Consider the following 56037-nt stretch of genomic DNA (forward strand, 5'->3'; position numbering starts at 1 on the left):
CGGACCTGCGCCCATCTCATCCAGTCGGCCGCGGGCGTCATGATCTTCGCCGAGCCGCGCTTTGCCACCGCCATCATCGACGAGCGCGATCTCGCCGGCCTCGCCGACATGAACGAGGAGCTCGACCGGGTCACCCGCCGCCTCATCGAGCGCCGGCCCGACATCCGGCTGCTGTTCCTCGTCGGCTCGTGCCCCTCTGAGGTGATCAAGCTCGATCTGCCGCGCGCCGCCCAGCGCCTGTCGCGGAGCCTCAGTCCGGACGTGCGGGTGCTGAGCTATTCCGGCAGCGGCATCGAGACGACGTTCACGCAGGGCGAGGATGCATGCCTCGCCGCCCTCGTGCCCGAGCTGCCGCGCGCAGCCGCCGAGGCCGCACCGTCCCTCCTCGTGGTCGGCGCCCTGGCCGACGTGGTCGAGGACCAGTTTTCGCGGTTGTTCGCGCAGATGGGCCTGGAGCACGTCGCCTTCCTGCCGGCGCGGCGGGCCGGCGCGATGCCGGCCATCGGGCCGAACACCCGCATCCTCCTGGCCCAGCCCTTCCTCGCCGACACGGCGCGGGCGCTCGAAGCGCGCGGCGCGACCCGGATCCCCGCGCCGTTTCCGCTGGGTGCCGAGGGCACCACCGCGTGGCTGCGGGCGGTCGCCGACGCGTTCGGCGTCGATCCCCGGCTTTTTGCCGAGGTCACCGCCCCCGGCCTGCGCCGGGCCGAGCAGGCGCTCGCCCCCTACCGGGCGCTGCTGGGGGGGCGCCGGGTGTTCTTCTTCCCCGATTCCCAGCTCGAACTGCCGCTCGCCCGCTTCCTGTCCCGCGAGATGGGCGCCGACCTCATCGAAGTCGGCACGCCCTACCTCCATCGCGGCCACATGGCCCCCGAACTCGCCCTGCTGCCGGCGGGCACGCAAGTGGTGGAGGGCCAGAGCCTCGACGCGCAGATGGATCGCTGCCGCGCGGCGCGCCCCGACCTCACCGTGTGCGGCCTCGGCCTCGCCAACCCGCTCGAGGCGGAGGGGCTCGCCACCAAGTGGTCCATCGAACTGCTGTTCACACCGATCCAGGGCTACGACCAGGCCGGCGATCTCGCCGAGCTGTTCGCCCGCCCGCTCGTCCGTCGCACCCGGCTGGAGGTCTAGGGCCATGCAGCTGACGCTCTGGACCTACGAGGGACCGCCCCATATCGGCGCCATGCGGGTCGCCACCGCCATGCGCGGCCTGCACTACGTGCTGCATGCGCCCCAGGGCGACACCTACGCCGACCTCCTGTTCACCATGATCGAGCGGCGCGACGCCCGCCCGCCGGTGACCTACACCACCTTCCAGGCGCGCGATCTCGGCGCCGACACCGCCGCGATCTTCCAGAACGCCGTGTCGGAGGCCTATGCCCGGTTCCGGCCCGAGGCGATGATCGTCGGGGCCTCGTGCACGGCCGAACTGATCCAGGACGATCCGGGCGGCCTCGCCCGCGCCCTCGACCTGCCGATCCCGGTGATTCCCCTCGAACTGCCGGCCTACCAGAAAAAGGAGAACTGGGGCGCCTCGGAGACCTTCTATCGGCTGGTGCGGGCGCTGGCCGGCCCCAGGGCCGAGCCCGCTCCCCGCGAGGGCCGGCGCCCGCGCTGCAACATCCTCGGCCCGACGGCCCTGGGCTTTCGCCACCGCGACGACCTCGTCGAGATCGAGAAGCTGATGGCGGCGCTGGGCGTCGACGTGAACGTCGTCGCGCCCTGGGGGGCGAGCCCCGCCGATCTCGGGCGGCTGGGTGCGGCCGACTTCAACGTGGTGCTCTATCCCGAGATCGCCCGCGCGGCGGCCCAGCACCTGCAGAAGACCTTCGGCCAGCCCATGGTCGAGACCGTGCCCATCGGGGTCGGCGCCACGACCCGCTTCGTCGAGGAGGTGGCGGCGCTCGCCGGCGTCGATCCGGCCCCCGTGCTCGCCGGCGCGCCCTCCCGGTTGCCGTGGTACTCGCGCTCCGTCGATTCGACCTACCTCACGGGCAAGCGCGTCTTCATCTTCGGCGATGCCACCCATGCGCTGGCCATCGCGCGGGTCGCGGCGACGGAACTCGGCTTCAAGGTCGTGGGGCTCGGCACCTACACCCGCGAATTCGCCCGGGAGGTGCGGGCGGAAGCCGCCCTCCACGGCATCGAGGCGACGATCACCGACGACTACCTCGACGTCGAGGCGGCGATCCAGGCCGCACAGGCCGAACTGGTTCTGGGCACCCAGATGGAGCGCCACGTCGCCAAGCGCTTGGGGCTTCCCTGCGCGGTGATCTCGGCCCCGATGCACGTGCAGGATTTCCCGGCCCGGCACTCGCCGCAGATGGGGTTCGAGGGCGCCAACGTCCTGTTCGACACCCTCGTCCACCCCCTGATGATGGGGCTGGAGGAGCACCTCCTCGGCATGTTCCGCGAGGATGCCGAGTTCCACGACGGCGCTGCCCCCTCGCACCTGACCCGGCACGGGACGGCCCCCTCCGTGCCGGCGGCGGCGGAGCCGGCCGCTCCCGCCATCGAGATTCCCCTGACCGCACCGCCCCCCGACGACGCACCGGCCGCCTGGGAGGCCTCGGCCGAGAAGGAACTGAAGAAGATCCCGTTCTTCGTGCGTGGCAAGGCCCGCGCCAACACCGAGCGGTTCGCCCGCGAGCGTGCCCTGTCCCGCATCACCGTCGAGACGCTGTACGATGCAAAAGCGCATTTCGGCCGCTGAGCCCATCCCCGTGCGCGTCGTCATCGTGACGATGGACACGCATCTCGCCAGCTCCGTCGAGCGCGCGGGCCGCGTCCTCCGCCGCGCGGTTCCGGGCCTCTCCATCGTCCTGCACGCGGCGACCGAGTTCAGCACCAGCGCCGAAAAACTCGCGCGCTGCCGGGCCGACATCGCGGACGCCGACATCCTGCTCTGCGCGATGCTGTTCATGGAGGACCATTTCCAGCCGGTCCTGGCCGATCTCGCCGCCCGCCGCGCCGATTGCGACGCCCTCGTCTGCATGATGAGCGCGACGCCGGCCACCCGGCTCACCCGCATCGGCGCCTTCAGCATGGACGGCAGCCAGAGCGGGCCGATGGCGCTCCTCAAGCGCCTGCGGGGCTCGCCGAAGACGCGCGCCGCCAGCACCGGTGCCGAGCAGATGAAGATGCTCAAGCGCCTGCCGAAGATCCTGCGCTTCATCCCCGGCACCGCCCAGGACGTGCGGGCCTACTTCCTCACCCTGCAATACTGGCTCGCGGGCTCGGACGAGAACGTCCTCAACATGATCCGCGCCCTGGTGGACCGCTACGCCGAAGGCCCGCGCCGGGTCTATCGCGGGCAGCTCAAGGCCAACCCGCCCGTCGAGTACCCGGAGGTCGGCGTGTACCACCCCCGCCTGCCCGGCCGGATGGGCGAGGACGCCCGTGCGCTGCCCGGCCATGGCAATCGCGGAACCGGCAACCGCGGAACCGTCGGCGTGCTCGGCCTGCGCTCCTACATGCTGGCGGACAACGCCGCCCATTACGACGGCGTCATCGCCGCCCTCGAAGCGCGCGGCCTCACGGTGATCCCCGCCTTCGCCAGCGGCCTCGACGCGCGCCCGGCCATCGAGCGCTACTTCCTCAAGGACGGCGTGCCGGCCATCGACGCCCTGGTCTCGCTCACCGGCTTCTCCCTCGTCGGCGGCCCGGCCTACAACGACGCGGCCGCCGCCCAGGACATCCTGGCCCGCCTCGACGTGCCCTACATCGCCGCCCATCCGGCCGAACTGCAGACCCTGGAGCAGTGGGGCGCCTCCGACCGCGGCCTGCTGCCGGTGGAATCCACCATCATGGTGGCGATCCCCGAACTCGACGGCGCCACCGGCCCGATGGTGTTCGGCGGCCGGTCCGACAAATCGGGCGCGCCCTGCCGGGGTTGCCACGTCGCCTGCGTCTTCCCGGCGGGCGCGGACGACCGCGACATGCATGCCTGCGTTGAGCGCGCCGGGATGCTCGCCGCCCGCGTCGAGCGGCTCGTGCGCCTGCGCCGCTCGGAGCGGGCCGAGCGCAAGGTCGGCCTCGTCCTGTTCAACTTTCCGCCCAACGCCGGCAACACCGGCACCGCCGCCTACCTGTCGGTGTTCGAATCCCTCCACCACACCCTCGCGGCCATGAAGGCGGCGGGCTACGACGTCACGGTGCCGGACAGCGTCGCGGCCCTGCGCGAGGCCGTGGTCACCGGCAACGCCGCCCGGTTCGGGGCCACCGCCAACGTCCACACCCGCATCCCCACCGACACCCACGTGCGGCGCGAGCGCCACCTCGCCGAGATCGAGGCGCAGTGGGGCCCGGCCCCGGGCCGCCAGCAATCGGACGGCGCGTCGATCTTCGTGCTCGGGGCCCAGTTCGGCAACGTCTTCGTCGGCATCCAGCCCGCCTTCGGCTACGAGGGCGACCCGATGCGGCTCCTGTTCGAGAAGGGGTTCGCGCCGACCCACGCCTTCTGCGCCTTCTACCGCTGGCTGCGGGAGGACTTCAAAGCCCACGCCCTGATCCATTTCGGCACCCACGGGGCGCTCGAGTTCATGCCCGGCCGCCAGACCGGCCTCTCGGCCGCGGACTGGCCCGACCGCCTCATCGGCGACGTGCCCAACATCTACCTCTACGCCGCCAACAACCCCTCCGAGGGCGCGCTCGCCAAGCGCCGCTCGGCCGCGACCCTCGTCAGCTACCTCACCCCGCCCATCGCCCATGCGGGTCTCTATCGCGGGCTCGTCGACCTCAAGGGCTCCATCGAGCGCTGGCGCGGCCTGGAGCCGGAGGCGGAAGCCGAGCGCGCCGACCTCGCCACCCTGATCCAGGCCCAGGCCGCCATGGTCGAGCTCTCCCCGGCCGCGCCGGCCTGGGGCGACGCTGGAGCCGAGATCGCCCGCATCGGCCGCGCGGTGCTGGAACTCGAATACACCCTGATCCCGCACGGGCTCCACGTGGTCGGCGCGCCGCTCTCGACCGAAGCACGCGTCGATATGCTCATCGCCATGGCGGATTCCGCTCACGGAATCCGCCTGGCGCGCGACAGCGTCGCCGCCCTGGTGGCGGGTGCGAGCCCGGAGGCCGCCCTCAAGGCCGGCGGTCCGGTGCCGAGGGCCGCCGACCTCGCGATCCTGCGCGAACTCGGGGCCACGGACGCGCTGCTCGGGCAGGACCACGAGATCCCCGCCCTCCTGCGGGCGCTCGATGCCCGCTTCATCCGGCCCGCCCCCGGCGGTGACCTCCTGCGCAATCCGGCGATCCTGCCCACGGGGCGCAACCTCCACGGCTTCGATCCCTTCCGCATCCCCAGCGCCTTCGCGGTCCAGGACGGCGCCGCCCAGGCCCAGCGCCTGCTCGATCGCCATCGGGCCGACGGCCTGCCCCTGCCGCGCTCCATCGCCATCGTGCTGTGGGGCACGGACAACCTCAAGAACGAGGGCGGCCCCATCGCCCAGGTCCTGGCGCTGCTGGGCACCAAACCCCGCTTCGACGGCTACGGCCGGCTCGCCGGTGCCGAACTTATTCCGCTGGAAGACCTCGGGCGCCCGCGCATCGACGTGGTGGTGACCCTGTCGGGCATCTTCCGCGATCTGCTGCCCCTGCAGATCAAGCTCATCGCCGAGGCTTGCCTGCTCGCGGCCTCGGCGGACGAACCGGTGGAGCAGAACTTCGTCCGCCTCCACGCCCTCGAATACCAGCGCGTCCACGGCGGCGACTTCGAGACGGCAGCGCTCCGGGTCTTCGGCAACGCCGAGGGCGCCTACGGCTCCAACGTCAACCACCTCGTCGAGAACGGCCGCTGGGACGCGGAAGACGAACTCGCCGAGACCTATTCGCGCCGCAAGGGCTTCGCCTACGGCCGCGACGGGCGCCCGGTGCAGCATTCCGCCCTCCTGAAGAGCGTCCTCGCCGACGTCGACCTCGCCTACCAGAACCTCGATTCCGTGGAACTCGGCGTCACCACCGTGGACCATTACTTCGATACCCTCGGCGGCATCAGCCGGGCGGTGAAGCGGGCCAAGGGCGGGGTCGAGGCCCCGGTCTATATCGGCGACCAGACGCGGGGCGAGGGCTGCGTCCGCTCCCTCACCGAACAGGTCGCCATCGAGACCCGCACCCGCATCCTCAACCCGAAATGGTACGAGGGCATGCTCGCCCACGGCTACGAGGGCGTGCGCCAGATCGAGACCCACGTCACCAACACCATGGGCTGGTCGGCCACCACGGCGCAGGTCGATCCGTGGGTCTACCGCGAGATCACCGCCACCTTCGTCCTCGATCCGGCCATGCGCGAACGCATGGCGGCCCTCAACCCGACCGCTTCGGCCAAGGTCGCCAACCGTCTGATCGAGGCACACGAACGCGGCTTCTGGCAGCCCGACGCCGCCATGCTCGACGCCCTCCGCGAGGCCGGCGACGAGCTCGAAGACCGTCTCGAAGGCATCACCGCAGGGGTCGCAGCATGAACATCGCCATCCGGAATCCGGTCGCGTCGCGGCAACCTGAGGGGAGCGTTCAGGTCGAACTCGACCCGACCCTGAAGATCGGCACCGCCAAGGTGTTCGCCGTCTACGGCAAGGGCGGCATCGGCAAGTCCACCACCTCGTCGAACCTCTCGGTGGCGTTCTCGAAGCTCGGCAAGCGCGTCCTGCAGATCGGCTGCGACCCGAAGCACGACTCGACCTTCACGCTGACGAAGCGGTTGGCCCCCACGGTGATCGATGCCCTGGAGGCGGTGCAGTTCCATTCCGAGGAGCTGCGCATCGAGGACTTCGTGGCGGAAGGCTACAACGGCGTCATGTGCGTCGAGGCCGGCGGCCCGCCGGCCGGCACGGGTTGCGGCGGCTACGTCGTCGGGCAGACGGTCAAGCTCCTGAAAGAGCATCACCTCCTTGAGGACACCGACGTCGTCATCTTCGACGTGCTCGGCGACGTGGTCTGCGGCGGCTTCGCCTCGCCGCTCCAGCACGCCGACCAGGCGCTCATCGTCACCGCCAACGACTTCGACTCGATCTTCGCCATGAACCGCATCGTCGCGGCGATCCACGCGAAATCGAAGAACTACAACGTGCGGCTGGGCGGCGTCATCGCCAACCGCTCGGCCAAGACCGACGAGATCGACCGCTTCAACGCCGCCGTCGGCCTGGAGCGCATCGCCCACTTCCCCGACCTCGACGTGGTGCGCCGCTCGCGCCTCAAGAAGTCGACCCTGTTCGAGATGGAGCCGACGCCGGAACTCGTCGCCGTCACCGACGAGTACATGCGGCTGGCCGCCCACCTCTGGGCCGGCGGCAAACCGCTCGCCGCGCTCCCGATGAAGGACCGCGACCTGTTCGAGTTCCTCGGCTTCGATTGAGGGGAGGGCGCGCCATGACCAGCTACGCGACTCGCCGCTCGCAGCTCACCACCTACTTCGACCGCACGGCGGTGGAGGCCTGGGCGCGCCTCACCTCCGACGCGCCGGTCTCGAAGATCCGCGCCACCGTGCGGGCCGGGCGTGACGCCATGCGGGACAACCTCCTGTCGTGGCTGCCCGCCGACCTCACCGGCCGGCGCGTCCTCGACGCCGGCTGCGGCACCGGGGCGCTCAGCATCGAGGCGGCGCGGCGCGGCGCCGAGGTGGTCGCCATCGACGTCTCGCCGACCCTCGTCGGCCTCGCCCGCGAGCGCCTCGCCGAACGTCCCGAAGCCGCCCGCATCGACTTTCGCGTCGGCGATATGCTCGACCCCTGGCTCGGCCGCTTCGACCACGTCGTGGCGATGGATTCCCTGATCCACTACGCCACCCCCGACATCGTCCGGGCTCTCGCCGAACTCTCCCTGCGCACCGACCGCTCCCTGGTGTTCACCGTGGCGCCGCGCACGCCCCTCCTCACCCTCATGCACTGGACCGGCCGCGCCTTCCCCCGGGCCGACCGGGCCCCGGCCATCGTGCCGGTGGCGGACGCGACCCTGCGCCGCCGCGTGGCCGCCGAACCGGTCCTGTCCGGATTTGCGCTCGCCCGCACGCACCGGGTCAACAGCGGCTTCTACCTGTCCCAGGCCTTCGAGCTGACCCGCACGGCGTCGGGGCGGGGGGCGCCATGATCCGCCTCGGCGACACCATGGCCCGGGGCCTCATGCGGCTCGGGCCCGGCATCCTGCCCTTCGCGGATGCCGCCACCGCCGAGCTGCCCCTGGGGCGCCTCCTGCGTCTCGCCCTGTTCCAGGTCACCGTCGGCATGGCCGCCGTGCTGCTCATCGGTACGCTGAACCGGGTGATGATCGTCGAGCTCGAAGTGCCGGCCTGGATCGTCGCCGTGATGCTGTCCCTGCCCCTGGTCTTCGCCCCGTTCCGGGCCCTGGTCGGCTTCCGCTCCGACACCCATCGCTCGGTCCTGGGCTGGCGCCGGGTGCCCTACATCTGGTTCGGCACCCTGCTGCAGTTCGGCGGGCTCGCCATCATGCCCTTCGCCCTCCTCATCCTGTCGGGCGACACCACCGGGCCGACCTGGCCGGGCCACGTCGCGGCGGCCCTGGCCTTCGTCCTCGTCGGCGCCGGCCTCCACACCACCCAGACCGTGGGCCTGGCGCTGGCCACCGACCTCGCGCCCGCCCATGTCCGTCCGAAGGTGGTGGCGCTGCTCTGCGTGATGCTGCTCGCCGGCATGCTGGTCAGCGCCGTGGTGTTCGGCCTCCTGCTCGCCGACTTCTCGGCGCTCCGCCTCATCAAGGTGATCCAGGGCGCGGCCGTGGTCACCATCGTGCTCAACGGCATCGCCCTGTGGAAGCAGGAGGCGCGCGATCCGTCGCGCACCGACCGGCACGCCCCGCGCCAGACCTTCTCCCAATCCTGGGCCGCTTACGCGAACAGCGGCCTCGCCCGCCGGCGCCTCGTCGCCACGGGCCTCGGCACCGCCGCCTTCTCCATGCAGGACATCCTACTCGAGCCCTATGGCGGGCAGATCCTGCACCTGCCCGTGGCGGCCACCACGGCGCTCACCGCCATGCTGGCGGCCGGCGGCGGACTCGGCCTGCTCCTGGCCGCGCGCTGGCTCGGCCGGGGCGGCGACGCCTTCCGGGTGGCGGCGGCCGGCACCGGCACCGGCATCCTCGCCTTCTCGGCGGTGATCTTCGCCGCGCCGCTCGATTCCATCCCGCTCTTCGCGCTGGGCGTCACCCTCATCGGCCTCGGCGGCGGCCTGTTCGCCCACGGCACCCTCACGGCCTCCATGGCCAAGGCCGGCCCGGAGGAGACGGGCCTCGCGCTCGGCGCCTGGGGCGCGGTGCAGGCGAGTGCGGCCGGTGTCGCCATCGCGGCGAGCGGCATCCTGCGCGACCTCGGCTCGTATCTGGCCACCTCCGGCGCCCTGGGGGAGGGGATGAACCAGCCCTCCACCGGCTATCTCATGGTCTACCACCTCGAGATCGCCCTGCTGTTCGCGACCCTCATCGCCATCGGCCCCCTGGTGCGCGACCCCGCCGGCCGGCGCCGCGCCGCGCCGATCCACACGCTGCCCAATCCATCCGTCTGAGAACCGGGAGACACGCCATGTCGAGAGGTGAAATCACGGGCTACGTCGATGTCGCGCAGGTGGTGCTCTACGCGTTCTGGATCTTCTTCGCGGGCCTGATCTTCTACCTGCGCCGCGAGGACCGCCGCGAGGGCTATCCCCTGGAGGCCGAAGGGCTGCCGGGCCGGCGCGCCACCCCCGATCCGATCCTGATCCCGACGCCGAAGTTCTTCCACCTCTCCAACGGCGAGGTGAAGACCGCGCCGCCGCACGAGGGCCCCAACACCTGGAACTACCGCGGCCACAAGCACGAGGTCTGGCCGGGCGCCCCCCTGGAGCCCGACACCGACGGGCTGCACGACCAGATCGGCCCCGGCTCGTTCGCCGACCGCGACGATTCCCACGACCGCACCTGGGACGGCGACAAGCGCATCGTGCCCCTGCGGGTGGCCGAGCACTTCGTCGTCCACGAGGACGGCCCCAACCCCATCGGCATGACCGTGTTCGGCGCGGACCGCCAGGTGGCCGGCACCGTCTCCGACCTCTGGGTCGATCGGGGTGAATCCATGGTGCGCTACTACGAGGTCGAGCTCGGCGCCGGCGGCCGGCGGGTGCTCATGCCCAACACCTTCTGCCGCACCGGCCGCTTCTCGCGGACCGTGAAGACCGAGGCCCTGCTGGCCCACCAGTTCGCCGACATCCCCGCCCACAAGGACCCGGATTCCGTGACCCTCTACGAGGAGGAGCGGATCATGGCCTTTTTCGGGGCCGGCACCCTCTACGCCACCCCCGCCCGCCAGGAGGCGTTCTTGTGACCCGAGCCCGCACGACCCACGGCGTCCCCGCCAACCGGTTCGACGCACCGCCCGGCCTGCCGGCACCCCTGCCCGCCGGCGAGCACATCCTCTGGCAGGGCCGCCCGGCCGGCCTCGCCATCGCGCTCCGCGCCCTTCACGTCCGCCTCGTCGGCCTGTGGTTTTCCGGATTGGCCCTCTGGGCGGCCGCGCCCCTCGCGGCCGAAGGGCGCCTCGTCGAGGCCGCCCTCGCCGCCGGGCCGACCCTCGCCATCGGCGCCGGCGCCATCGGCCTGCTCTGCCTCCTCGGCTGGCTCTCGGCGCGCTCGACCACCTACACCATCACCAACCGCCGCGTGGTGATGCGGGTCGGCATCGCCCTGCCGATGACCCTCAACCTGCCCTTCGGCCTCGTGGACGGGGCCGGCTGCCGGCATTTCGCCGACGGCAGCGGCGACCTCGCCCTCGCGGTGAAGCCCGGAAATCGGATCGCCTATCTCCACCTCTGGCCCCATGCCCGGCCCTGGCACGTGACGGCCCCCGAGCCGATGATGCGCTCGGTCCCCGACGCGGCGTCCGTCGCGGCGATCCTCGCCCGCGCCCTCTCGGCGGCCCGCGAGGTCGATGAAGAGGCGGCGAGCCCGGTGATCCGGCCCCGCGCGCGGGGCCCGCGTCTCGCCACCGCCAGCTGAAGGAGGGTCCCATGAGCGGACGCACGCTGAACGCCCCCTTCGGGAAGGAGACCTGGTTTCCCGTCGGCGCCGGCCTCCTCATCGTCTTTGCGCTCGGCATCGTCGGCCTCGCCCGGCACGAAGGCGTCGGCCTCACGCGGATGCCCCCGGCCCATCCCGTCCGCACCCTGCGCCTCACCGCCGAGGACCGGCCGGACGGCGCGATCCTCCTGCGCGACGCCGCGCACGGCACCCTCGTCGCCACCGTGGAGCCGGGCCAGGACAACTTCATGCGCGCCACCCTGCGGGGCTTCGGCCAGGCCCGCCTGCGCGCCGGGCTCGGCCGGGAGGCACCGTTCCGCCTCACCCATTTCGACGACGGCAGCCTGCAGCTCGACGACGAACTCACCGGTCGCGCGGTCAATCTCGGCGCCTTCGGGCCGTCCAATTTCTCCGCGTTCGCCCGCCTGATGCCAGATCTGGAGGCTGTCCGATGATCGCCTGGCTGAACGGCCGCCACACCGTCGAGGTGCCCTGCACCGTGGAGATCGAGCAGACGCCCGAGAGCCTCCACGCCCACGTCACCCTCGACGCCGATTTCGACATCGAGCCCGGCGACGAGGTCCTGGTCCACGATTCCCCCGTGAGCGTCCCCTACGGCGAACGGCTGACCGTGCGCCGCACCGCCACGGTGATCCGGGCCGGGCGCCTGGAGCGGCTCTGGACCAAGCTCGCCGGCCACCTCGAGCTCACCGAACTCTACGAAGTCAGCTTTTCCGAGAGGAGGCGCCTGTGACCGTCTCGATCCAGCATCAGACCGTGAAGCCCAAGTTGCCCATGAACGAGGGCACCAAGGCCGCGCACGAGACCACCTTCCTGTCGCCGCGCTTCTACACGACGGACTTCGAGGAACTCGACCGCACCGACGTCGAGCCCGTGCGCGGGGACTGGGACAAGCTCATCGCCGAGCTGCGCGACGACCCGAACAAGCGCCACTTCACCCGCAACGCCGATTTCGACGCCGACATGTCCGGCCTCGATCCGGAGCTGCGCAAGGAGTTCATGGACTTCCTCGTGTCGTCCATCACCGCCGAGTTTTCGGGCTGCGTGCTCTACGCCGAGATGCGGAAGCGCGCCAAGAACCCGGACATCCGCGAATTGTTCGGCTTCATGAGCCGCGACGAGGCGCGCCACGCCGGGTTCATCAACGACGTGCTGAAGGACTTCGGCATCGGCGTGGACTTGGGCTTCCTGACGAAGTCGAAGAAGTACACCTTCTTTCGCCCGAAGTTCATCTTCTACGCGACCTACCTCTCCGAGAAGATCGGCTACGCCCGCTACATCACCATCTTCCGCGAGCTGGAGCGCAACCCGGAGCGGCGCTTCCACCCGATCTTCAAGTGGTTCGAGAAGTGGTGCAACGACGAGTTCCGCCACGGCGAGGCCTTCGCCCTGCTCATGCGCGCCAACCCGAAGCTCACCACGGGCGTGAACCGCTACTGGATCAAGTTCTTCCTGCTCGCCGTGTTCGCGACCATGTATGTCCGCGACCATTGCCGGCCGGCCTTCCACAAGGCGCTCGGGGTCGATCCGACCGACTACGACTTCAAGGTCTTCCGCATCACCTCGGAGATCTCGAAGCAGACCTTCCCCCTCACCCTCGACCTCGAGAACCCGAAGTTCAAGCGGGCCCTCGACCGGCTGCTCGCCTGCTCCAACGGCATCGCCGACGCCAAGGCGCAGGGCGGACTGATGGGCCGCCTCAAGCACGGCGCCTGGATCGCGGCCTCGGCCGTGAACTTCGCCCGGCTCTACGCGCTGCCGACCCTCGACAACCCGATGCCCGCCGAAATCCGCCTCGAGCCGGTCTGGTAGGACGATGGCCGCCCACGCGATCCCGGCTCTCTACGCGGTGGTGATCTGGTGGTTCTCCACCGGGCTCATCATCCTGCTCGATCACCGCCCGCGCAGCACCCACGCGTACAGCATGGCGGGCGGCACCCTGGTGCTCGCCGGGGCCCTGTGGGCCATCGGCGCCAGTGCCGCGGATACCAGCGAGGCGGGGGCCTACACCGCCTTCACCGGCGCGCTCCTGGTCTGGGGCTGGCAGGAGATGAGCTACTACATGGGCTTCGTCTCCGGACCGCGCACGCAGGCGTGTCCGCCGGGCGCCCGGGGCTTCGCCCGCTTCCGGGCGGCGCTCGCCACCAGCCTGTGGCACGAGGCGGCCATCGTCGCCGGCGGCCTGGCGATCCTATGGCTGACCTGGGGCGGCCCCAACCGCTTCGCCCTGTGGACCTACCTCATCCTCGCCGGGATGAACCTCTCGGCCCGCCTCAACATGTTCCTCGGCGTGCGCAACCTCAACGCCGAGTTCCTCCCGGCGCATCTCGCCTACCTCGCCGGCTTCCTGCGCAACCGGGCGATGAACCCGCTTTTCCCCGTCTCCGTCGCCCTCGCCGGCCTCGGCACCGCGTGGCTGGCCGGGGCCGCCCTGGGGGAGGGGATCGACGCCCACGAGCTCGTCGGCTTCACCATCGTCACCACCCTGATGGCGCTCGCCACCCTGGAGCACGGCTTCCTCATGCTGCCGCTGCCGTCGGCCGCCCTGTGGGCCTGGAGCCTGCCGGGCAAGGACGCCGATGCCCTCGCTTCGCCCTCCCTCGGAGCGGGTGGAGCCGAGTATGGCGCGACCGCTCCGGCACCGCCCCTGCCCCCGCAAGGGGGAGGGAGGCGCGCGAAACCGTAGGCTGAACTTCACGATCGCAAAGACCATCATAAAAACGGGAAGGGGACAGGTATGAACTACGAAGACTTCTTCGCCGCCGAGCTCAACGGCCTCCACCGCGAGGGCCGCTACCGGGTGTTCACCGACCTGGAGCGCCAGAACGGCCGCTTCCCCCACGCCACCCATCACAGCCCCGGCGGCACCCGCCCCGTGACCGTATGGTGCTCGAACGACTATCTCGGCATGGGCCAGCACCCGGCGGTGCTCGGCGCCATGCACGACGCCCTCGACCGCTGCGGCGCCGGGGCCGGCGGGACCCGCAACATCTCGGGCACCAATCACTACCACGTGCTGCTGGAGCGGGAGCTGGCCGACCTCCACGCCAAGGAGGCCGCCCTCCTGTTCACTTCCGGCTACGTCTCGAACTGGGCGGCGCTCGGCACCCTCGCGGGCAAGCTGCCGAACTGCGCCGTGTTCTCGGATGCGGAGAACCACGCCTCGATGATCGAGGGCATCAAGGCGAGCCGCGCCGAGCGCCACATCTTCCGCCACAACGACCCGGAGGATCTCGACCGCAAGCTGCGGCTGGTCGACCCTTCCCGCCCGAAGCTCGTCGCCTTCGAATCCGTCTACTCCATGGACGGCGACATCGCCCCCATCGCGGAGATCTGCGATGTCGCCGAGGCCCACGGCGCGCTCACCTACCTCGACGAGGTCCACGCGGTCGGCCTATACGGGCAGCGCGGCGGCGGCATCTCCGAGCGGGACGGCCTCGCCCACCGCCTCGACGTCATCGAGGGGACGCTCGGCAAGGCGTTCGCCGTGCATGGCGGCTACATCACCGCCTCGGCCAAGCTCTGCGACTTTGTGCGCAGCTTCGCCTCGGGCTTCATCTTCACCACCTCGCTGCCGCCGGCCGTGGCGGCGGGGGCGGCGGCGAGCATCCGTCACCTCAAGGCCAGCGGCGCCGAGCGCGCCCGGCACCAGGAGCGGGTGGCCACCGTCCGCGCCCGCCTCGACGCGGCCGGCATCCCCTACCTGCCCAACGACAGCCACATCGTGCCGGTGATGGTCTGCGATCCGGTACTGTGCAAGGCGATCAGCGACACCCTGCTCGACGAGTTCGGCATCTACGTCCAGCCGATCAACTACCCCACGGTCCCGCGCGGCACCGAGCGCCTGCGCATCACCCCGTCGCCGCTGCACTCGGATGCCGACATCGATCATCTGGTGGACGCGCTCAGCACCATCTGGGGCCGCATGGGCGTCGAGCGCGCGGCGGCGGAGTAGGCCATCCTCCTCCCCTCGCGGGGAGGAGGCGCGCGATGCGTCGAGACAAGGGGAAATCAGGCCCATGATCGTCAACGGATCGACCCGAGCGATGTCCCGTGAACCGGCCTCCGTCTCGGCCCTGAACGCGAAGCCCGGCGCCATTCGGACGGAGGGACGCCCCCCGCGTCCGAAGGCGAACGGCGCCGCCCACGCGGGCACGACCCCGCGCGCGGCGGCCCCCACCTTCCCGTTCTCGGCCATCGTCGGCCAGGACGAGATGTGCCAGGCGCTGCTCATCGCAGCCGTGGACCCGTCGGTGGGTGGCGTCCTCGTCTTCGGCGATCGCGGCACGGGCAAGTCCACGGCGATCCGGGGCCTCGCCGCCCTGCTGCCGCCCATGCGGGCGGTGGCCGGCTGCCCCTATGCCTGCGATCCCGCCCGGCCGGGCGATCTCTGCCACAATTGCCGGGACCACGCCGGCGGCTTTGAGGTCCACAGCGTCCCGGTGCCGGTGGTGGACCTGCCCCTCGGCGCCACCGAGGACCGGGTGGTCGGCGCCCTCGACCTCGAACGGGCGCTGGCCCACGGCCAGAAGGCGTTCGAGCCGGGGCTGCTAGCCCGGGCCAACCGGGGCTTCCTCTACATCGACGAGGTCAACCTCCTCGACGACCACCTCGTCGACCTCCTCCTCGATGTGGCGGCCTCCGGGGTCAACACCGTCGAGCGCGAGGGCCTGAGCATCCGCCACCCCGCCCGCTTCGTGCTGGTGGGCAGCGGCAACCCGGAGGAGGGCGAGCTGCGGCCCCAGCTCCTCGACCGGTTCGGCCTCGCCGTCGAGGTGACGACGCCGACGGACCTGCCCACCCGCATCGACGTGGTGCGCCGCCGCGACGCCTACGAGCGCGACCCGGAGGCGTTCTGCGCCGCCTATGCCGAGGCCGATGCCACGATCCGCGAGACCCTGACCCGCGCCCGCGCGCATCTGCCCTCGCTCACCGTCCCCGACGCCACCCTGGAGGCGGCCGCGCGCCTGTGCCTCGCGCTCGGCACCGACGGCCTGCGCGGCGAGCTCACCCTCATGCGCACGGCCCGGGCGCTCGCCGCCCTGGAGGGCGCCGACACCGTCGGCGTCGACCACCTCGCCCGCATCGCCCCCGCGTCCCTGCGCCACCGCCTGCGTCGCAATCCACTGGACGAATCCGGCTCCACCGCGCGGGTGGCGCGAGCTGTCGCGGAAGTCTTCGCCCCGTGACCACCTGGGCCGACGCTTTGCTGGTGGCGCACCTCGCGGCGGCCGATCCGCACGGGGTCGGCGGCGTGGTCGTGCGCGCCGGGGCGGGGCCGGTGCGCGACGCCTGGCTCGCGGTCCTGCAGAACGCCTCGCCAGCGGAGCGGCCGATCCGGCGGATGCTGGGCAGCATCACCGATGCGCGCCTGCTCGGCGGCCTCGATCTGCCCGCCACCCTCGCGGCCGGGCGTCCCGTCGCCGAGACCGGGCTGCTGGCAGAGACCGATGGCGGGCTCCTCGTGGTGCCCATGGCGGAGCGCCTGTCGCCCGGGCACGCGGCCCGCCTCGCCGCCGTGCTCGACGACGGCACCGTGCGGGTGGAGCGCGACGGCGTCGGCCAGTGCCGCCCGGCCCGCCTCGGGGTGATCCTCCTCGACGAAGGCCAGGGCGAGGACGAGCGCGTGCCCGACGCCCTCTCCGACCGCCTCGCCTTCCACATCGACCTCACGGACATCCCCTGGCGCGACGCGGCCACGCAGGAGGAACCGCCCCCCCTCGCGGAAACCGGGCCGCCGGCCGAGGACGCCCCCGTCGCCCTGTGTCAGGCCGCCGACGCCCTTGGCGTGGTCTCGCTGCGCGGTCCGCTCCTGGCCGCCCGGGTCGCGCGGCTGCTGGCCCGTCTCGCGGGGCGCGAGGGGCCGGGGGAGGGCGAGACCATCCTGGCCGCGCGCCTCGTCCTCGGCCCGAGGGCGACGCGGATGCCCGCGCCGGCGCCCGAGGCCGACGCGCCGGAGCCGGAGACCGATGCGGCCCCCGAACCGGAAACCGGCGCCGGGCAGGACGAGCCGAATCCCGCCCCCCTCGACGAGCGCATGGTCGAGGCCGCGCGCAGCGCCCTGCCGCCCGGCCTCCTCGCCGGGCTCGTCGCCGCCGGCGCCCGCCCGCGCCTGCCCCGCGCCGGCAAGGCGGGCGTCGCCGCCGCCGCGCGCCACGCCGGTCGGCCCCAAAGCGCGCGCGCCGGCGACCCGCGCCACGGGCGCCTCGCCCTCATCGAGACCCTGCGCGCCGCCGCCCCCTGGCAGCGCCTGCGCCGGACGGACGGCGAGCCCCGGCGCATCCGGATCCGCCCGGAGGACCTGCGCATCGCCCGCTTCGTCCAGCGCACGCAGACCACGACGATCTTCGCCGTCGATGCCTCGGGCTCGGCCGCCCTCGAGCGCCTCGCCGAGGCCAAGGGCGCCGTCGAGCTGCTGCTCGCCGAGGCCTATATCCGCCGCGACCGCGTCGCCGTCCTGGCGTATCGCGGATTGGGCGCCGAACTCATCCTGCCGCCCACCCGGGCCCTCGCCCGCGCCCGGCGGGGCTTGAGCGCCCTGCCCGGGGGCGGAGGCACGCCGCTCGCCGCCGGCCTCGACGCGGCGGCGGACCTCGCCCGGACCGTGCACCGGGGCGGGGGCACGCCGGTGGTGGTGGTGCTGACCGACGGGCGCGCCAACGTCACCCGCTCGGGTGCGGCCGGCCGGGCCCAGGCGGGGGCGGAGGCTCTGGCCGCCGCCGCCACGCTGCGGGCGGACGGGGTGCGCGTCATCCTCATCGACACCGCCGCCCGGCCGCAGGACCCCGCCCGTCGCCTCGCCGAGGCCATGGGCGCGCGCTATCTTCCCTTGCCCTACGCCGATGCGGGGGCGATGAGCGCCGCGATCCGCGCGGCGACCTGAGGGAGCGACCATGCCCGCGCCGAGCGACCGACCCGTCTGGGAGCGCGAAGGCGCGGATTGGCCCCACCGCGAGGCCAGCCGCTTCGTCGAAGCCTCAGGCCTGACCTGGCACGTCCAGACCTTCGGCGACGTGAGCGCCCCGGCGCTCCTGCTCCTGCACGGCACCGGCGCGGCCACCCATTCCTGGCGTGGGCTGGCGCCCCTGCTGGCGCAGGATTTCTTCGTGGTGGCGCCGGATCTGCCCGGCCACGGCTTCACCGATCCGCTGCCACCCGGCCGCCTGTCCCTGCCCGGCATGGCGGCGGCGATCCGCGATCTCCTGTCCGCTCTTGGCGTGGCCCCGGAGGTGATGGTCGGCCATTCGGCCGGCGCCGCGCTCCTCGTCCGGCTCTGCCTCGATGGACTGGCCCCCCGCCACCTCGTCGCCCTCAACGGCGCCCTGACGCCGTTCCCCGGCCTCGCCTCGGTGCTGTTTCCGGGGCTCGCCCGGATGCTGTTCCTCAATTCGGTGACGCCCCGCATCTTCGCCTGGACCGCCGACCGTCCGGCGGTGGAGCGCCTCATCCGCGGCACCGGTTCGCGCCTCGACGCGCAGGGACTCGACCTCTACCGGCGCCTGTTCCGCTGCCCCGGCCACGTCGCCGGGGCGCTGGGCATGATGGCGAACTGGGATCTGGCGGCTTTGGACCGCGCCATCACCCGGCTCACCGTACCGACGACGCTGGTGGTGGGCGGCAGCGACCGGGCGATCTCCCCCGACACGGCCTTCGCCCTGCAGAAGCGCCTGCCCCATGCGAGGGTCGAATTGCTGCGCAACCTCGGTCACCTCGCCCACGAGGAGGCGCCGGACGCCGTCGCCAGGATCATCCGCCAGCTCAGTCCGGCGCCCGCCGAGGCGGAGGCGTAAAACAGCGCTTGCGTCCCGTCGCGGACGCGGATTAGTGTCATCTTATGTTGACACTTGCCGACATGCCGAACCCCGTGACGAGCCCCGATCCGCGCCCGCACGCGGTGGTGATCGGCTCCGGCTTCGGCGGTCTGGCGGCGGCGGTCCGCCTCGGCGCCCGGGGCTATCGGGTCACGGTGCTGGAGCGCCTGGAGCAGCCCGGCGGCCGCGCCCGCGTCCACCGCCAGGACGGCTTCACCTTCGACGCCGGCCCCACCATCGTCACGGCGCCGTTCCTGTTCGAGGAGCTGTGGCGCCTGTGCGGCCGGCGCATGGACGAGGATGTGACCCTCGCCCCCATGCGGCCGTTCTACCGCATCCGCTTCGACGACGGCGCCACCTTCGACTACAGCGGCGACATCGCCGCCATGCGGGCGGAGGTGGAAAAGTTCTCGCCCGGCGACGTCGCCGGCTACGAGGCCTTCATGGCCCGCTCGGAAGCGATCTGCCGGGTCGGGTTCGAGGAACTCGGCCACGTGCCGTTCTCGTCGGTCACCGACATGCTGCGGATCATGCCGAGCCTGCTGCGGCTCGGCGGCCACCGCTCGGTCTACGATCTCGTGGCGAGCTACATCCGCGACGAGCGCCTGCGGACGATCTTCTCCTTCCACCCGCTCCTCATCGGCGGCAGCCCGTTCCGGGCGAGCGCGATCTACTGCCTCATCGCCCACTTGGAGCGGCGCTGGGGCGTCCACTTCGCCATGGGCGGCACCGGCCGCCTCGTCGATGGGTTGTGCGACCTCATCCGGGGGCAGGGCGGGACGCTGCGCTGCGGCGCCGACGTCGCCCGCATCACCGTGACGGGTGGAAGAGCCATGGGGGTCACCCTGGCGAATGGCGAAGCGATCCCGGCCGACATCGTCGTGTCGAACGCCGATTCGGCCTTCACCTACGGCACCCTGCTCGGCGGCACCGCCCGGCGCTGGAGCGCGAAGCGCCTCGCGCGCGCGCATTCCTCCATGGGCCTGTTCGTCTGGTACTTCGGTACGAACCGGAAGTTTTCGAACATCGCCCACCACACCATCCTGATGGGTCCGCGCTATCGCGGGCTCATCGACGACATCTTTTCGAAGAAGCAATTGGCGAAGGATTTCAGCCTCTATCTGCACCGGCCCACCGCCACCGATCCGCTGCTGGCCCCGCCCGGATGCGACGCCTTCTACGTGCTGTCGCCGGTGCCGAACCTCGACGGCGGCCAGGATTGGACGGCGCTGGCCGAGCCGTACCGGCAGGCCATCGCCCGGCATCTCGAGGCGACCGTGATGCCGGGGCTCTCGGAATCCCTCGTCACATCGAAAGTGACGACGCCCAACGACTTCGCCGCCGATTTCCTGAGCTTTCGCGGTTCCGGCTTCGGCCTCGAACCGGTGCTGACCCAATCGGCGTGGTTCCGGCCGCACAACGCCTCGGAGGGGGTGCGCAACCTCTTCCTCGTCGGGGCCGGCACCCATCCGGGCGCCGGGCTGCCCGGCGTCCTGTCCTCTGCCCGAGTCCTCGATTCCGTGGTGCCGGATGCGCGCGTCTTCACTTAAGGCCGTCGGGTCGTCCTTCTGGGCCGTACCGGAACCCGACCGACCGCCCCTGTGGGCGACGGCCCACGCCGACGCGGCCGACCGGGCTGCGTGCCGGGACGCGATCCGGGCGGGCTCGCGCAGCTTCTTTGCCGCCTCGGCCCTGCTGCCGGCCCAGGTTCGGCGCCCGGCCTACGGGCTCTACGCCTTCTGCCGCCTGTTCGACGACGCCGTGGACGATGTGGCGCCCTGCGCCCGGGCGGCGGCCGTGGCGCGCCTGTCCGCGCGCCTGTCGCGCGCCTATGACGGGCGCCCCGCCGACGCCCCGGCCGACCGGGCGCTGGCCGACCTCGTCGTCGCCCACGCGATCCCGCAGGCCCTGCCGATGGCGCTCATCGAGGGGCTGGCCTGGGACGGGGAGGGTCGGCGCTACGCGACGCTCTCCGATCTCACCGCCTACGCGGCCCGGGTCGCCGCCAGCGTCGGGGTGATGATGACCCTGATCATGGGGTCACGCGATCCGGCCACCCTGGCCCGGGCCTGCGACCTCGGAATCGCCATGCAGTTCACCAACATCGCCCGCGATGTCGGCGAGGATGCCCGCGCCGGCCGGCTCTACCTGCCCCTCGACTGGCTCGTCGAGGCCGGCATCGACCCGGACGCCTTCCTGGCCGACCCACGCCCGAGTCCGGCCTTGGCGGGCGTCGTCGCCCGGCTGCTGGCGGCGGCGGACCTCCTCTACGCCCGCTCGGAGGCCGGCCTGCCGGGCCTGCCGCGCACCTGCCGCCCGGCGATCCGCGCCGCCCGGCTCATCTACGCCGAGATCGGCCGCGAACTGGAGCGCCAGGACCTCGATCCGGTCAGCGCCCGCGCCCGGGTCGATGGGCGGCGGAAGGCGGCGCTTCTGGCCCGCGCCACCCTCGCGCCGTCCTTCGCCGACCGGACCCTCCGCGACGTGCCGCCGCTGCCCGAGGTCGCGTTCCTCGTCGCGGCCGTGGCGGCGCAGCCGGTCCCGGCCGGCCCGGCCTGGTGGGACGTGCCCGGCCAGATCGCCCGCGTCCTCGACCTCGTCGAGACCCTGCGCGAGCGCGAGACCTTTGGCAGCCCCGGCTTCGCGCCCGAGGCTGCCCCGCACGCGGTCCCGTGAGCGACCCGTTCTTCGCCGCCCTCGACATCGGGCTCGTCTTCGCCCTGGCGCTCGGCCTCGCCCTCTGGCAGCTCGTGGCGCTCAAGCGCGGCCTCCGCCGCGACCGCGAGGCGGCGGCCAGGAGCAGCGCCGATGAGGACGGCTCCCGCCCGCATCGAATCCCCCCTGTCCCGGACGCCTGAAGCGGGGCGGACGGTGATCCGCGACCCACCGCGAAAAAATGGGCTCCTCACCCGAGCGGTCGCGGCATCCGGAACGGCAGCATCCAGCGCACCAGAGGGTTCCTGAATCGGTCCAGCGACAGGCTCTCGTGGACCGGGCGCACGGCCTGCCCGCACAGCCGCGTCTCCAGCAGGGAGCGGGCATAGAACGGCGTGTCCTCGAAGGTGCGCGCCACCCGGGCCGCGCCATCGTCGCTGCGGGTGGAGCGGGGAATGCGCCACAGGCGGGTCGGCGGCAGGGCGGCGGGGCGGGGCGGGTCGATGTCGCGGGGCGCACCCGTGCCGTCGAAGCGCAGGGACAGGGCCTGGCTCGTGCCGTCGCGCCGCCGCACGTCGTAGAGGATCGCGGCGCCTCGGGTCAGATCGGCCCGGCACCAGGTCCAGCTGGTGAAGGCGTCCTCCAGGGGCGTGTCGCCGTGGTTGGTGTCGAAATAGGCCGTGCCGGTCCAGGCGAGCGCCGGCTCGGTGAGCGCGACCTCCACGGGTGAGGACGGCGCCATCGGCCACCAGCGGTGCTGGCCCCGCCCGTCGAGGGTGAACGGGCCGGGAGTGAGGCCGGTGGGGCGCACCCGCACGGTGCCGCGCACCCGCGAGGGGATCGGCGCCGTCACCTCGTCGAGGTTGATGGTGAGGGTGGTGCCGTCCCAGGCGAGATCGCTCGGGCCGATGGCGAGGTGCGTCGCGTCCCGCGACACGGCGCGGCGCCCCCGCTCGGTCATGCAGAACCGGTTCGACCGCTCCCCGTAGAGCACGACGTTGACCGCGCAGTGCCGGAACGGATCGCGGCTCGGGTCCCAAGCGTAGTAGGGCGAGAACACGGAACCGATGAAAGCGATGATGGTCAGCCCCTGGCGGCCATCGGCGCTCAGGGCATCGACGTACCACCAGACGTAGCCACCCCGGCCGACCGGCGTGTCGAAGCGCGGGCGGTGGCCCGGTCCGCCAGCAGGCTGTCCGCCGCCAAGCGCCCCGACTGGGCCGCCATCGGCACCCCCGGCCCCGGATGGACGCTGCCCCCCGCCAGATACAGGCCCGGAATCGCTGTCCGCGCGCCCGGCCGCCGGAACGACGCCATCCACCCGTGCGACGCCCGGCCGTAGAGGGCGCCCCCCGTCCCCGGAAACAGCGTCCCGAACCCCGCCGGCCCCGTCGTCACCGTCGCGGGCGTGTCCGTCAGCCTCAGCCCGCAGGCCCCCAGGCGGCGATGCAGGGCGCGCGTGCATGTGGCGATCTCCGAAGGGGTGAAGGTGGCGCCCGCCGGCGCGTTGACGAGAACGAGCAGGCGCTCGGGCCCGGGCTCGTCGGGGGCGGCATCGCCCCGGTCCTGGGCGCAGACGTAGACCGTGGGGTCGGCGGGCAGCCGCCCCCGGGCGATTCCGTCGAACTCGGCGGCGTAGTCGCCCGAGAAGAACACCGTGTGGCGCAGGAGCGGGAAGCCCTCGGCGCGGGCGTTCATGCACAGGGTCACGGCCGAGAGGGAGCGCTCGGAAGGCGGAACCCGCTCGGCCGCCCGGGCCGCCGGCGCGCCGAGGAGCCCCTCGGCCAGGGCCGCCGCGTCGGCGTTGCAGACGACGGCCTCCGCGGGGATGCGCTCGCCGGTGTCGAGCTCCACGCCGGTGACGCCGGCGCGGTCGGTGACGATGCGCGCCACGTGGGCCCCGGTGCGTAGAAGCGCACCGCGCTCGGCGGCGAGATCCGCCACCGCGCGGGCCAGCGCACTCAGGCCGCCCGCCACGTGCCAGACCCCTTGCGATTCGACATGGGCGACGAGCATCAGCGTGGCGGGCGCCCGGTACGGCGAGGCGCCGCAATAGGTCGCGTAGCGCCCGAACAGCTGGCGCAGGCGCGGATCGGCGAAGTATTCGCCGAGCGCCGACCACAGGGTGGTGAAGGGCTGGATGCGCCAGAGGTCGCCCAGCCCCGACAGGCCGGCCCGGCGGGTGAGGGCGAGCGGACTCGGGCGCTGCCCCCGGATGAACGGCCCCTCCAGGGTCCGGTAGACCGCCGCGGCCCGGGCGCGGAAGCGGTCGTAGCCCTCGGCCTCGCGCGCGCCGGCAAACGCCCCGATGGCGTCGCGGGAGGCGCGCGGGTCGGCGAACAGGTCGACGTGGCCGTCCGGCCCCCAGGCATGCCGGGCCAGGATCGCCGCCGGGCTGAGCGCGACGCGGTCGTCGAGACGCGCGCCGCATTCCGAAAAGATCTCGTCGAGGACCCAGCGCATGGTGAACACCGTCGGGCCGGCCTCCACGGCCCGCCCGTCAACGGGGACGCTCCGCATCTTGCCGCCCGGATGCGCCGCGCGTTCGAGCACGGTCACGTCGAGGCCCGCACGGGCGAGCCGCAGGGCCGCCACCAGCCCGCCGATCCCAGCCCCGATCACCACGACCCGCACGCGCCGACCCCTCCGTCACCCAAACCGCACCTTGACGAGTGTCAATATTATCTGACAGTTTGAAATGGCAAGTCGAAAAGACAGCCGCCGCACAAATCGGGAGAGACGTCAGATGGATGCCAACCGTCGCATCGAACGCGCCCTCGACGCCGCCGTCGCCCACGCGGAGGCCCCCGGCGCCCCGCCGCGCCTCGCCGAGGCGATCCGCTACGCGGTGTTTCCCGGTGGCCATCGCATCCGGCCGCGCCTGTGCCTGTCCGTGGCGCAGGCCTGCGGCGACGACGACCCGGCGGCGTCCGACGCGGCGGCAGCCGCCATCGAGCTCCTGCACTGCGCCTCCCTCGTCCACGACGACCTGCCGTGCTTCGACGACGCGCCCCTGCGCCGGGGCCAGCCTTCGGTCCACGCCGCCTTCGGCGAGCCCCTGGCCGTCCTGACCGGGGACGCCCTCATCGTCTCGGCCTTCGAGACCCTGGCGCGGGGCGCGGCGCGTTCGCCGGGGCGCCTCGCCGCCCTCGTCGGCCTCGTCGCCCGGGCCGTCGGTTCGCCCAACGGCATCGTCGCGGGCCAGGCCTGGGAATCCGAGCCCACCGTGGCGCTCACCGAATATCAGCAGGCCAAGACCGGCGCCCTGTTCGCCGCCGCCACCGTGACGGGCGCGGCGGCGGCCGGCGCGCCGGCCCTGCCGTGGCGCCTCCTCGGAGAATGCCTCGGCGAGGCCTATCAGGTGGCCGACGACCTGCGCGACGTCGCCTGCCGCCAGGAGGAGGTCGGCAAGCCGGTCGGCCGCGACGCCACCCTCGGCCGGCCCAACGCCGCCGCCCTGCTCGGCATGGGCGGGGCCCTCGCCCGCCTCAAACGCCTCGCCCGCGAGGCCGTGGAGGTGATCCCGGCCTGCCCCGGCGCCGACGCGCTCCGGGCCGAGATCGAGGCGCAGACGCGGCTGTTCCTGCCGGCCCACCTCGTGCGGGAACTGGCCTGACGGCGGACGGCGCGTCCGCCATGGCCGTTCCTCCCGCGACCGCCCTGATGGCGGGTTCGGACACGCCGCGCGGCGACGGCGCACATCGAAAGGACTCGTGGCGCGCGCGCTGGCGCGCCTTCCGCACCCGCACCATCGCCAGACCCGGCTTCCAGCGCTGGGCCGCCGGCTTTCCCCTCACGCGACGCATCGCCCGGGCGAACACGAAAGCCCTGTTCGATCTCTGCGCCGGCTTCGTCTACTCGCAGACCCTGTTCGCCTGCGTGCGCCTCGACCTGTTCCGCCTCCTCGCCGACGGCCCCCTGGCGCCCGACGCCCTGGCCGCGCGCGTCGGGCTCGCGCCGGACCGGGCCGAACGCCTCCTCAAGGCCGCGACCGCCCTCGACCTCCTCGCCCGCCTGCCCGACGGCCGCTTCGCCCTGGCCGACCTCGGCGCGGCGCTCATCGGCAACCCGTCCGTCGCGGCGATGATCGAGCATCACGCGCTTCTCTACGCGGATCTCGCCGACCCCGTCGCCCTCCTGCGGGGGGAGGCCGGTCCCACCAACCTGTCCGGCTACTGGGCCTACGCGGAGGCCGCGCGCGGCGACCCCGCGAGCGCGGCGCCGGTGGCGGCCTACGGCGAACTCATGGGCGCGTCCCAGGCCCTGATCGCGGGGGACATCCTCGACGCCTATCCGCTGCGGGACCATCACCGCATCCTCGATGTCGGCGGCGGGGAGGGCGCTTTCCTGAAAGCGGCCGCCCGCCACGCCCCCGGCCTCGACCTGATGCTGTTCGATCTGCCCGCCGTGGCGGCGCGGGCGGCCACGCGGTTCGCCGAAGCCGACCTGAGCGCGCGTGCAAGAACCTTCGGCGGCGCGTTCCCGGACGATCCCCTGCCAGGCGGGGCGGATGTCGTCACCCTCGTGCGCGTGGTCCACGACCACGACGACGCCAAGGTCCGCGCCCTCCTGCGCGCGGCCCACGCCGCCTTGCCCGCGGGCGGGACCCTCCTCATCGCCGAACCCATGGCCGGCACGCCCGGGGCCGAGGCGATGGCCGACGCCTATTTCGGCTTCTACCTCCTCGCCATGGGCACCGGCCGCTGCCGCACCGCCGCCGAGCTGACGGACCTGCTCACCGAGGCCGGCTTTGGCGCCATCCGCGAGATCCCGACCCGCCGCCCGCTCCTGACCCGCCTCCTCGTGTCCACTCGATTAGACAACCGCTGATGTAAGTAATGCTTGACGAATAAAAGTGTCTATCTAGGATGACATATGCGGACCGCGCTTCGACGGTCCCGGGACGGGGAGGGCCAGAACCATGCAAGCGCGTGCCATCGTCCTCCACGAGCCGGAACGGATCGCCCTCGACACCCTCGCCCTCGACGCCCCCGGTCCGGCCGATGCCGTGGTCGCCGTGCGATGGAGCGGCATCAGCACCGGCACCGAGCGGCTGCTCTGGTCCGGCCGGATGCCCGCCTTCCCCGGCATGGGCTATCCCCTCGTGCCCGGTTACGAATCCGTCGGCACGGTCATCGAGGCCGGCGCGGAATCCGGCGTCGCGGTCGGTCAGACCGTGTTCGTGCCCGGTGCGCGCTGCTTCGGGCCCGTGCGCGGCCTGTTCGGGGGTGCGGCCTCGCATCTCGTCAGCGCCGGCGCCCGCCTCGTGCCCCTCGACCCGTCCTTGAGCGAGCGCGGCATCCTCTTCGCCCTGGCGGCGACGGCGCAGCACGCCCTCGGCGCCGCCTCGTCCGGCCCCTCCCTCATCGTCGGGCACGGCGTCCTCGGGCGCCTGCTGGCCCGCCTCACCGTGGCGGCGGGCGGCACGCCGGTGGTGTGGGAGACCAATCCCATCCGGGCCGAGGGGGGCGACGGGTACGCCGTGCTCCACCCCGACACCGACACCCGCCGCGACTACGCCACGGTCACGGATGCCAGCGGCGATGCCGGCCTCCTCGACACCCTGATCGGGCGCTTAGGGGCCGGCGGCGAGATCGTGCTCGCCGGGTTCTACGAGGCGCCGCTCGCCTTCACCTTCCCGCCCGCCTTCCTGCGCGAGGCCCGCATCCGGGTCGCGGCGCAGTGGAAGCCCGAGGACCTCGCCACCGTCGCGGCGCACGTCGCATCGGGGCGTCTGTCGCTCGACGGTCTCGTCACCCATCGCCAGCCGGCCGCCAACGCGGCGCAAGCCTACCGCACGGCCTTCGGCGAGCCCGCCTGCCTGAAGATGATCCTGGATTGGAGTGCCGCATGAACATGCAGCTGAACGGCGCCGCCCTGAAGGCATCCGAGGCGCTCCGCGCCGAGGCCGGCATCGAGCCGGACCCCGTGCCGGTCAAGGCCACCAAGGAGACGCAGATCATCGCGATCTACGGCAAGGGCGGCATCGGCAAGTCGTTCACGCTCGCCAACCTCAGCTACATGATGGCCCAGCAGGGCAAGAAGGTCCTGCTCATCGGCTGCGACCCGAAGAGCGACACCACCTCGCTCCTGTTCGGCGGCCGTGCCTGCCCGACCATCATCGAGACCTCGACGAAGAAGAAGCTCGCGGGCGAACAGGTCGCCATCGGCGACGTCTGCTTCAAGCGCGACGGCGTCTACGCCATGGAGCTCGGCGGCCCCGAGGTCGGGCGCGGCTGCGGCGGACGCGGCATCATCCACGGCTTCGAATTGCTGGAGAAGCTCGGCTTCCACGAATGGGGCTTCGACTACGTGCTGCTCGACTTCCTCGGCGACGTGGTCTGCGGCGGCTTCGGCCTGCCCATCGCCCGCGACATGTGCCAGAAGGTCATCGTCGTCGGCTCCAACGACCTCCAGTCGCTCTACGTCGCCAACAACGTCTGCTCGGCGGTGGAATACTTCCGCAAGCTCGGCGGCAACGTCGGCGTCGGCGGCCTCGTCATCAACAAGGACGACGGCACCGGCGAGGCCCAGGCTTTCGCCGCCGCCGTCGGCATCCCGGTCCTGGCCTCGATCCCGGCCGACGACGACATCCGCAAGAAGAGCGCGAACTACGAGATCATCGGCCGGCCCGAGAGCCCGTGGGGCTCGCTGTTCGCCGACCTCGCGCAGAACGTCCACGACGCCGCCCCGAACCACCCGACGCCGCTCTCCCAGGACGGGCTGCTCGGCCTGTTCAAGGGCGAGGCCGTGGGCCGCGGCGTCACCCTGGTGCCGGCCACCTTCGAGGACATGTGCGGCACGGCCCACGTCGTGAAGCCGTCCCTCGAAGTCGTCTACGACGAGGTCTGACGCGCATGGCCGTCACCCTCGACATCGCCGATCTGCGCGCCCGTAAGGAGCGCCCCGCCTCGACCCTGGCGGCCCCGGCCGTCCCGGCCGAGGTGGTGAACCTCGCTGCCGCGACGAGCGACGGCCTCGGCTGCCATTCCGGCAAGGCGACGATGCGGGCGGCGGCCGAGGCCGCCGGGATGTCGGAGACGCTGGAGCAGCTTCGAAAGGACTACCCGGCGGGCCCGCACGACCAGCCCCAGAGCATGTGCCCGGCCTTCGGCTCCCTCCGCGTCGGCCTGCGCATGCGGCGCACGGCGACGATCCTCTCGGGCTCGGCCTGCTGCGTCTACGGCCTGACCTTCACCTCGCATTTCTACGGGGCGAAGCGGAGCGTCGGCTACGTGCCGTTCAATTCCGAGACGCTCGTGACCGGAAAGCTGTTCGAGGACATCCGCGAGGCGGTGTTCGACGTGGCGAAACCCGCCGATCACGACGCCGTCGTGGTGATCAACCTGTGCGTGCCGACCGCCTCGGGCGTGCCCCTGCGGCTCCTGCCCAAGCAGATCGACGGGGTCCGCATCATCGGTATCGACGTGCCGGGCTTCGGGGTGCCGACCCACGCCGAGGCGAAGGACGTGCTCGCCGGCGCCATGCTGAAGTTCGCCCGCACGGAGGCCGAGCAGGGTCCCGTCCAGGCGCCCCGCACGGGGCGGGCCGAGCGCCCCACCGTGGCCCTGCTCGGCGAGATGTTCCCCGCCGACCCGGTGGTGATCGGCGGCCTTCTCGAGCCCCTGGGCCTCGCCGCCGGTCCCGTCGTCCCCACCCGCGAATGGCGCGAGCTCTACGCGGCCCTCGATTGCGCGGCGGTGGCGGCGATCCACCCGTTCTACACCGCCTCCATCCGCGAGTTCCAGGCGGCGGGCCGCCCCGTCGTCGGCTCCGCCCCCGTGGGCCACGACGGCACCGCCGACTGGCTCGACCGGATCGGCGAGGCCTGTGCCGTCCCCCGCGCCACGGTGGAAGCGGCCAAGAACCGGATGCTGCCGATGATCCGTGGCGCACTCGCCGCGACCCCGATCCGGGGGCGCATCACCCTCTCGGGCTACGAGGGTTCGGAACTCCTCGTCGGGCGCCTCCTCGTCGAGAGCGGCGCCGATCTGCGCTACGTCGGCACCGCCTGCCCGCGCACACCCTATGCCGAGGCCGATCGGGACTGGCTCGAAGCGCGCGGCGTCGCCGTACGGTTCCGCGCCTCCCTGGAGGACGATCTCGCCGCCCTGATGGAATTCCGGCCGGATCTCGCCATCGGCACCACCCCGGTGGTGCAGAAGGCGAAAGCCCTGGCGATCCCGGCCCTGTACTTCACCAACCTCATCTCGGCCCGCCCGCTCATGGGCGTCGCGGGCGCCGGGTCGCTCGCCAAGGTCATCAACGCGGCCATCGGCAACCGGCACCGCTTCGACGCCATGCGGGATTTCTTCGCCGGTGTCGGCGAGGGCCACAGTGCCGGCATCTGGGAGGACGTCCCGCAGCTGCGCAAGGCCGTCACCGTCGCGCCCCGGGGCAAGCCCGCCCACGATCCGATCGGGGAGATGGCCTGATGCTCGTCCTCGATCACGACCGGGCCGGCGGCTACTGGGGCGCCGTCTACGTCTTCACCGCCATCAAGGGGCTGCAGGTCGTCATCGACGGGCCCGTCGGCTGCGAGAACCTGCCCGTCACCTCGGTGCTGCACTACACCGACGCCCTGCCGCCGCACGAGCTGCCCATCGTGGTCACGGGACTGGCGGAGGAGGAGCTCGGCCGCCACGGCACCGAAGCCGCGATGAAGCGGGCGCACGCCACCCTCGATCCGGGCCAGCCCAGCGTCGTCGTCACCGGCTCCATCGCCGAGATGATCGGCGGCGGCGTCACCCCGGAGGGCACCAACCTCCAGCGCTTCCTGCCGCGCACCATCGACGAGGACCAGTGGCAGGCCGCCGACCGGGCCATGGCCTGGCTCTGGCAGGAATACGGCGCGCGGAAATTCGCCAAGAAGGGCATCCCGGCGAGACCCGAGCGCAAGGCCGGCGAGCGCCCCCGCGTCAACCTCATCGGCCCGGCCTACGGCACCTTCAACATGCCGTCCGACCTCGCCGAGATCCGCCGGCTCGTCGAGGGCATCGGCGCCGAGGTGAACCTCGCCTTTCCGCTCGGCTCGCATCTGGCCGACGTTCCCAAACTCGTGAACGCGGACGCCAACATCTGCCTCTACCGCGAGTTCGGCCGCCTGCTCTGCGAGGCCCTGGAGCGGCCCTACCTCCAGGCGCCCATCGGCATCCACTCGACCACCAAGTTCCTGCGCTCGCTCGGCGAACTCCTCGGCCTCGACCCCGAGCCGTTCATCGAGCGCGAGAAGCACACGACGATCAAGCCGGTCTGGGACCTGTGGCGCTCGGTGACCCAGGACTTCTTCGGCACGGCGAGCTTCGGCATCGTGGCGAGCGACACCTACGCGCGGGGCGTGCGCCACTTCCTCGAGGACGAGATGGGCCTGCCCTGCCATTTCGCGGTGTCCCGCAGGGCCGGCGCCAAGACCGACAACGCCGCCATCCGCGACCTCATCGCGAAAAATCCGCCCCTGGTGCTGTTCGGGTCGTTCAACGAGCGGATGTACGCGGCCGAGGCCGGTGCGCGGGCGATCTTCGTCCCGGCCTCGTTCCCCGGCGCCATCATCCGGCGCCACACCGGCACGCCGTTCATGGGGTTCTCGGGCGCGACCTACCTCGTCCAGGAGGTCTGCAACGCCCTGTTCGACATGCTCTTCCACATCCTGCCGCTGGCCCGCGACATGGATGCGGTCGAGGCGACGCCGGGGCGGCTCCACCGCGAGCTGCCGTGGGACGAGGCGGCGCGGGCCGATCTCGAGGCCCTGGTGGAGTCCCATCCGGTGCTGGTGCGGATCTCGGCGGCCAAGCGCCTGCGGGATGCCGCCGAGCGGGCCGCGCGCCGCGAGGACGCGCCCCGCGTCACCCCCGATCACGTCGCGCGCGCCCGCGCCGATACCGCCCTCGGGGCCGCCGCATGAATGCGCGCGCGCCTTCCCTTTCCGGCTGGAACGGCGCGGCGCCGTCCAACCGGCCCCTGCCCGACGCCCAGCGCCGCAACGATCCGCCCACAGGAGACGTGCCCCATGCAACGCTCGCTGAACCCGGTCTCCCGCCTGCATCAGGACGCGGTCCAGTTCCGCCTCATCCTGGCCGCGACCTATCCGTTCTTCCTCGCCGCCGCCTGCGCCCAGCGGGTGATGCCGGCCCATCCGGTCGGAATCGCGCCGCAGCGGCGCTCGGTCTTCGCCGAGGCGCGCAGCATGGCCGTCTCGGCCCTCCCTTTCGTCTTCATGGGATGATTCGCGTCTCCATGGGGTGATCCGCCTTCGGGTGAGGCCCGTCGGTCCGCCCGCCACCGACCTCCCATCCGTCGCACGGAGGGAAGGACCGCCGGAGCCGCCAAGGCCCCGGTGACAGCCGCCGCGCCCCCGCGCGGCCAGACCCACGGAGGTTGAACCGATGGCCAACGGCATAGTCGAGAAACCCAGCAGCCTGTCCGGGCTGACGGAACCCGAAGCCAAGGAGTTCCACGCGATCTTCCTGACGAGCTTCATCATCTTCACGGCCATCGCCGTGGTCGCCCACATCCTCGTGTGGATGTGGCGCCCGTGGCTGCCGGGACCCAAGGGCTACGCCGCCCTGGAGACGGCGGCCCAGACCGTCGCCTCGCTGATTTCCTGAGGAGGACGCACCATGCACAAGGTCTGGCTCCTGTTCGATCCGCGCCGCACCCTGGTGGCGCTGTTCACCTTCCTGTTCATCCTGGCCCTGCTGATCCACTTCATCCTGCTCAGCACCGACCGGTTCAACTGGCTGGAAGGCCCCAAAGCCCCGCGCGCGGCCAACGCCCAGAGCCTCGTCCTGCCGACGATGCCCGCCTGACGGGCGCGCCCGAGCAAGGTCAGCGGGCGGGCGGCCGAGTTCCTCGGCCCCCGCCCGCGCCACTCCCAAAAAACCCGAGAAGAACCGTGGCGCCGGGAGGGTTTCGCGATGGCGATGCTGAGTTTTGAACGAAAATACCGCGTCCGCGGCGGCACGCTGGTCGGCGGAGACCTGTTCGATTTCTGGGTGGGACCGTTCTACGTCGGCTTCTTCGGCGTCACCACGCTGTTCTTCTCCGTGCTCGGCACGGCGCTGATCATCTACGGCGCGGCGCTCGGGCCGACCTGGAACATCTGGCAGATCAACATCGCGCCGCCCGACCTGAAATACGGCTTGGCGCTCGCCCCCCTCAAGGAGGGCGGTCTCTGGCAGATCATCACCTTCTGCGCCGTCGGGGCGTTCTCGTCCTGGGCGCTGCGCGAGGTCGAGATCTGCCGCAAGCTCGGCATCGGCTACCACGTGCCCTTCGCCTTCTCGGTGGCGATCCTCGCCTACGTCTCCCTGGTGGTTGTCCGTCCGCTCCTCATGGGCGCCTGGGGTCACGGCTTCCCCTACGGCATCCTCTCCCACCTCGATTGGGTCTCGAACACCGGGTACCAGTACCTGCACTTCCACTACAATCCGGCGCACATGCTCGCCGTGTCGTTCTTCTTCACGACGACGCTGGCGCTCTCGCTCCACGGTTCGCTGATCCTGTCCTCGACCAATCCGGGCAAGGGCGAGGTGGTGAAGACGCCCGAGCACGAGGACACCTTCTTCCGCGACACCATCGGCTACTCCATCGGCACGCTCGGCATCCACCGGCTGGGCCTGTTCCTCGCCCTGTCGGCGGGCTTCTGGAGCGCCGTCTGCATCGTCATCAGCGGCCCGTTCTGGACCCGTGGCTGGCCGGAATGGTGGGGCTGGTGGCTCAATCTCCCGGTCTGGCGCTGAGAGGGGGAACCGCACATGGCCTACTATCAGAACATCTTCACGGAAGTGCAGGTCCGTCCCGTCGTCCCGGAACTCGGGGTGCCCGTCGATTCCGACAAGCGCTGGGGCAAGCCGTTCAACTCCTACCTGTTCGGCCTCATCGGCAATTCACAGGTCGGCCCGATCTATATCGGCTATCTCGGCGCGCTCTCCTTCGCCTGCGGTCTCATCGCCTTCGAGATCATCGGCCTCAACATGTGGGCCAGCGTGAACTGGGACCCGGTCCAGTTCGTGCGCCAGCTCCCCTGGCTCGCCCTCGAGCCGCCACGCCCGCAATACGGCCTCAAGATCCTGCCGCCGCTCGCCGAGGGCGGGTGGTGGCTCATCGCCGGCTTCTTCCTCACGGCGTCGGTGCTGCTGTGGTGGCTGCGGCTGTTCCGCCGGGCCAAGGCCCTGGGGCTCGGCTACCACGTGCCCTGGGCCTTCGCCTCCGCGATCTGGCTGTTCCTCGTCCTCGGCTTCATCCGGCCGGTGCTGATGGGCTCGTGGAGCGAGGCGGTGCCGTTCGGCATCTTCCCGCACCTCGACTGGACCGCCGCGTTCTCGCTGCGCTACGGCAACCTGTTCTACAACCCGTTCCACATGCTCTCGATCGTGTTCCTCTACGGATCGACGCTGCTGTTCGCCATGCACGGCGGCACCATCCTGGCGGTGAGCCGCTTCGGCGGCGAGCGTGAGATCGATCAGATCGTCGATCGCGGCACGGCGACGGAACGCGCCGCCCTGTTCTGGCGCTGGACCATGGGCTTCAACGCCACCATGGAATCCGTCCACCGCTGGGCCTGGTGGTTCGCGGTCCTGACCACGCTGACGGGCGGCATCGGCATCCTGCTCACCGGCACGGTGGTCGACAACTGGTACCTCTGGGCGGTCAAGCACGGCGTCGCCCCGGCCTACCCGCAGGTCTACGCTCCCATCGTCGATCCCCTGAGCCAGCCCGGAGGGACCCCATGAAGACCTTCTTCGTCGTCCTCGGGGCCTCCATCGCCTTCTTCCTCACGGTGGCGATGTTCGGCACCTCGGGCTGGGAGCGGCCCCCGCTCACCACCACGCAGAACGGCTTTCGCGGCACGGGCATGGACCAAGTCCACACCCGCGCGGAGGTCGCGGAGAAAAAGGACGCCAACCTGGCGCCCGCCCCCGCCGATCCGGCGGAGGAGGGCGGCGAACTCGCCGGGCAGACCTACGAGAACGTCAAGGTTCTCAGCGGCCTCACGACGAACGAATTCAACCGCCTCATGGTCTCGATGACGGAGTGGGTCAGCCCTGAGCAGGGCTGCACCTACTGCCACAACACCGAGAACATGGCCGACGACAGCCTCTACCAGAAGCGCGTCGCCCGGCGGATGCTTCAGATGACCCAGCACATCAACAGCGACTGGAAGGCGGGCCACGTCGGTGGGGCCGGCGTGACCTGCTACACCTGCCATCGCGGCCAGCCCGTGCCGGCCAATATCTGGTTCACCAACCCGGGCCCGAACCACACTTCGGGGTTCGTGTCCCGCAACAACGGGCAGAACATGGCCGCCCCCTCGGTCGGCCTCGCCTCGCTGCCCTACGACACCCTGACGGAATACCTCGCCGACAAGACCATCGACAACAACGCCATCCGGGTGAACGCCACCACGGCGTTGCCGACCACCAAGGGCAAGCCGATCCAGGACGCGGAGAAGACCTACGGCCTGATGATCCACATGTCGGAAGGGCTCGGGGTCAACTGCACCTTCTGCCACAACACCCGGGCCATCTCGAACTGGCAGCAGAGCACGCCCCAGCGCACCACCGCCTGGCACGGCATCCGCATGGTGCGGGACATCAACGGCAACTTCATGGAGCCCCTGACGTCGACGTTCCCGAAGAACCGCCTCGGCGTGCTCGGCGACGTGCCCAAGGTGAACTGCACCACCTGCCACAACGGCCAGAGCAAGCCCCTCAACGGCGCCCACGTGGTGGAGGCCTATCCGGAACTCACGAAGACCACCGTGGCGGAGGTGACGAAGGCCCCGGCGCCCGATGCTCCCGCGACGGAGCCACCGGCCGTGCCCGCGGCGCCTCCCGCGCCCCGGCCCTGAGAGCGGGACGGGGCCGACGCCCCGCCTCCCTCAACCGACCCATCCATCGCCATACGGCCGCCGGCACCCGCCCGGCGGCCGTTTCGTTTCGGGGGAGGGCGTCGCGGCGATCCGTGCTACGGGCTTGCGATCCCCCCCGGTGCGGCCCCCATGGCCGCGCGGCGGGATTCGCGTCGCGCCGCCTTGCCTTGGCGGTACGAATCCTGATAAGGCAACCGCCTTTCCGCGATGCGTCCACACACATCGCCGAGGCCGCCGTTCGAGGTGCCTCGTTCCCGAGACCCCATGGACAGGCGGCGGGCTTCAAAGTCCGGCCGACGTGAGACCGATGAAGATTCGCAACTCCCTCAAGTCGCTGCGTGGCCGTCACCGCGACAACCAGATCGTGCGCCGCAAGGGCCGGGTCTACATCATCAACAAGACCCAGAAGCGCTTCAAGGCGCGCCAGGGCTGAGGCCTCCTCGCCCGCCTCCGTGCGGGCGCGGCAAGCCGGCGGGTTGACGGCACCGGGCGGGGCGAGGAAGCTCCCCCCATGCCCAGCCAGATCCTACCTCGGACGTTTCTCAAAGCCGCGCTCGTCGCGGCTTTTTGCGTGGGCGACGTCACCCTCGCCCGGGCCCTGCCGGCGCCCAGGACAACCGATAAGCAACCCGAAAAGCCCCGGGCCGCCATCAGCCTCGACGACCTCTACGCTCGCCTGAAGGCGGCGGAGGACGATGCCGAGGCCAAGGGCATCGCCCGCCTCATCGAGCAGCGCCTCGGGCGCTCGGGCAGCGCCACGGCCGACCTCCTCACGGAGCGCGCACGCCAGGCCATGAGCGGCCAGGATTTTCCCCTCGCCGTCGAGCTGCTCGACCGGGCCACCACCCTGGAGCCGGGATGGTCCGAGGGCTGGAACCGCCGGGCGACGGTGTTCTGGCTGCTCAAGGACCATGACGGCGCCATCACCGACCTCAAGCGCACCCTGGTGATCGAGCCCCGGCACTACGAGGCCTGGGCGGCGCTCGGCCGGATCTACCTCTCCATGGACGAGAAGGTCCGGGCGCTGGAAGCCTTCCGCCGGGCCGCCGCCCTGTATCCGCGCATGGACAAGCTGCAGAGCGCCATCGACCGCCTCGCCCCCGACGTCGACGGGCGGGACCTGTAGGCCCCCATGATCCTCCTCAAGGTGTTCGCGGGGCTGCTCGGCCTCGTCGCCGTGGTGCTGGGTGCCGGCGCCCTGGCGACCCTGCTCATCACCCTGCGGATCGAGGCGCGCCACCCGCCGCAGGGACCGTTCGTGCCGGTACCGGGCGGGCGCCTCGCCAGCATCGAAGCGGGGCCAAACCCATCGGCGCGCGGCACCGTCGTCCTCCTGCACGGTGCCTCGGCCAACGCCTCCGACCCCATGGAGGGGATCGGCCGGCGCCTCGCGGCGGACGGCTTTCGGGTGATCGCCTTCGACCGGCCGGGCTCCGGCTGGAGCGACCGGCTGGGCGGCCGCGACATGGCCCCGCCGGCCGCGCAAGGGCACGCCATCGCGCAGGCCCTGGCGTCCCTGAAGATCGGCCCGGCCATCGTGCTCGGCCATTCCTGGTCCGGGGCGCTCGCCACGGCCATCGCCCTCGACCATCCCGAGCGCGTCGCGGGCCTCGTCCTCGCGGCGCCCGTGGCGATGCCGTATCCGCGCACCGGGACGGTGCCGTGGACCTACCGCCTCGCCCTGTGGCCGCCGATGACCTGGCTCCTTAGCCAGACGCTCGCGACCCCCGTGGGGCTGTATTACCTGCCGCGTGCCGGCGGGGCGGTGTTCCGCCCGCAGGACGCCCCGGCGGACTACCTCGACCGCAGTCGTGCGGCCCTGGTGCTGCGCCCGGGCTCGATCCGGGCCAACCTTCAAGACCTCGCCGGCCTGCCAGGGGCGCTGGCGGCCCAGGCGCCGCGCTACGCCGCCCTCAGGGTGCCGACGGTGGTGATCTCGGGCGATGCCGACGGGGCCGTGCCCGCCGACCGGCAGGCGGTGCCGCTCGCCGCCGCGATCCCACAAGCCCGCCTCGTCCTGCTGCCCGGCATCGGCCACATGCTCCAATACGTCGCCGTGGACGCCCTGGCGGACGCGGTCGCGCGCCTGGCCGACCGGATCGCCGCGGAACGAGACCCGGTCGCGCCTTGAGTCTCAGGCCAGACCTCGACGAGGTCTGGTCGTGCAACCGAACGGCGGCGATCATCCGCCGAACCTGACGAATCCCAGCCAGGGGCAGGGATTCGAGAGAACCGCACTCACGCCTTGGCGGCGTGCTCGCGGGTGACGAAGGCGATGCGCACGAGATTCGTGGCGCCGGGCGTCCCGAACGGCACGCCGGCGACCACGATCACCCGGTCGCCGATCTCGGCGAAGCGCTCGCGCACGGCGAACTTCGCCGCCCGGAACGCCATGTCGTCGACGTCGCTGGCGTCGTTGGTGACGATGGGGTGGGTGCCCCAGCACAGGGCCAGGCGCCGCGCCGTCTCGCGCTTCGGGGTGAGCGCGATGATCGTGGCGTTGGGCCGCGAGCGGGCGAGCCGCAGGGCGGTGGAGCCCGAATGGGTCCAGGCCATGATCGCCGTGAGCTTCAGGGCGTCCACCATCTGGTGGGCGGCCGCCGCGATGGCGTCGGACGCCGTGGCGTCGGGCTCGGAGCGCTGGGCCGTGAGGATGGTCCAGTACAGGGCGTCGCGCTCGACCTGCTCGGCGATGCGGCTCATCATGGTGATGGCCTCGATGGGGAAGGCGCCCGACGCGCTCTCGGCCGAGAGCATCACGGCGTCGGCCCCCTCGTAGACTGCGGTGGCGACGTCCGAGACCTCGGCGCGGGTCGGCACCGGCGCGGTGATCATCGATTCGAGCATCTGGGTCGCCACGACGACGGGCTTGCCCATGCGGCGCGACGAGCGGGTGATGCGCTTCTGCACGCCGGGCACCTGCTCCAGGGGCATCTCGACGCCGAGGTCGCCGCGCGCCACCATGATCCCGTCGGAGATCTCGATGATCTCGTCGAGGCGGGTCAGCGCCTGCGGCTTCTCGATCTTGGCCATGACCAGGGCGCGGCCGGCCGCCACCTTCTTCACCTCGGCCACATCCTCGGGGCGCTGCACGAAGGAGACGGCGATCCAGTCGGCACCGGCGTTGAGCCCGGCCTCGAGGTCGCCCCGGTCCTTCTCCGTCATGGCGGCGACGGGGATCACCGTGTCGGGGAGCGAGACGCCCTTGCGGTTGGAGATGCGGCCGCCGATGACGACCTTCGTGACGGCGCGCCCCTCGGACACCTCCGTCACGACGAGGCGCAGCTTGCCGTCGTCGATGATCACGACGTGGCCGGGCTCCAGGGCCGAGAGGATCTCGGGGTGGGGCAGGAACACGCGGGTCACGTCACCGGGCGTCGGGTCGCTGTCGAGGACGAAGGTGGCGCCGTTCTCCAGGATCGCGGCCCCCTCGGCGAAGGCGGCGACGCGCAGCTTCGGCCCCTGGAGATCCACCAGCACGGCGATGGGCCGGCGCAGTTCGCGCTCGATGGTGCGGATCACCTCGATCTTCGCGGGCAGCATTTCGCGGGGGAGGTGGCTCATGTTCAGGCGGAACACGTCGGCGCCGGCGCGAAACAGCTTCTCGATCATCTCCGGGGTATCGGAGGCGGGCCCCAGGGTCGCGATGATCTTCGTGCGGCGTGAACGTTTCAAAACCGGCCTCCATCCCAAGCACTTCGGCGCCCCGCCGGCTCGCGGATGGCCGGACGTTAAGCGAGCGGCCAGAAGCACCCCTCTGGCCGCCCCGTCAAGGAGCACGCCCGGCACGGATAAACCGGCCCCGTGACGGGCGCATGGCGCGGGGGTGCGCGGACGGCTGCGAAAGGGCCGCGGAGGAGGCCCCATAGGGCTGCTTGACCCCCATGCGGCGATCCCGCACCTTCTTAGGAACGATTCAAGAATACAGAACTCAGGAAGCGCCCATGACCCGGCCGGTGTCCCTCGACGTCAACGGACGCGCCGTGCGCGTCAGCCTCGACGATCCCGAAACGCCCCTGCTCTACGTCCTGCGCGACGATCTCGGCCTGCACGGGCCGCGCTTCGGCTGCGGCCTGGGGCAGTGCGGCTCGTGCACCGTCCACATCGACGGCGCCGCCGTGCGCTCCTGCATCACGCCGGTCTCCAGCCTGAAGGCCGGCCAGAAGATCGTTACCCTCGAGGGCCTCGGCACCGAGGAGGCGCCCCATCCCCTGCAGACGGCGTTCATCGCCGAGCAGGCGGCCCAGTGCGGCTACTGCATCAACGGCATGATCATGCAGTCGGCCGCCTTCCTCACCGACAGTCCCAAGCCCGACGAGGCCGCGATCCGCCAGGCGCTCGCGAACAACCTGTGCCGCTGCGGCACCCATGCCCGAATCGTGCGCGCCGTGCAGCGCGCCGCATCCACCCTGTGATCCGGGAGGTTTTGGCCATGCGCGACACGATTCCCGACGCCCCGACCGCCCTCTCGCGCCGCGCCCTGCTGGGGGGCGCCCTCGTGGTGGGCTTCTCGCTCCTGCCGCGCGGGGCCGGAGCCCAGGCGCCCGCGCCGGCCGCCACGCCCGCCGGCCTGCCGACGGCGGGCCTGACGAAACCCATCAACGTCGACGAGGTCGATGCCTACCTCACCATCGGGGCGGACGGGCGCGTCACCGTCTATTCCGGCAAGGTCGATCTCGGCACCGGCGTGCGCACGGCCCTGACCCAGATGGCGGCGGAGGAGCTCGACCTGCCGCTCGCCTCCGTGACGGTGATCCAGGGCGACACCGGCCTCACCCCCGACCAGGGACCGACCTACGGCAGCCTGTCGATCCAGAACGGCGGCGCGCAGATCCGGCAGGCGGCGGCCACGGCCCGCAAGGCCCTGGTCACCCTCGCCGCCGAGCGCCTCGGTGTCGCGCCCGAGACCCTGCGCCTGAAGGACGGGTCGATTGTCGGCGCGGACAACGGGCAAAAATTCACCTTCGCCGACCTCATCGGCGACCGGCGCTTCGACCTCAAGGTCGACAAGGCGGCCAAGCCGAAGGACCCGGCGCTCTACACCCTCGTCGGCCGCCCCGTGGCCCGCCTCGACATCCCGGCCAAGATCTTCGGCACCTTTACCTACATGCAGGACGTGCGGGTGCCCGGCATGGTCCACGGCCGGGTGGTGCGCCCGCCCGCCCTCGGCGCCACCCTGGAATCCGTGAACGACAGCCGGGCCCTGGCGTTGCCGGGGGTGATCCGGGTGGTGCGCGAGGGCAATTTCCTCGGCGTCGTCGCCAGGACCGAATGGGGCGCCATCCGGGCCGCCGACGCCCTCGAGGCGCGCTGGTCGGCGGGCTCCGGCCTGCCCGAGCAGGCCAAGCTCTGGGACCACGTCCGCGCCACGCGGGTGACCAAGGAGGATGTCACCAGCAACGTCGGGGCGGCGGACGAGCCCCTGAAGAGCGCCGCCCGTACCCTGTCGGCGACCTACGACTTCGCCATCCACACCCACGGCTCCATCGGGCCGTCCTGCGCCATCGCGGAGATCAAGGACGGAGCGCTCACCTGCTGGACCGCCTCGCAGATGACCCACGCCCTGCGCCGGCAGCTCGCGGCGATGACGGCGATCCCCACGGACAAGGTGCGCTGCCTCTACGTCGAGGGCTCGGGCTGCTACGGCCGCAACGGCCACGAGGACGCCGCCGCCGACGCCACCCTGCTGGCCCGCGCCGTGGGCCGCCCCGTGCGGGTGCAATGGTCCCGGGCCGACGAGCACGGCTGGGACCCCAAGGGACCGCCCACCCTCATCGACCTCAAGGCCGGCCTCGACGCCGACGGCAAGGTCCTGGCTTGGACCTCGCAGTTCCTCATCCCCGAGGGTTCGGCCGGCAACGTGGCCCTGGTGGCCGCCGACCTCGCCGGCCTGCCGCACGAGACCGCCATGGCGCCGGGCAACATCATCCACAACTCGGCGATCCCCTACACCGTCCCCAACGTCCGCACAGTGTGCCGCCGGCTCGCCGACACGCCGTTCCGCCCGTCCTGGATCCGGACCCCGGGCCGGATGCAGAACACCTTCGCCAACGAGGCGTTCTTCGACGAGTGCGCCGCCGCCGCCGGCAGGGACCCGGCGGAGGCGCGCCTCGCCGCCCTCGACGATCCGCGCGGCGCGGAGGTGCTGCGCCGGGTGATGGCCCTGGCCAAATGGGAGACCCGCCCGTCGCCGAAGGCCGGCACGCAGGGCGACGTAGTGCGCGGGCGCGGCATCTCCTACGTCCGCTACGAGCTCTACCGGACCTACGTGGCGGGCGTCGCCGAGGTCGAGGTGGACCGCAGGTCCGGCGCGATCCGGGTGACGCGGTTCTACGTGGTCCAGGATTGCGGGCAGATCATCAACCCGGACGGGGTGCGCAACCAGCTCGAGGGCAACATCCTCCAGACCGTGAGCCGGACCCTGAAGGAGGAGGTGACCTTCGACCGGGCGCAGGTGACGAGCCTCGACTGGGCGACCTATCCGATCCTCACCTTCCCGGAGGCGCCCGAGATCGTCATGGAGCTCATCGACCGGCCCGGCGAAAAACCCTGGGGCGCGGGCGAGCCCTCGGCGGCCATCGTGTCGAGCGCCATCTCCAACGCGGTGTTCGACGCCACGGGCGCGCGCCTGCGCTCGGTGCCGTTCACGCCGGCGAAGGTGCAGGCGGGCCTGCGCGCCACCTGAGGCGCTGGGCAGGGCGGGATGGAGTCGGTCGACAGGGGGGGTTGCAGGGCCGATCCGGGACCGTCAGCGGTGACGCACTGATGAGGATCGTCAGGGCGCTTCACGCCACGGGTCGATGATCGTGAGACCGCATCCCGCGAAGCCGCCAACGTCACGGGTGACGATCGAAAAACCGGCGGCGGCGGTCGTAGCCGCGATCAGGGCATCGAACCCTTCGATCGGTGCACCGGCCGCCCGACGCGTAATGACGATCCGCGCATCGTGATCGGCCGCCGCGTCATCGAACGGCAGGATGCGACCGGGAAATTCCTCGGCGAAGATCGCCGTGACCACTGCCGTGAACCCGTCCCGCCGGCGGCCGGCGGGCATGGCGGCGACGCCGTAGAGGAGTTCCGCCCGGGTGATGCTGGTGGTGTAGAGCGCGGCGCGCGGCTGCGCCGCCACCCAGGCCAGGACGTTCGGATGTGGGCTGAGCCGCATCAGCTCCGAGATGACGTTGGTGTCGAGGACGATCATGGGTCCAGCGACGGCGGCTCACCGAGCGTCACGGCCGGATGCGCCTCCAGATCGACACCGCCCAGCGGTGCGACCCGACGTCGGATCGCCTCGGCGAGGTTCGGCACGTCGCCGGTCTCCGAATCCGAAGTCTCCGAGAGGAAGGTTTCCGAGAGGATGAAGCGCGCCTCCGCTTCCATCGATCGGCCGTTGCGGGCCGCACGAAGGCGCAGCCCCTCGGTCACGCGACCGTCGAGGTCGCGGATGGTGAGGCTGGCCGGCGGCGATTGCGAAACTGCCATGACCGGATGGTAGGCATCGCCACCGACGCTGGCAACACGATCAGCCTCGCGCCCTACGGCACGCCCGCCGGCTGGTTTGGATCGGTGAGCTGGATCGTCCAGCTCTTCTGCTCGCCGGTATCGACCTCGTAGAAGCCGTTGCGGTCGTAGCCGCGTGCCAGGCAGTCCTCGACGCCCCGGATCGTGAACTCGCGGTCCTTGGTGCACATGAGCGAGCGCCCGCTCCACTCGCCGCCGCGCGTGTAGTCCACGGCGAACACGTAGTAGAACCGCGCCGCAAGCGTGCCCTTGAGCAGGGTCTCGCAGCCCTTGGGCGCCACGTCCCACCAGCCCTCCGTCACCCACCCCTGCGTGTCGCGGTAGCCGAGCGCGATGCCGACCTTGCTCGTGGTGAGGTTGCACATGCGCAGGTCGGCATGGGCGGGGGCGGTGGTCACGCAGAGAGCCGCGAGCACGCCCGCCAGAACCCTCCCCCCCATGCGGAGGAGAGGGTTCGCGCAGCGGCGGTGAATCATCCCCTTACCCGACAAGGATGACCCGGCAATCGTTGACGTTGGTGCGGGTCGGGCCGGGCTGGACGAGGTCGCCGAGGGTGTCGAAGAACCGGGTCGAGTCGTTGTCGGCCAGCATGGCGGCGGGGTCGAGGCCGGCGGCGCGGGCGCGCGCCAGGGTGGTGGGATCGACGAGGCCGCCGGCGGGGTCCGTGGCCTCGCCGCGCCCGCCATCGGTGCCGTCGGTGTCGGCGGCGATGCCGAGGATGCCGGGCGCGCCGTCGAGCGCGATGGCGAGCGCCAGGGCGTATTCCTGGTTCGGACCGCCATGGCCCTCGCCCACGATGGTGACGGTGAGTTCGCCGCCCGAGATGATCGCGACCTTCGCGCCGGCCGCGTGGTGCCCGAGGGCGAGTTTGGCGTGCTCGGCCGCGACTTCCCGGGCCTCGCCCTCGACGTCGGGACCGAGCATCACCGGCGTGTAGCCGGCGCGGCGCGCGGCCTCGGCTGCCGCCTCCAGGGCGTCGATGGGCCGGGCGATGATGCGGTACTCGGCCCGGGCGAAGGCGGCGTCGCCCGCCTTCGGGGTCTCGTTGATGGGGTCGGCGAGGAGCGCCTTGGCCGTCTCCGGCAGGGGGATGCCGCGCCGCTCGCAGATGGCGCGGGCCTCGGCCAGGGTCGAGGGGTCCGGCACGGTGGGCCCCGAGGCGATCACCGCCGGGTCGTCGAAGGGTACGTCCGAGATGGCGAGGGTCAGGATCGAGCGGGCGTTGCGGGCCATCATGGCGAGGCGCCCGCCCTTGATCCGCGACAGGTGCTTGCGCACGCAGTTGATCTCGTTGATGGGCGCGCCCGAGCGCAGGAGCGCCTTGGTGATGGACTGCTTCTCCGTGAGCGTGAGGTCGCCGGCGGGCGCGATCCAGTTGGCCGAGCCGCCGCCGGAGAGCAGCACGAGCACGTCGTCCTCCGGGCCGGCATCCGCCGCGATCTTCAGGGCGTCGATGGTGGCGTCGATGCCGGCCTGGTCGGGCACCGGATGCCCGGCCTCGACCATGCGGATCATCGGCGCCTCCTCGCCGTAGCCGTGGCGGGCCACCGCCAGGCCGACGATGCGGCTCGCGTCGACGCCGTGCTCCTCCCGGTAGAACCGGCTCGCCACCGCCGCCATCGAGCCGCCGGCCTTGCCCGCGCCCAGGATGATGAGGCGGCCGGGGCCGGGGGCCGGCAGGTGCGGCACGAGGCAGCGGGCCGGGTGGGCGGCGGCGATGGCCTCGTCGAGGATGCCGAGGAGGAGGGTGCGGGCGGCGGCGTGGTCGGCGGAGGAGGGCGCGGTCATGGCGTGTCCGTGTATCGCGGTAAGGTCGAGGAAGGCCGCCCGGCGTTGCCCCGCCGGATCGTTGTTTCGCGGGACGGATTCGTGCGCGCCGGATTGTTGCCGTGCCCGCGCTTGTCCGCGATACGTGCTGTGCCCGACGCCCGCCGTCGCGGCAAGCTGTGCGATCGCGCGGCCGGATGTTTGCCCCCGCCTGCCCGAGCCTTCAGGACCCCGCCGCCCATGCTGCCTCCTCATCCCGTCGAGACCATCCCGGGCGATCCGGCCCGGGGCCTGCTGATCCTCTGCGACCACGCCTCGAACCACGTGCCCGACGACCTCGACCGCCTCGGGGTGCCGGACCACGAATACGCCCGCCACATCGCCTACGACATCGGCGCGGCGGCCGTGACCCGGCATCTGGCCGCGCAGCTCGGCGTGCCCGCGATCCTGACCCGGTTCTCGCGCCTCATCATCGACCCCAACCGGGGCCGGGCCGACCCGACCCTGGTGATGCGCCTCTCCGACGGCGCCATCGTGCCGGGCAACGCCCGCATCGACGAGGCCGGCAAGCAGGCGCGCATCCGCCGGTTCTACGAACCGTTCGACGCGGCCATCGACGCCCACGTGGCGGCGGCCGAGGCCACGGGCGTGCCCCTCGCCATCGTGACCATGCACAGCTTCACGCCGTACTGGCGCACGGTGCCGCGCCCCTGGCACGTCGGCATCCTGTGGGACCGAGACGACCGCCTGAGCGCGCCGCTCATCGCGGGCCTGCGCGCCGACCCCGCCGGCCTCACCGTGGGGGACAACGAGCCCTATGGCGGGGGCTTGCCCGGCGACACCATCGACCGGCACGCCCTCGCGCGCGGCCTGCGCAACGCGCTGGTGGAGATCCGCCAGGACCTCATCGCGGAAGAACCCGGCCAGATCGAATGGGCGACGCGCTTCGCCAAGCTCCTGCGTCCGCTTCTGCCCTGACCCGACCTTCGGACCGGGCACGCGAAAACGGCGGGGCTCTCGCCCCGCCGTCCGGCCGATCCTGCAACGGGATGCGCGCTTAACGCGTGCCGCCCGAGGTCCGGCCGTACTGCCAGACCGGGAAGCTGTTTTGCTCGGCGTTGCCTTCCTTGGCGGATATGTCGCTGCGGCGCGGGGCGATGGACCCCGTGGTCAGGCCATCGTCGTCGAGCGCGGTGTTGCCGGCGTACCCGGGCGCCGCATAGGCCGGAACGCCGGCGGGTGCGGTGTAGCTCTGGGCCAGGGCCGGGGACGCCAGCGCGCTCAGGCTCAAGACGACGGCAGCGACGGTGGAAGCAAGACGGGTGTTCATGACAGTAAACCTCTGAGTATCGCGGTCTCCGTCGAAAGGCGGTGGGCCGTGAGTTCTTGTGTAACGTCGATGTAGTCCCGCCCCGGACCGAATGTCGTGCGGTTTGGCACCCGGCTGGACGCGAGGGCATCGAATCCGAATCGGCCGGCCTGTCCTTGACGGCGCGAGCCTGGACACGACCTGTCACACAGCATCTGCCCACCACACCGAGGACATCGCCGTGACCGAGACCAGCGCAACCGAGATCGACGCCGCCACCCGCACGGAGCTCGAAGCCGCCGTGTTCCGCCGCCTCGTCGCCCACCTGCAGGGGCGCACGGACGTGCAGAACATCGACCTGATGAACATGGCCGGGTTCTGCCGCAACTGCCTGTCGAACTGGCTCAAGGATGCCGCCGACGCGAAGGGCCTGCCGCTCACCAAGGATGCGAGCCGCGAGGCCGTCTACGGCATGCCCTACGCCGACTGGAAGCGCCTGCACCAGGCCGACGCGACGCCGGATCAGCAAGCGGCCTTCGCCAAGGCGGCGGCGGAGCCGCATTGAAGGCGGCGGCGGAGCCGCATTGAAGCCGGCGGAGGAGCCGCATTAAGGCGGCGACGCAGCCGCATCGAGCTTGATCCCGGGGGGCGGCGAAAGCCCGTTCAGGAACAAAAGCTTAGCCCGTCGGACCAGTCCCGGCCGGGGGCCGTAACAACCCGGTAAGCTTGAACGCTTAGTGAAGCGGTTCCGGCGCATTCGACAGACTGCGCCCCGCCAATCAGGGATTGAGACAGCCATGGCCGCTTCCGCCGCACCCGCCGTCGATGCTTCGTCCGTCGCCGCCGACCAGCTCAAGAGCTTCATCGAGCGCATCGAGCGCCTGGAGGAGGAGAAGGCCGGCCTCGCCTCGGACATCAAGGACGTCTACGCGGAGGCCAAGGGCACCGGCTTCGACGTGAAGGCCCTGCGCAAGATCATCTCCCTGCGCAAGAAGGACCACGCCGAGCGCCAGGAGGAGGAGGCCATCCTCGAGCTCTACATGCAGGCGCTCGGCATGGTGTGACGCCGGGACCCATCGCCAGAACCGGAAGGGCCGCGGCAGGAATGCCGCGGCCCTTCCGGTTTTCGATCGAAGCCGAGATCAGCGCACGCCCGGCACCGCGCGGGTGGCCGAGCCCGAGAAGCGGCCGGCGGTGAGGTCGTCGCCGGGCGCGCGGGCGGAGAAGCGGGTGGCGACGGCGGCCGGCTGGGTCAGGCTGCCCTCCGGCGCGCCGTCGAGCTTGGCTTTGGTCACGGCGAGGCGCACGGGGACGGCGCGGCTCGCGGGCTCGGAGGCGCCCTGCGCGGCGGCGGCGAACAGGGCGCGCAGCTGAAGCTTCGGGTCGGCGCTGGCCGGAACCAGGCGGGTGACGGCGGCGGGCTGGGTCGAAGTCTGACTGGACGCGGCGCCGAGATTGGCCATGCCGGCCGTGCCGAGGCCCGCGACCTGAACCGACGGACGCGGCGGGGGCAGGGGCATGGCCAGCGCCGCGGCCACGGCGGCGAACTCGGCGGGACGGCGCGGGGGCAGGGGGACCTCCGTCGTCGCCTTGGCCTCGCCCCCGAGGGCTGCCGGCTCCGCCGCCTTCGGCTCGGCGGTGAGCAGGCTCTGGGCGTCGCGGCCGTCGCGGCGCAGGAGAGCCGACTTGAGGGTGTCGCTGGCGGCCGGCGCCGCGTAGGCCAGGGCCGCGCGGGTGCCGGTCTGATCGTCCGGGTCGGCGCTCGCCACCACCACCGTCGGCTTGGCGCGGGTGCGCGCCGTGGGCGCGGGCGCCGGGGCGGGCGCCTCGCTGCTGGAGCCGCCGCCGAACAGGCTGGCGAAGAAGCCCCGGATGCTCGGGCCGTCATCCTCGTCCACCTGCGCCACCTGGGTGATGCCGAGCACGGTGCCGCCGCGCGCCAGGACCTCGGCGCGGGCGAGTTCGTAGCCGGGGAGGGGACGGTTGTCGGCGGGCAGGTGGACGGTCTTGCCGTCGGGGAACAGGCGGGCGAGCTGGTCGTGGGTCATGCGCGGCCACGAGCGCACGGAGCCGACGTCGAGGTGGACGAAGGGCGAGCCCGCGCGGGGATACCAGCCGACGCCGCCGCGCTGCATCCGCATGCCGACGGCCCGGATCTGGTCGATGGAGACGTCGGGCAGATAGAAGTCCATCGCCTTGCCGAGCATGTGCTGGCTGTACTCGGCCACCGCGCTGGAGCGGCGCCGCAGCATGGCGTTGGTACCGGGCGAGCGGTAGGCCGAGACCACGGTGATGGGCTCCTGCGAGCCGACGGAGCGGTAGGCCTCCCACACGGTGTCGAACAGGCGCGGGTCCATCTTGGTCGGCTCGTCGACGCGCCAGTCGCGCAGGAGCCAGTTCAGCTGCTCCAGGGCGGCGCGGTCGTAGCGCCCGTCGCGCTTGAACGTGACGGTGAGGCTTTCCTTGGTGTGGCTGTGAAAGATCGAGAGGGTGCGGGTGTCGCCGTTGGCCACCGCATCCTGGGTGCCGCGCGTGCCGGCGACGAGGGCCAGGGCGATGCCGGAGGCGGCGATGGCGGCGCGGCGCAGGCGCGGGCCGGGACGAGGTCCGTGTCGCAGGAACTGACGCACGATGGTCCTTACCCTCTGCCAGATCCTGCCCACCGGCCGGATCATGGTGAACGCAAGGTTGCCGAAAACCATGAACGTCCGGTTATCGGGTCCTCGGCGGTTCGCCGGTTGATCCCGATTATGGCTAAGGTCCAACCGTGGCGAAATCGTGCCGCCGCGTGCGCGGGCACACAGAGGGGTGTTTTCCCAAGGGTTCGTCGTCGTTTTTCCGACCGAAGGCCGACGGCGCCTACCACCAGCCGGAGGAGGGCCTCGACGGCGCCGGGGTCCACAGGCCGGGCTCGCCGAAATCAGCCGGCGGGCGGGCGGCGGTGCGCGCGGGGCGGGCGGGCGCGGCGTCCACGGAGCGGACCTCGCGCACGGACCTGCGCCGCACCTCGGCGGCCGGCGCGGCGGAGGGCCTGGGCGCGCCGAGCCTGGGGGCCGGGAGTTTCGGAGCGGCGAGTTTGGGCGCCGGCTTGTCGCCCGAAGCCTTGGCCACCAGCAGACTGCCGGGGGCGAGGCCCAGCGCGATCTTCATGCGGGAATCGTAGCCGTAGAGGTCCGGCAGGGTCCGGTAGCCCCCGGCGTCGTCGATGTAGGCGGTGAAGTAGGCGAGATGCACCGGCAGCTTCTCGGCGAGGCGGATCGTGCGCTCGCCCTTGCCGATGAGCTTCTTCAGGCGCTCGCCCGACCACGCGTCCGGCAGGACCGCATCGGCGAAGCGGAACGGATCGTCGACGCGCACGCAGCCGTGGCTGAGCGCCCGGCGCGACCCGGAGAACAGAGACCGGTTCGGCGTATCGTGCAGGTAGACCGCGTGGTTGTTGGGGAACATGAACTTGATGAAGCCGAGCGCGTTGCGCTCGCCCGGCGGCTGGCGGACCGAGACGTTGCCGTTGCGGTAGACCACCTCGTAGCCGCGCCGCGCCGCGTAGTTCGGGTCGCGGGCGAGGCCGGGCAGGAACTCGTTCTTCAGGATCGAGGGCGGCACGTTCCAGGACGGGTTGACGACGGCGTACTCCATCAGCCCGGAGAAGATCGGCGTCGGGCTCTCGGTCTTGCCGACGATGACCCGGGCCTCGTCGCGTTTGCGGCCGTCCTTGAACACCCGGACCTGGAACTCGGGAATGTTGACCATCACGTAGTCGCGCCCGAGGTCGGCCGGCAGCCAGCGCCAGCGCTCCATGTTGACGAGAAGCGCGGCCTCGTTGTCGTCGGAGGGGGGCGCGGCGTCGGGACGGCCGAGGGCCGCCACGGTCTGCGGGGTGAGGGTGCCGGTGGCGGGCAGGCCCCGGCGGCGCTGGAACCCGGCGACGGCGGCGGAGACGGACGCGTCGTAGGCGTCGGGCTCGCCCGGCGCGGCGTCGAGGGTGCCGGCGGTGCGGCTCGCGAGGCCGAAGCGGGCGCGCAGGGCCGGCACGCGGGGGTCGTGCATGCCGAGCTTGAGCGCCGGCCCGGCCGGCAGTTGCACGGTGGGCTCAGGCCCGGGCGCGTGGCCGCCCCGGGCGGCGGCGAGGCGGGCTTTCAGGGCGAGGTAGCCGGCCTGGGACGGGTTGTAGGCCTGGAGCAGGGCGCCGGCCTGCGCGCCGGCCGGGGCGATCCGGCCCAGCACCGCGTCGGCGGCGGGCAGGTCGAGGGTCGGCGTGATGAGGCGCGACAGGCTGGCCAAGTGGATGCGGCCGCCGCGCGCGTCGCGGGCATAGAGGGCGACCGCCGCCGAGAGCTTGAGTTCGGCCTCCGCCACCTGCGCCTCGGTGAGGGGTTGGGTGCCCAGCACCGGCACCGGGTAGGCGGCGGCCTTGAGGCCGTCCTCGCCGGCGGCGGCCAGGCGCGCAGCGGCGGATTTCGCCGCCGCCGTGTAGGCGCCGTCGACGATCCAGACGGGCTTGAAGGCGCCGAGCGCGTAGAACGCCTGGATCGCCTCGCGGTCCTTCGTGGTCAGGCGCGGCAGCAGGGGCGCGGGATCGGTCAGGCGCGCCGCCACGGCCGCACCGAGGGGATCGCTCGGCACCGGCGGGGGCGGGGGGGCCTCGGCCATGGGGGCGGGGGACGATTCGGACGGCGGAGCGGCGACCTCGGGGGCGGCCGGCGGAGCGACCGGGACGGGGACGGTCTTGGACGCATCCGGAGGCGCGGGATCGACGGAGGCCTTCTGCATGAGGGGCGCATCCGGTCGGTCCGGCGCGGCGACCTGAGCGGGGGCGACCTCGGCGTGGGCGACCTCGGCGTGGGCGACCTGGGCGTGGGCGCCGTAGCCGATGCAGCCCGCGATGAGGGCCGACACGGCGACGGAGGCGGAGCGCGTGACGCCCATGGGTGCAACTCCTGCGGACCGGACGGCCGGTCGCTTCAGTTAAAGATATCGACCGGCGCGCGCGGGTGCGCAACGGCACGCCCCCGAGCGGGGCGTACCTGTGTCATTTCGGTTCAGGCGGCTTCCTCGGCCTTGTCGTCGCCGTCGAGACCGAGGTCCTTGAGCTTGCGGTAGAGGGTGGATCGGCCGATTCCGAGGCGGCGCGAGACCTCCGACATCCGGCCCCGGTAGAATTGCAGGGCGAAGCGGATGATCTCGGCCTCCAGGCCGTCCATGGTCTTCATCTCGCCGGTCTCCTCGGCGACCAGGCTCATGGCGTGGGGATCGCGGACCTCGACCCGGACGATCTCGCGCACGGGCTCGGGCGCCCCGGCCTGGACCATGGGCTGCACGGGTGCCGCCGGGATGCGGACGTCGAAGCCCTCGACCTGGGCGGCGATCTGCGGGAACTCCGCCACGGTGAGCTCGTCGCCGTCGGCCAGCACCACGGCGCGGAACAGGGCGTTCTCGAGCTGGCGGACGTTGCCGGGCCAGCCGTAGCGGGTGAGCAGCGCCATGGCCTCGGGCGTGATGGCGCGGACCTTCTTGCCCTCCTCCGCCGCGAACCGGGCGCAGAACGAGCGCACGAGGTCGGGGATGTCCTCGCGGCGCGCGCGAAGCGGCGGCAGGGTCATGGGAAAGACGTTGAGGCGGTAATACAGGTCCTCGCGGAACCGGCCCTGCTTCACGAGATCGAGGAGCGAGCGGTTCGTCGCGGAGACGAGGCGGATGTCGACCCGCACGCTGCGCTTGGCGCCGACGGGATCGACCTCGCCCTCCTGCAGGGCGCGCAGGAGCTTCACCTGGGCGTCGAGGGGCAACTCGCCGATCTCGTCGAGGAACAGCGTGCCGCCCGACGCCTCGACGAACTTGCCCATGTGGCGCTCGGTGGCACCGGTGAACGCCCCCTTCTCGTGGCCGAACAGGGTCGATTCCACGAGGTTGTCGGGGATCGCCCCGCAATTGACCGTCACGAACGCCTTGCCGCGCCGGTCGCCCGAGCCCTGGATGGCGCGGGCGAGGACCTCCTTGCCGACCCCCGATTCGCCCTCGATGAGCACGGGAATGTTGGATTTGGCCGAGCGCTCGGCCAAGCGGATCACCCGCTCCATGTCCGGGCTCTTCGAGGTGAGGTCCTTGAACGAGAGGGAGCCGGAGGCGCGCCGGCGCATGCGGCGCACTTCCTCCTCGAGCTGATCGACCTTGAGGGCGTTCTTGATGGAGACCTGGAGGCGCTCGGCGCCGGCGGGCTTGACCACGAAGTCGACGGCGCCGGCCCGCATGGCGGTGACGACGGCGTCGATGGAGCCGTTGGAGGTCTGGACGATGACCGGCACGTCGAGGCCGGATTTGCGCATCTCGGCCATGACGCCGAGGCCGTCGAGGCCGCCGGGCATCACGAGGTCGAGGAGCATCACGTCGATGGGCTCGCCCGCGCGCAGGAGGCCGAGACCGTCCTCGCCGCTCTCGGCGACCTTCGCGTCGAAGCCGAGCCGGCGCACCATCGCCTCGGCCAGGCGACGCTGCACGGGATCGTCATCGACGATGAGGACCGTTGTCGTCATGGGCTGCGCCTCGATCGGGGGAGGGCGGCCGCATCGCGAGACGGGCTCGGAGGGCGGCGCCGGACTGTTTCGTTTCGATCCGCAGGGTGCCCCAAGAGCGTAAAGCCGCGCTTAACGACGATCCGCTTTTCCGTGAAGTCCGATCGTCGACGCCGCACCCACGGCTTTCGTGCGGATGACGGTTGATCGCGGGGGCCGCGCGCTCGATATCACCGCCGACGGCACCCCGGTGCCGGCTCCGACAGCGTCGGACTTTCGTTCTTGCACCGGCTTCGTCGAAGGCCGGTATCCACCGTCCGGACCGATGTTCCAGGGAAGCAGCCCATCATGCCGAGTCGAGCCGTCGCCCAAGCCAGCCGCGCGGGCATCGTCGCCACTCCCGAGGGGGCGAGCGCCGCACGGGCGGCCGCGCACGCCGCCGACCTCGGCGCCCTGCCCGAATGGGACCTGAGCGACCTCTATTCCGGCATCGACGCGCCCGACTTCCGCGCCGACCTCGCCCGCGCCGAGGCGGCCTGCCGCGAGGTCTCCGAGCGTTATGCCGGGCGTCTGGCGGCGCTCGCCACCGGTCCGGACGCCTCCGCGCGCCTCGCCGAGGCGGTCCGGGCCTACGAGGCCATCGAGGATCTCCTCGGGCGCCTGATGTCGTTCGCCGGCCTCGTCTACTCGGGCGACACCACCGACGAGGCCCGCGAGAAATTCTACGGCGACACCCAGGAGCGCCTCACCACGGCCTCCAGCCACCTGCTGTTCTTCGCCCTCGAACTCAACCGCATCGACGACGCCACCCTGGACGCGGCCATGGCCGACGGGCCGCTTTCCGCCTACGCGCCGTGGATCGAGGACCTGCGCCGCGAAAAGCCGTTCCAGCTCGACGACCGCACCGAGAAGCTGTTCCTCGAGAAGTCGGTGACCGGCCGCTCGGCCTGGAACCGGCTGTTCGACGGCACCATCGCGTCCCTGCGCTTCTCCGTGCAGGGTGAGCCGCTCACCCTGGAGCCGACCCTCAACCGCCTGCAGGACCCCGACGGGGCCGTGCGCAAGGAGGCGGCGGGGGCGCTCGGCGAGGTGTTCCGGGCAAATCTGCGCACCTTCACCCTCATCACCAACACGCTGGCCAAGGACAAGGAGATCAACGACCGTTGGCGCGGCTTCACCGATGTGGCCGAATCCCGCCACCTGTCGAACCGGGTCGAGCCCGAGGTGGTCGACGCCCTGGTCGAGGCGGTGCAGGCGGCCTATCCGCGCCTGTCGCACCGCTACTACGCCCTGAAGGCGAAGTGGTTCGGGGTCGAGGCCCTGCCGTACTGGGACCGCAACGCGCCCCTGCCGAAGGTCGAGCAGCGCACGATCCCCTGGACGGAAGCCCGCGACACGGTGCTCGACGCCTACGGCGCCTTCTCGCCGCGCATGGCCAGCATCGCCAAGACCTTCTTCGACCGCAACTGGATCGATGCGCCGACGCGGCCCGGCAAGGCGCCCGGCGCCTTCGCGCACCCCACCGTGCCCTCGGCCCATCCCTACGTCCTGGTGAACTACCAGGGTAAGCCGCGGGACGTGATGACCCTGGCGCACGAGCTCGGCCACGGCGTGCATCAGGTGCTGGCCGGCCCCAACGGGGCCCTGATGGCGCCGACGCCGCTGACGCTGGCCGAGACCGCGAGCGTGTTCGGCGAGATGCTGACCTTCCGCCGGCTGCTCGCCGCCACCACGAACACGACCCAGCGCCGGGCCATGCTGGCGGCCAAGGTCGAGGACATGATCAACACGGTGGTGCGCCAGATCGCGTTCTACGCCTTCGAGCGCAAGGTCCACCTCGCCCGCGCCGAGGGCGAGCTCACGGCCGAGCAGATCAACGCCCTCTGGATGTCCGTGCAGCGCGACAGCCTCGGTCCGGCCATCACCCTGGATGCGGGCTACGAGCCGTTCTGGGCCTACATCCCGCACTTCATCCACTCGCCGTTCTACGTCTACGCCTACGCCTTCGGCGATTGCCTCGTGAACTCCCTCTACGGGGTCTACGCCAAGGCCGAGGAGGGCTTCGTCGAGCGCTACTTCGCCCTGCTCTCGGCCGGCGGCGCCAAGCCCTACGGCGAGCTCCTCGCCCCCTTCGGCCTCGACGCCCGCGACCCGGGTTTCTGGCAGATCGGCCTCACCATGATCGAGGGCATGATCGCGGAGTTGGAGGCGATGGAGGGCTGACGGCGGCTTGGCGGACCCCGCCTTTCGTTGTACGTTTCGTACAACGAAAGGCGGATCGTCATGAAGCTCGAAGTCAAGAAGATCGGGAATTCCACCGGGCTGATCCTACCGAAGGACCTGATCACGAAGCTCAATCTCCAACAGGGGCAATGGCTTCATGTCACGGAGATGCCCGATGGCGGCGTACGCCTGACGCCCTACGACCCTGATTTCGACAAGGCCATGGCCATCGTCGATGACATCATGGACGAGTACAAGGACACCCTTCGGGCACTCGCCCAATGACCGAGCCCCGCTGGCTGACCTCTCACGAGGTCATGGTCGCGCACGAGCGTCAGCTTGCTCGCTTCGGCGGCCCCCCGGGGTTGCGCGATGAGAACGCCCTGGAATCGCCCCTCGCACGCCCGATCAACAGATGGCGCGATGAAGACGGTGACCTTGCCTCGCTGGCAGCCGCCTATGCATTCGGTCTCGCGCGCAACCACGCCTTCATCGACGGCAACAAGCGGATCGCATTTGTGGCGATGGTGACATTCCTCCGACTGAACAGCATTCCCTTCAAGCCGGAGCAGGCTGAGGCGACCTTGGTGATCCGCAGCCTCGCCGCCGGCGAAATCGATGAAGCGGGTCTGTTGCGCTGGATTCGCGACAACTGGCCGGCCACCTAACCCCCCCCCGCCGCGCCGCAACGGCGCAGCGCCCTGGCAGGGGAGGCCGGCGGGCTTATCTCAAGGGAGCGCCCCGTTGCCGGACGCATCCTTTCCGAGATCTGAAGAACCCGATGGCCGATCACGACAGCGAAGCCAACCGCTTCTCCGCGCGCGCCAGCCGCTACGCCCGCGTCGGCGCCAATGTCGGCGGGGTCGCGGCCCGCATGGCCGGCGCCCGCCTGTTCGGCGGCAAGGAGGCGCCGACCAACGCCGCCGCCCTGGCCCAGGCGCTGGGCGGTCTCAAGGGGCCGATCATGAAGGTCGCCCAGTTGCTGGCGACGGTGCCCGACCTCCTGCCGCCGGAATACGCGACCGAGCTGCAGAAGCTCCAGGCCGACGCGCCGCCCATGGGGGCGGCCTTCGTCAAGCGCCGGATGATGGCCGAACTCGGCCCCGACTGGCAGAAGCGTTTCAGGGATTTCGATCTCAAGCCGGCGGCGGCCGCCTCCCTGGGGCAGGTCCACCGGGCCACCGCCCTCGACGGCACGGCGCTCGCCTGCAAGCTCCAGTATCCCGACATGCAATCGGCCGTGGAGGCCGACCTGAAGCAGCTCGAGGTCGCCTTCGCCCTCCACCGTCGCATGAGCTCCTGGCTCGATACCCGTGAGATCGCCAAGGAAATCGGCGCCCGGGTGCGCGAGGAACTCGACTA

The 56037-nt window shown here is 71.8% G+C and carries 54 protein-coding genes (2 of these 54 running past the window's edge); 43 read left to right on the top strand and 11 right to left on the bottom strand.

Features of this window, described 5'->3' with window-relative positions; translation table 11 throughout:
* From MKK49_RS09885 to MKK49_RS09975, 19 genes are all read left to right on the top strand, one after another.
* On the top strand, positions 1–1131 hold the 3' portion of the coding sequence (locus MKK49_RS09885) for a ferredoxin:protochlorophyllide reductase (ATP-dependent) subunit N (RefSeq protein WP_244028044.1). Its footprint begins 153 nt before the window's first position; only the last 1131 of its 1284 coding nucleotides appear in the window; its start codon lies off the left edge, out of view; its stop codon occupies positions 1129–1131.
* Between the two features lie 4 nt (positions 1132–1135).
* Positions 1136–2713, top strand: coding sequence for a ferredoxin:protochlorophyllide reductase (ATP-dependent) subunit B (bchB, locus tag MKK49_RS09890; protein WP_244028045.1), 1578 nt, complete (start codon positions 1136–1138; stop codon positions 2711–2713).
* Positions 2688–6455 (top strand): magnesium chelatase subunit H, encoded by a 3768-nt coding sequence (locus MKK49_RS09895; RefSeq protein WP_244028046.1) that lies wholly within the window; start codon positions 2688–2690, stop codon positions 6453–6455. The genes bchB and MKK49_RS09895 overlap by 26 nt, the downstream gene beginning before the upstream one ends.
* Positions 6452–7345: a ferredoxin:protochlorophyllide reductase (ATP-dependent) iron-sulfur ATP-binding protein gene (gene bchL, locus MKK49_RS09900; RefSeq protein WP_244028047.1), complete on the top strand. Its 894-nt coding sequence runs from the start codon at positions 6452–6454 to the stop codon at positions 7343–7345. Before MKK49_RS09895 ends, bchL begins: the two co-directional genes overlap by 4 nt.
* Positions 7346–7359: 14 nt before the next feature.
* The gene (bchM, locus tag MKK49_RS09905; protein WP_244028048.1) at positions 7360–8076 is read left to right on the top strand and encodes a magnesium protoporphyrin IX methyltransferase; all 717 of its coding nucleotides are present in this window, start codon (positions 7360–7362) and stop codon (positions 8074–8076) included.
* Positions 8073–9503 carry an MFS transporter gene (locus tag MKK49_RS09910; RefSeq protein WP_244028049.1) on the top strand — a complete coding sequence of 477 codons (1431 nt, stop codon included), beginning with the start codon at positions 8073–8075 and terminating at the stop codon, positions 9501–9503. The genes bchM and MKK49_RS09910 overlap by 4 nt, the downstream gene beginning before the upstream one ends.
* Before the next feature lie 17 nt (positions 9504–9520).
* A complete protein-coding gene (gene puhA / locus MKK49_RS09915; protein WP_244028050.1) occupies positions 9521–10297 on the top strand; it encodes a photosynthetic reaction center subunit H in 777 nt (258 codons plus the stop codon).
* Positions 10294–10968 carry a photosynthetic complex putative assembly protein PuhB gene (gene puhB, locus MKK49_RS09920; RefSeq protein ID WP_244028051.1) on the top strand — a complete coding sequence of 225 codons (675 nt, stop codon included), beginning with the start codon at positions 10294–10296 and terminating at the stop codon, positions 10966–10968. The genes puhA and puhB overlap by 4 nt, the downstream gene beginning before the upstream one ends.
* Before the next feature lie 11 nt (positions 10969–10979).
* Complete coding sequence (puhC, locus tag MKK49_RS09925) at positions 10980–11444, top strand: photosynthetic complex assembly protein PuhC (protein ID WP_244028052.1); 465 nt, start codon at positions 10980–10982, stop codon at positions 11442–11444.
* Positions 11441–11743 (top strand): hypothetical protein, encoded by a 303-nt coding sequence (locus MKK49_RS09930; protein WP_244028053.1) that lies wholly within the window; start codon positions 11441–11443, stop codon positions 11741–11743. The genes puhC and MKK49_RS09930 overlap by 4 nt, the downstream gene beginning before the upstream one ends.
* 41 nt (positions 11744–11784) lie before the next feature.
* Positions 11785–12822, top strand: coding sequence for a magnesium-protoporphyrin IX monomethyl ester (oxidative) cyclase (gene acsF, locus MKK49_RS09935; RefSeq protein ID WP_244028116.1), 1038 nt, complete (start codon positions 11785–11787; stop codon positions 12820–12822).
* Positions 12823–12826: 4 nt separating this feature from the next.
* The gene (puhE, locus tag MKK49_RS09940) at positions 12827–13696 is read left to right on the top strand and encodes a putative photosynthetic complex assembly protein PuhE (RefSeq protein WP_244028055.1); all 870 of its coding nucleotides are present in this window, start codon (positions 12827–12829) and stop codon (positions 13694–13696) included.
* Positions 13697–13747: 51 nt separating this feature from the next.
* Positions 13748–14965: a 5-aminolevulinate synthase gene (gene hemA, locus MKK49_RS09945; RefSeq protein WP_244028056.1), complete on the top strand. Its 1218-nt coding sequence runs from the start codon at positions 13748–13750 to the stop codon at positions 14963–14965.
* 259 nt (positions 14966–15224) lie between these two features.
* Positions 15225–16199 (top strand): magnesium chelatase ATPase subunit I, encoded by a 975-nt coding sequence (gene bchI, locus MKK49_RS09950; protein WP_244028117.1) that lies wholly within the window; start codon positions 15225–15227, stop codon positions 16197–16199.
* The gene (locus tag MKK49_RS09955) at positions 16196–17893 is read left to right on the top strand and encodes a magnesium chelatase subunit D (RefSeq protein ID WP_244028057.1); all 1698 of its coding nucleotides are present in this window, start codon (positions 16196–16198) and stop codon (positions 17891–17893) included. The genes bchI and MKK49_RS09955 overlap by 4 nt, the downstream gene beginning before the upstream one ends.
* A gap of 10 nt (positions 17894–17903) precedes the next feature.
* Complete coding sequence (bchO, locus tag MKK49_RS09960) at positions 17904–18800, top strand: alpha/beta fold hydrolase BchO (protein WP_244028058.1); 897 nt, start codon at positions 17904–17906, stop codon at positions 18798–18800.
* 44 nt (positions 18801–18844) lie between these two features.
* Positions 18845–20371: a phytoene desaturase gene (locus MKK49_RS09965; RefSeq protein ID WP_244028059.1), complete on the top strand. Its 1527-nt coding sequence runs from the start codon at positions 18845–18847 to the stop codon at positions 20369–20371.
* Entirely contained in the window at positions 20352–21497 is a 1146-nt protein-coding gene (locus MKK49_RS09970; RefSeq protein WP_244028060.1) for a phytoene/squalene synthase family protein, read from the top strand. Before MKK49_RS09965 ends, MKK49_RS09970 begins: the two co-directional genes overlap by 20 nt.
* Positions 21494–21679, top strand: a complete 186-nt coding sequence (locus MKK49_RS09975; RefSeq protein ID WP_244028062.1) for a hypothetical protein — start codon at positions 21494–21496, stop codon at positions 21677–21679. Before MKK49_RS09970 ends, MKK49_RS09975 begins: the two co-directional genes overlap by 4 nt.
* A gap of 47 nt (positions 21680–21726) precedes the next feature.
* On the opposite strand, the gene MKK49_RS09980 is transcribed toward MKK49_RS09975, so the two are convergent.
* Together MKK49_RS09980 and crtD are read right to left on the bottom strand one after the other, a co-directional pair.
* On the bottom strand, positions 21727–22587 hold the full coding sequence (locus tag MKK49_RS09980) for a carotenoid 1,2-hydratase (RefSeq protein ID WP_244028119.1): 861 nt from the start codon (positions 22585–22587) through the stop codon (positions 21727–21729).
* Positions 22584–24110 (bottom strand): 1-hydroxycarotenoid 3,4-desaturase CrtD, encoded by a 1527-nt coding sequence (crtD, locus tag MKK49_RS09985; RefSeq protein ID WP_244028063.1) that lies wholly within the window; start codon positions 24108–24110, stop codon positions 22584–22586. The genes MKK49_RS09980 and crtD overlap by 4 nt, the downstream gene beginning before the upstream one ends.
* A 112-nt stretch (positions 24111–24222) precedes the next feature.
* On the opposite strand from crtD, the gene MKK49_RS09990 reads away from it, so the two are divergent.
* The 15 genes from MKK49_RS09990 to MKK49_RS10060 all read left to right on the top strand — a co-directional run bounded on the left by MKK49_RS09990 (position 24223) and on the right by MKK49_RS10060 (position 37477).
* Complete coding sequence (locus tag MKK49_RS09990; protein ID WP_244028064.1) at positions 24223–25092, top strand: polyprenyl synthetase family protein; 870 nt, start codon at positions 24223–24225, stop codon at positions 25090–25092.
* A 47-nt stretch (positions 25093–25139) separates the two neighbouring features.
* Complete coding sequence (locus MKK49_RS09995) at positions 25140–26306, top strand: acetylserotonin O-methyltransferase (protein ID WP_244028121.1); 1167 nt, start codon at positions 25140–25142, stop codon at positions 26304–26306.
* A 91-nt stretch (positions 26307–26397) separates the two neighbouring features.
* Positions 26398–27330 carry a chlorophyll synthesis pathway protein BchC gene (bchC, locus tag MKK49_RS10000; RefSeq protein WP_244028065.1) on the top strand — a complete coding sequence of 311 codons (933 nt, stop codon included), beginning with the start codon at positions 26398–26400 and terminating at the stop codon, positions 27328–27330.
* Entirely contained in the window at positions 27327–28328 is a 1002-nt protein-coding gene (locus tag MKK49_RS10005; RefSeq protein WP_056168743.1) for a chlorophyllide a reductase iron protein subunit X, read from the top strand. Before bchC ends, MKK49_RS10005 begins: the two co-directional genes overlap by 4 nt.
* Positions 28329–28333: 5 nt before the next feature.
* Positions 28334–29911 (top strand): chlorophyllide a reductase subunit Y, encoded by a 1578-nt coding sequence (gene bchY / locus MKK49_RS10010; protein WP_244028066.1) that lies wholly within the window; start codon positions 28334–28336, stop codon positions 29909–29911.
* A complete protein-coding gene (bchZ, locus tag MKK49_RS10015) occupies positions 29911–31377 on the top strand; it encodes a chlorophyllide a reductase subunit Z (protein WP_244028067.1) in 1467 nt (488 codons plus the stop codon). The genes bchY and bchZ overlap by 1 nt, the downstream gene beginning before the upstream one ends.
* A 105-nt stretch (positions 31378–31482) precedes the next feature.
* The gene (locus MKK49_RS10020) at positions 31483–31698 is read left to right on the top strand and encodes a hypothetical protein (protein ID WP_244028069.1); all 216 of its coding nucleotides are present in this window, start codon (positions 31483–31485) and stop codon (positions 31696–31698) included.
* Positions 31699–31858: 160 nt separating this feature from the next.
* Positions 31859–32080, top strand: coding sequence for a light-harvesting antenna LH1, beta subunit (gene pufB / locus MKK49_RS10025; protein WP_056096638.1), 222 nt, complete (start codon positions 31859–31861; stop codon positions 32078–32080).
* Between the two features lie 12 nt (positions 32081–32092).
* Positions 32093–32281, top strand: coding sequence for a light-harvesting antenna LH1, alpha subunit (gene pufA, locus MKK49_RS10030; protein WP_244028071.1), 189 nt, complete (start codon positions 32093–32095; stop codon positions 32279–32281).
* A gap of 108 nt (positions 32282–32389) precedes the next feature.
* Positions 32390–33214: a photosynthetic reaction center subunit L gene (gene pufL / locus MKK49_RS10035; protein ID WP_244028072.1), complete on the top strand. Its 825-nt coding sequence runs from the start codon at positions 32390–32392 to the stop codon at positions 33212–33214.
* Positions 33215–33229: 15 nt separating this feature from the next.
* Positions 33230–34207, top strand: a complete 978-nt coding sequence (pufM, locus tag MKK49_RS10040) for a photosynthetic reaction center subunit M (RefSeq protein WP_244028074.1) — start codon at positions 33230–33232, stop codon at positions 34205–34207.
* A complete protein-coding gene (pufC, locus tag MKK49_RS10045) occupies positions 34204–35325 on the top strand; it encodes a photosynthetic reaction center cytochrome PufC (RefSeq protein ID WP_244028076.1) in 1122 nt (373 codons plus the stop codon). The genes pufM and pufC overlap by 4 nt, the downstream gene beginning before the upstream one ends.
* A gap of 328 nt (positions 35326–35653) precedes the next feature.
* A complete protein-coding gene (gene ykgO / locus MKK49_RS10050) occupies positions 35654–35779 on the top strand; it encodes a type B 50S ribosomal protein L36 (protein ID WP_055886195.1) in 126 nt (41 codons plus the stop codon).
* A gap of 78 nt (positions 35780–35857) precedes the next feature.
* Positions 35858–36472, top strand: coding sequence for a tetratricopeptide repeat protein (locus MKK49_RS10055; protein WP_244028077.1), 615 nt, complete (start codon positions 35858–35860; stop codon positions 36470–36472).
* Between the two features lie 6 nt (positions 36473–36478).
* Positions 36479–37477 (top strand): alpha/beta fold hydrolase, encoded by a 999-nt coding sequence (locus MKK49_RS10060; RefSeq protein ID WP_244028078.1) that lies wholly within the window; start codon positions 36479–36481, stop codon positions 37475–37477.
* A gap of 107 nt (positions 37478–37584) precedes the next feature.
* Here MKK49_RS10060 and pyk read toward each other — a convergent pair whose 3' ends face one another.
* Positions 37585–39021 (bottom strand): pyruvate kinase, encoded by a 1437-nt coding sequence (gene pyk / locus MKK49_RS10065; RefSeq protein WP_244028079.1) that lies wholly within the window; start codon positions 39019–39021, stop codon positions 37585–37587.
* A 269-nt stretch (positions 39022–39290) separates the two neighbouring features.
* On the opposite strand from pyk, the gene MKK49_RS10070 reads away from it, so the two are divergent.
* Positions 39291–39761, top strand: coding sequence for a (2Fe-2S)-binding protein (locus MKK49_RS10070; RefSeq protein WP_244028080.1), 471 nt, complete (start codon positions 39291–39293; stop codon positions 39759–39761).
* A 17-nt stretch (positions 39762–39778) separates the two neighbouring features.
* Entirely contained in the window at positions 39779–42031 is a 2253-nt protein-coding gene (locus tag MKK49_RS10075; RefSeq protein WP_244028081.1) for a xanthine dehydrogenase family protein molybdopterin-binding subunit, read from the top strand.
* 90 nt (positions 42032–42121) lie between these two features.
* Here the strand turns inward: MKK49_RS10075 and MKK49_RS10080 are convergent, their stop codons facing one another.
* Genes MKK49_RS10080 through MKK49_RS10095 form a run of 4 tightly spaced genes read right to left on the bottom strand, consistent with a single transcriptional unit; the run spans position 42122 to position 44655 of the window.
* A complete protein-coding gene (locus MKK49_RS10080) occupies positions 42122–42547 on the bottom strand; it encodes a type II toxin-antitoxin system VapC family toxin (RefSeq protein ID WP_244028082.1) in 426 nt (141 codons plus the stop codon).
* Positions 42544–42828: a FitA-like ribbon-helix-helix domain-containing protein gene (locus MKK49_RS10085; RefSeq protein ID WP_279595448.1), complete on the bottom strand. Its 285-nt coding sequence runs from the start codon at positions 42826–42828 to the stop codon at positions 42544–42546. The genes MKK49_RS10080 and MKK49_RS10085 overlap by 4 nt, the downstream gene beginning before the upstream one ends.
* A 53-nt stretch (positions 42829–42881) precedes the next feature.
* Complete coding sequence (locus MKK49_RS10090) at positions 42882–43307, bottom strand: DUF1036 domain-containing protein (RefSeq protein ID WP_244028086.1); 426 nt, start codon at positions 43305–43307, stop codon at positions 42882–42884.
* Between the two features lie 40 nt (positions 43308–43347).
* Positions 43348–44655 (bottom strand): glycerate kinase, encoded by a 1308-nt coding sequence (locus tag MKK49_RS10095; RefSeq protein WP_244028088.1) that lies wholly within the window; start codon positions 44653–44655, stop codon positions 43348–43350.
* 219 nt (positions 44656–44874) lie between these two features.
* On the opposite strand from MKK49_RS10095, the gene MKK49_RS10100 reads away from it, so the two are divergent.
* Positions 44875–45612: an N-formylglutamate amidohydrolase gene (locus MKK49_RS10100; RefSeq protein WP_244028089.1), complete on the top strand. Its 738-nt coding sequence runs from the start codon at positions 44875–44877 to the stop codon at positions 45610–45612.
* Positions 45613–45691: 79 nt separating this feature from the next.
* Here the strand turns inward: MKK49_RS10100 and MKK49_RS10105 are convergent, their stop codons facing one another.
* Entirely contained in the window at positions 45692–45964 is a 273-nt protein-coding gene (locus MKK49_RS10105; RefSeq protein WP_244028090.1) for a hypothetical protein, read from the bottom strand.
* A gap of 220 nt (positions 45965–46184) precedes the next feature.
* Here MKK49_RS10105 and MKK49_RS10110 point away from each other — a divergent pair, with 220 nt between their 5' ends.
* The gene (locus MKK49_RS10110; protein WP_244028091.1) at positions 46185–46508 is read left to right on the top strand and encodes a DUF1244 domain-containing protein; all 324 of its coding nucleotides are present in this window, start codon (positions 46185–46187) and stop codon (positions 46506–46508) included.
* Between the two features lie 232 nt (positions 46509–46740).
* On the top strand, positions 46741–47007 hold the full coding sequence (locus MKK49_RS10115) for a DUF2312 domain-containing protein (protein ID WP_056096607.1): 267 nt from the start codon (positions 46741–46743) through the stop codon (positions 47005–47007).
* 78 nt (positions 47008–47085) lie between these two features.
* Here the strand turns inward: MKK49_RS10115 and MKK49_RS10120 are convergent, their stop codons facing one another.
* The 3 genes from MKK49_RS10120 to MKK49_RS10130 all read right to left on the bottom strand — a co-directional run bounded on the left by MKK49_RS10120 (position 47086) and on the right by MKK49_RS10130 (position 52473).
* Positions 47086–48618, bottom strand: coding sequence for a DUF882 domain-containing protein (locus MKK49_RS10120; RefSeq protein ID WP_409565050.1), 1533 nt, complete (start codon positions 48616–48618; stop codon positions 47086–47088).
* A 184-nt stretch (positions 48619–48802) separates the two neighbouring features.
* Positions 48803–50869 carry a murein L,D-transpeptidase gene (locus tag MKK49_RS10125; RefSeq protein ID WP_244028093.1) on the bottom strand — a complete coding sequence of 689 codons (2067 nt, stop codon included), beginning with the start codon at positions 50867–50869 and terminating at the stop codon, positions 48803–48805.
* Positions 50870–50982: 113 nt separating this feature from the next.
* Entirely contained in the window at positions 50983–52473 is a 1491-nt protein-coding gene (locus MKK49_RS10130; protein WP_244028095.1) for a sigma-54-dependent transcriptional regulator, read from the bottom strand.
* A 327-nt stretch (positions 52474–52800) separates the two neighbouring features.
* Between MKK49_RS10130 and MKK49_RS10135 the strand changes: the two genes are divergently transcribed.
* From MKK49_RS10135 to MKK49_RS10150, 4 genes are all read left to right on the top strand, one after another.
* Complete coding sequence (locus MKK49_RS10135) at positions 52801–54675, top strand: M3 family oligoendopeptidase (protein ID WP_244028097.1); 1875 nt, start codon at positions 52801–52803, stop codon at positions 54673–54675.
* Between the two features lie 60 nt (positions 54676–54735).
* Positions 54736–54960, top strand: coding sequence for an AbrB/MazE/SpoVT family DNA-binding domain-containing protein (locus MKK49_RS10140; protein WP_244028098.1), 225 nt, complete (start codon positions 54736–54738; stop codon positions 54958–54960).
* Positions 54957–55343 (top strand): type II toxin-antitoxin system death-on-curing family toxin, encoded by a 387-nt coding sequence (locus MKK49_RS10145; protein ID WP_244028099.1) that lies wholly within the window; start codon positions 54957–54959, stop codon positions 55341–55343. The genes MKK49_RS10140 and MKK49_RS10145 overlap by 4 nt, the downstream gene beginning before the upstream one ends.
* 113 nt (positions 55344–55456) lie before the next feature.
* Positions 55457–56037, top strand: the beginning of a protein-coding gene (locus MKK49_RS10150) for an ABC1 kinase family protein (RefSeq protein ID WP_244028100.1). 784 nt of this gene lie beyond the right edge of the window; the window shows 581 of its 1365 coding nt (coding positions 1–581); the start codon lies at positions 55457–55459; its stop codon lies beyond the right edge, outside the window.

The sequence above is a fragment of the Methylobacterium sp. J-090 genome (assembly GCF_022829345.1).
In the GTDB taxonomy this organism is placed as follows: Bacteria; Pseudomonadota; Alphaproteobacteria; order Rhizobiales; family Beijerinckiaceae; genus Methylobacterium.

What these genes read in the sequence shown, in the direction of transcription:
- bchB (WP_244028045.1), top strand. Translation starts at nt 1,136, where the DNA reads ATGCAGCTGACGCTCTGGACCTACGAGGGACCGCCCCATATCGGCGCC.
- MKK49_RS09895 (WP_244028046.1), top strand. Translation starts at nt 2,688, where the DNA reads ATGCAAAAGCGCATTTCGGCCGCTGAGCCCATCCCCGTGCGCGTCGTC.
- bchL (WP_244028047.1), top strand. Translation starts at nt 6,452, where the DNA reads ATGAACATCGCCATCCGGAATCCGGTCGCGTCGCGGCAACCTGAGGGG.
- bchM (WP_244028048.1), top strand. Translation starts at nt 7,360, where the DNA reads ATGACCAGCTACGCGACTCGCCGCTCGCAGCTCACCACCTACTTCGAC.
- MKK49_RS09910 (WP_244028049.1), top strand. Translation starts at nt 8,073, where the DNA reads ATGATCCGCCTCGGCGACACCATGGCCCGGGGCCTCATGCGGCTCGGG.
- puhA (WP_244028050.1), top strand. Translation starts at nt 9,521, where the DNA reads ATGTCGAGAGGTGAAATCACGGGCTACGTCGATGTCGCGCAGGTGGTG.
- puhC (WP_244028052.1), top strand. Translation starts at nt 10,980, where the DNA reads ATGAGCGGACGCACGCTGAACGCCCCCTTCGGGAAGGAGACCTGGTTT.
- MKK49_RS09930 (WP_244028053.1), top strand. Translation starts at nt 11,441, where the DNA reads ATGATCGCCTGGCTGAACGGCCGCCACACCGTCGAGGTGCCCTGCACC.
- acsF (WP_244028116.1), top strand. Translation starts at nt 11,785, where the DNA reads ATGAACGAGGGCACCAAGGCCGCGCACGAGACCACCTTCCTGTCGCCG.
- puhE (WP_244028055.1), top strand. Translation starts at nt 12,827, where the DNA reads ATGGCCGCCCACGCGATCCCGGCTCTCTACGCGGTGGTGATCTGGTGG.
- hemA (WP_244028056.1), top strand. Translation starts at nt 13,748, where the DNA reads ATGAACTACGAAGACTTCTTCGCCGCCGAGCTCAACGGCCTCCACCGC.
- bchI (WP_244028117.1), top strand. Translation starts at nt 15,225, where the DNA reads ATGTGCCAGGCGCTGCTCATCGCAGCCGTGGACCCGTCGGTGGGTGGC.
- bchO (WP_244028058.1), top strand. Translation starts at nt 17,904, where the DNA reads ATGCCCGCGCCGAGCGACCGACCCGTCTGGGAGCGCGAAGGCGCGGAT.
- MKK49_RS09965 (WP_244028059.1), top strand. Translation starts at nt 18,845, where the DNA reads ATGTTGACACTTGCCGACATGCCGAACCCCGTGACGAGCCCCGATCCG.
- MKK49_RS09970 (WP_244028060.1), top strand. Translation starts at nt 20,352, where the DNA reads ATGCGCGCGTCTTCACTTAAGGCCGTCGGGTCGTCCTTCTGGGCCGTA.
- MKK49_RS09990 (WP_244028064.1), top strand. Translation starts at nt 24,223, where the DNA reads ATGGATGCCAACCGTCGCATCGAACGCGCCCTCGACGCCGCCGTCGCC.
- MKK49_RS09995 (WP_244028121.1), top strand. Translation starts at nt 25,140, where the DNA reads ATGGCGGGTTCGGACACGCCGCGCGGCGACGGCGCACATCGAAAGGAC.
- bchC (WP_244028065.1), top strand. Translation starts at nt 26,398, where the DNA reads ATGCAAGCGCGTGCCATCGTCCTCCACGAGCCGGAACGGATCGCCCTC.
- MKK49_RS10005 (WP_056168743.1), top strand. Translation starts at nt 27,327, where the DNA reads ATGAACATGCAGCTGAACGGCGCCGCCCTGAAGGCATCCGAGGCGCTC.
- bchY (WP_244028066.1), top strand. Translation starts at nt 28,334, where the DNA reads ATGGCCGTCACCCTCGACATCGCCGATCTGCGCGCCCGTAAGGAGCGC.
- bchZ (WP_244028067.1), top strand. Translation starts at nt 29,911, where the DNA reads ATGCTCGTCCTCGATCACGACCGGGCCGGCGGCTACTGGGGCGCCGTC.
- MKK49_RS10020 (WP_244028069.1), top strand. Translation starts at nt 31,483, where the DNA reads ATGCAACGCTCGCTGAACCCGGTCTCCCGCCTGCATCAGGACGCGGTC.
- pufB (WP_056096638.1), top strand. Translation starts at nt 31,859, where the DNA reads ATGGCCAACGGCATAGTCGAGAAACCCAGCAGCCTGTCCGGGCTGACG.
- pufA (WP_244028071.1), top strand. Translation starts at nt 32,093, where the DNA reads ATGCACAAGGTCTGGCTCCTGTTCGATCCGCGCCGCACCCTGGTGGCG.
- pufL (WP_244028072.1), top strand. Translation starts at nt 32,390, where the DNA reads ATGGCGATGCTGAGTTTTGAACGAAAATACCGCGTCCGCGGCGGCACG.
- pufM (WP_244028074.1), top strand. Translation starts at nt 33,230, where the DNA reads ATGGCCTACTATCAGAACATCTTCACGGAAGTGCAGGTCCGTCCCGTC.
- pufC (WP_244028076.1), top strand. Translation starts at nt 34,204, where the DNA reads ATGAAGACCTTCTTCGTCGTCCTCGGGGCCTCCATCGCCTTCTTCCTC.
- ykgO (WP_055886195.1), top strand. Translation starts at nt 35,654, where the DNA reads ATGAAGATTCGCAACTCCCTCAAGTCGCTGCGTGGCCGTCACCGCGAC.
- MKK49_RS10055 (WP_244028077.1), top strand. Translation starts at nt 35,858, where the DNA reads ATGCCCAGCCAGATCCTACCTCGGACGTTTCTCAAAGCCGCGCTCGTC.
- MKK49_RS10060 (WP_244028078.1), top strand. Translation starts at nt 36,479, where the DNA reads ATGATCCTCCTCAAGGTGTTCGCGGGGCTGCTCGGCCTCGTCGCCGTG.
- MKK49_RS10070 (WP_244028080.1), top strand. Translation starts at nt 39,291, where the DNA reads ATGACCCGGCCGGTGTCCCTCGACGTCAACGGACGCGCCGTGCGCGTC.
- MKK49_RS10075 (WP_244028081.1), top strand. Translation starts at nt 39,779, where the DNA reads ATGCGCGACACGATTCCCGACGCCCCGACCGCCCTCTCGCGCCGCGCC.
- MKK49_RS10080 (WP_244028082.1), bottom strand. Translation starts at nt 42,547, where the DNA reads ATGATCGTCCTCGACACCAACGTCATCTCGGAGCTGATGCGGCTCAGC.
- MKK49_RS10085 (WP_279595448.1), bottom strand. Translation starts at nt 42,828, where the DNA reads ATGGCAGTTTCGCAATCGCCGCCGGCCAGCCTCACCATCCGCGACCTC.
- MKK49_RS10090 (WP_244028086.1), bottom strand. Translation starts at nt 43,307, where the DNA reads ATGGGGGGGAGGGTTCTGGCGGGCGTGCTCGCGGCTCTCTGCGTGACC.
- MKK49_RS10095 (WP_244028088.1), bottom strand. Translation starts at nt 44,655, where the DNA reads ATGACCGCGCCCTCCTCCGCCGACCACGCCGCCGCCCGCACCCTCCTC.
- MKK49_RS10100 (WP_244028089.1), top strand. Translation starts at nt 44,875, where the DNA reads ATGCTGCCTCCTCATCCCGTCGAGACCATCCCGGGCGATCCGGCCCGG.
- MKK49_RS10105 (WP_244028090.1), bottom strand. Translation starts at nt 45,964, where the DNA reads ATGAACACCCGTCTTGCTTCCACCGTCGCTGCCGTCGTCTTGAGCCTG.
- MKK49_RS10115 (WP_056096607.1), top strand. Translation starts at nt 46,741, where the DNA reads ATGGCCGCTTCCGCCGCACCCGCCGTCGATGCTTCGTCCGTCGCCGCC.
- MKK49_RS10120 (WP_409565050.1), bottom strand. Translation starts at nt 48,618, where the DNA reads ATGATCCGGCCGGTGGGCAGGATCTGGCAGAGGGTAAGGACCATCGTG.
- MKK49_RS10125 (WP_244028093.1), bottom strand. Translation starts at nt 50,869, where the DNA reads ATGGGCGTCACGCGCTCCGCCTCCGTCGCCGTGTCGGCCCTCATCGCG.
- MKK49_RS10130 (WP_244028095.1), bottom strand. Translation starts at nt 52,473, where the DNA reads ATGACGACAACGGTCCTCATCGTCGATGACGATCCCGTGCAGCGTCGC.
- MKK49_RS10135 (WP_244028097.1), top strand. Translation starts at nt 52,801, where the DNA reads ATGCCGAGTCGAGCCGTCGCCCAAGCCAGCCGCGCGGGCATCGTCGCC.
- MKK49_RS10140 (WP_244028098.1), top strand. Translation starts at nt 54,736, where the DNA reads ATGAAGCTCGAAGTCAAGAAGATCGGGAATTCCACCGGGCTGATCCTA.
- MKK49_RS10145 (WP_244028099.1), top strand. Translation starts at nt 54,957, where the DNA reads ATGACCGAGCCCCGCTGGCTGACCTCTCACGAGGTCATGGTCGCGCAC.